Source organism: Streptococcus sp. Marseille-Q5855, assembly GCF_946901985.1.
GTDB lineage: Bacteria > Bacillota > Bacilli > Lactobacillales > Streptococcaceae > Streptococcus.
The window spans coordinates 1-57671 of record NZ_CAMPPR010000009.1; the positions used below are offsets into that span (position 1 = coordinate 1).

55 protein-coding genes and 2 pseudogenes (1 of these 57 running past the window's edge) are annotated in these 57671 nt (G+C 38.8%); 45 read left to right on the forward strand and 12 right to left on the reverse strand.

The window, feature by feature from the left end:
* The 10 genes from OC529_RS10430 to OC529_RS10475 form a co-directional block, all read left to right on the forward strand.
* Positions 1 to 1510 (forward strand): DUF1542 domain-containing protein (locus OC529_RS10430; RefSeq protein WP_262082113.1); only part of this gene is annotated, 1510 nt, incomplete at its 5' end.
* Between the two features lie 114 nt (positions 1511 to 1624).
* A complete protein-coding gene (locus tag OC529_RS10435) occupies positions 1625 to 1795 on the forward strand; it encodes a hypothetical protein (RefSeq protein WP_262082114.1) in 171 nt (56 codons plus the stop codon).
* 81 nt (positions 1796 to 1876) lie between these two features.
* Entirely contained in the window at positions 1877 to 2770 is an 894-nt protein-coding gene (locus tag OC529_RS10440; protein WP_262082115.1) for a hypothetical protein, read from the forward strand.
* A gap of 116 nt (positions 2771 to 2886) precedes the next feature.
* Positions 2887 to 3468, forward strand: coding sequence for a DUF6088 family protein (locus OC529_RS10445; protein WP_262082199.1), 582 nt, complete (start codon positions 2887 to 2889; stop codon positions 3466 to 3468).
* A 234-nt stretch (positions 3469 to 3702) separates the two neighbouring features.
* Positions 3703 to 5094 (forward strand): peptidoglycan-N-acetylglucosamine deacetylase PgdA, encoded by a 1392-nt coding sequence (pgdA, locus tag OC529_RS10450; RefSeq protein ID WP_262082116.1) that lies wholly within the window; start codon positions 3703 to 3705, stop codon positions 5092 to 5094.
* Positions 5095 to 5207: 113 nt separating this feature from the next.
* Positions 5208 to 6050 carry an aldo/keto reductase gene (locus OC529_RS10455; RefSeq protein ID WP_262082117.1) on the forward strand — a complete coding sequence of 281 codons (843 nt, stop codon included), beginning with the start codon at positions 5208 to 5210 and terminating at the stop codon, positions 6048 to 6050.
* A gap of 272 nt (positions 6051 to 6322) precedes the next feature.
* Positions 6323 to 7084 (forward strand): elongation factor Tu, encoded by a 762-nt coding sequence (locus OC529_RS10460; RefSeq protein ID WP_262082118.1) that lies wholly within the window; start codon positions 6323 to 6325, stop codon positions 7082 to 7084.
* Positions 7085 to 7798: 714 nt separating this feature from the next.
* Positions 7799 to 8716: a glycine--tRNA ligase subunit alpha gene (gene glyQ / locus OC529_RS10465; protein ID WP_262082119.1), complete on the forward strand. Its 918-nt coding sequence runs from the start codon at positions 7799 to 7801 to the stop codon at positions 8714 to 8716.
* 259 nt (positions 8717 to 8975) lie between these two features.
* Positions 8976 to 11012, forward strand: coding sequence for a glycine--tRNA ligase subunit beta (gene glyS, locus OC529_RS10470; RefSeq protein ID WP_262082120.1), 2037 nt, complete (start codon positions 8976 to 8978; stop codon positions 11010 to 11012).
* A 42-nt stretch (positions 11013 to 11054) separates the two neighbouring features.
* On the forward strand, positions 11055 to 11312 hold the full coding sequence (locus OC529_RS10475; RefSeq protein WP_050261374.1) for a DUF896 family protein: 258 nt from the start codon (positions 11055 to 11057) through the stop codon (positions 11310 to 11312).
* A 114-nt stretch (positions 11313 to 11426) separates the two neighbouring features.
* On the opposite strand, the gene OC529_RS10480 is transcribed toward OC529_RS10475, so the two are convergent.
* From OC529_RS10480 to OC529_RS10490, 3 genes are read right to left on the reverse strand one after another with little or no spacing between them, the layout of a single operon-like run.
* Positions 11427 to 12665 carry an NAD(P)H-dependent oxidoreductase gene (locus tag OC529_RS10480; RefSeq protein ID WP_164226729.1) on the reverse strand — a complete coding sequence of 413 codons (1239 nt, stop codon included), beginning with the start codon at positions 12663 to 12665 and terminating at the stop codon, positions 11427 to 11429.
* 18 nt (positions 12666 to 12683) lie between these two features.
* Complete coding sequence (locus tag OC529_RS10485) at positions 12684 to 13289, reverse strand: NADPH-dependent FMN reductase (protein WP_033677008.1); 606 nt, start codon at positions 13287 to 13289, stop codon at positions 12684 to 12686.
* 59 nt (positions 13290 to 13348) lie between these two features.
* Positions 13349 to 14272 carry an FAD:protein FMN transferase gene (locus tag OC529_RS10490; protein ID WP_262082121.1) on the reverse strand — a complete coding sequence of 308 codons (924 nt, stop codon included), beginning with the start codon at positions 14270 to 14272 and terminating at the stop codon, positions 13349 to 13351.
* Positions 14273 to 14567: 295 nt separating this feature from the next.
* On the opposite strand from OC529_RS10490, the gene nox reads away from it, so the two are divergent.
* The 3 genes from nox to pdxT all read left to right on the forward strand — a co-directional run bounded on the left by nox (position 14568) and on the right by pdxT (position 17557).
* A complete protein-coding gene (nox, locus tag OC529_RS10495) occupies positions 14568 to 15947 on the forward strand; it encodes a H2O-forming NADH oxidase (protein WP_262082122.1) in 1380 nt (459 codons plus the stop codon).
* 152 nt (positions 15948 to 16099) lie between these two features.
* Entirely contained in the window at positions 16100 to 16975 is an 876-nt protein-coding gene (pdxS, locus tag OC529_RS10500) for a pyridoxal 5'-phosphate synthase lyase subunit PdxS (protein WP_262082123.1), read from the forward strand.
* On the forward strand, positions 16976 to 17557 hold the full coding sequence (gene pdxT, locus OC529_RS10505; protein WP_262082124.1) for a pyridoxal 5'-phosphate synthase glutaminase subunit PdxT: 582 nt from the start codon (positions 16976 to 16978) through the stop codon (positions 17555 to 17557).
* A 20-nt stretch (positions 17558 to 17577) separates the two neighbouring features.
* Here pdxT and trhA read toward each other — a convergent pair whose 3' ends face one another.
* A complete protein-coding gene (gene trhA / locus OC529_RS10510) occupies positions 17578 to 18225 on the reverse strand; it encodes a PAQR family membrane homeostasis protein TrhA (protein ID WP_262082125.1) in 648 nt (215 codons plus the stop codon).
* Positions 18225 to 18668: a DUF1836 domain-containing protein gene (locus OC529_RS10515; RefSeq protein WP_262082126.1), complete on the reverse strand. Its 444-nt coding sequence runs from the start codon at positions 18666 to 18668 to the stop codon at positions 18225 to 18227. Before OC529_RS10515 ends, trhA begins: the two co-directional genes overlap by 1 nt.
* Before the next feature lie 134 nt (positions 18669 to 18802).
* Here OC529_RS10515 and OC529_RS10520 point away from each other — a divergent pair, with 134 nt between their 5' ends.
* From OC529_RS10520 to trxB, 7 genes are all read left to right on the forward strand, one after another.
* On the forward strand, positions 18803 to 19297 hold the full coding sequence (locus OC529_RS10520) for a GNAT family N-acetyltransferase (RefSeq protein ID WP_262082127.1): 495 nt from the start codon (positions 18803 to 18805) through the stop codon (positions 19295 to 19297).
* Positions 19297 to 19806, forward strand: a complete 510-nt coding sequence (locus tag OC529_RS10525) for a methylated-DNA--[protein]-cysteine S-methyltransferase (protein WP_262082128.1) — start codon at positions 19297 to 19299, stop codon at positions 19804 to 19806. The genes OC529_RS10520 and OC529_RS10525 overlap by 1 nt, the downstream gene beginning before the upstream one ends.
* Positions 19807 to 19818: 12 nt before the next feature.
* A complete protein-coding gene (locus OC529_RS10530) occupies positions 19819 to 20175 on the forward strand; it encodes an arsenate reductase family protein (protein WP_000889094.1) in 357 nt (118 codons plus the stop codon).
* Between the two features lie 157 nt (positions 20176 to 20332).
* Complete coding sequence (locus tag OC529_RS10535) at positions 20333 to 21133, forward strand: amino acid ABC transporter permease (protein WP_262082129.1); 801 nt, start codon at positions 20333 to 20335, stop codon at positions 21131 to 21133.
* Positions 21133 to 21876: an amino acid ABC transporter ATP-binding protein gene (locus tag OC529_RS10540; protein WP_000590965.1), complete on the forward strand. Its 744-nt coding sequence runs from the start codon at positions 21133 to 21135 to the stop codon at positions 21874 to 21876. Before OC529_RS10535 ends, OC529_RS10540 begins: the two co-directional genes overlap by 1 nt.
* Before the next feature lie 86 nt (positions 21877 to 21962).
* Complete coding sequence (locus tag OC529_RS10545) at positions 21963 to 22187, forward strand: DUF4059 family protein (protein WP_000926599.1); 225 nt, start codon at positions 21963 to 21965, stop codon at positions 22185 to 22187.
* Positions 22188 to 22252: 65 nt separating this feature from the next.
* The gene (trxB, locus tag OC529_RS10550; RefSeq protein ID WP_262082130.1) at positions 22253 to 23164 is read left to right on the forward strand and encodes a thioredoxin-disulfide reductase; all 912 of its coding nucleotides are present in this window, start codon (positions 22253 to 22255) and stop codon (positions 23162 to 23164) included.
* Positions 23165 to 23202: 38 nt separating this feature from the next.
* Here trxB and rlmB read toward each other — a convergent pair whose 3' ends face one another.
* The gene (rlmB, locus tag OC529_RS10555) at positions 23203 to 23931 is read right to left on the reverse strand and encodes a 23S rRNA (guanosine(2251)-2'-O)-methyltransferase RlmB (RefSeq protein ID WP_262082131.1); all 729 of its coding nucleotides are present in this window, start codon (positions 23929 to 23931) and stop codon (positions 23203 to 23205) included.
* A gap of 44 nt (positions 23932 to 23975) precedes the next feature.
* Positions 23976 to 24587 carry a peptide deformylase gene (def, locus tag OC529_RS10560; protein WP_001272956.1) on the reverse strand — a complete coding sequence of 204 codons (612 nt, stop codon included), beginning with the start codon at positions 24585 to 24587 and terminating at the stop codon, positions 23976 to 23978.
* 326 nt (positions 24588 to 24913) lie between these two features.
* On the opposite strand from def, the gene OC529_RS10565 reads away from it, so the two are divergent.
* The 3 genes and pseudogenes from OC529_RS10565 to tnpA all read left to right on the forward strand — a co-directional run bounded on the left by OC529_RS10565 (position 24914) and on the right by tnpA (position 27703).
* Positions 24914 to 26233 (forward strand): CapA family protein, encoded by a 1320-nt coding sequence (locus tag OC529_RS10565; protein WP_316043914.1) that lies wholly within the window; start codon positions 24914 to 24916, stop codon positions 26231 to 26233.
* A 644-nt stretch (positions 26234 to 26877) separates the two neighbouring features.
* A pseudogene (locus OC529_RS10570) lies at positions 26878 to 27156 on the forward strand (hypothetical protein); the annotation flags it as partial.
* A 73-nt stretch (positions 27157 to 27229) separates the two neighbouring features.
* Positions 27230 to 27703 carry an IS200/IS605 family transposase gene (gene tnpA, locus OC529_RS10575; protein WP_023934883.1) on the forward strand — a complete coding sequence of 158 codons (474 nt, stop codon included), beginning with the start codon at positions 27230 to 27232 and terminating at the stop codon, positions 27701 to 27703.
* 423 nt (positions 27704 to 28126) lie between these two features.
* Here the strand turns inward: tnpA and OC529_RS10580 are convergent, their stop codons facing one another.
* The gene (locus OC529_RS10580; RefSeq protein ID WP_262082132.1) at positions 28127 to 28969 is read right to left on the reverse strand and encodes a helix-turn-helix domain-containing protein; all 843 of its coding nucleotides are present in this window, start codon (positions 28967 to 28969) and stop codon (positions 28127 to 28129) included.
* Between the two features lie 108 nt (positions 28970 to 29077).
* On the opposite strand from OC529_RS10580, the gene OC529_RS10585 reads away from it, so the two are divergent.
* The 7 genes from OC529_RS10585 to OC529_RS10615 all read left to right on the forward strand — a co-directional run bounded on the left by OC529_RS10585 (position 29078) and on the right by OC529_RS10615 (position 36507).
* The gene (locus OC529_RS10585; protein WP_262082133.1) at positions 29078 to 30700 is read left to right on the forward strand and encodes a glycoside hydrolase family 13 protein; all 1623 of its coding nucleotides are present in this window, start codon (positions 29078 to 29080) and stop codon (positions 30698 to 30700) included.
* Positions 30701 to 30705: 5 nt separating this feature from the next.
* Positions 30706 to 32124: a sucrose-specific PTS transporter subunit IIBC gene (locus OC529_RS10590; protein WP_262082134.1), complete on the forward strand. Its 1419-nt coding sequence runs from the start codon at positions 30706 to 30708 to the stop codon at positions 32122 to 32124.
* Positions 32125 to 32399: 275 nt separating this feature from the next.
* Positions 32400 to 33224 (forward strand): HAD family hydrolase, encoded by an 825-nt coding sequence (locus tag OC529_RS10595; RefSeq protein WP_262082135.1) that lies wholly within the window; start codon positions 32400 to 32402, stop codon positions 33222 to 33224.
* A gap of 1 nt (position 33225) precedes the next feature.
* Positions 33226 to 33861 carry an SGNH/GDSL hydrolase family protein gene (locus OC529_RS10600; protein WP_262082136.1) on the forward strand — a complete coding sequence of 212 codons (636 nt, stop codon included), beginning with the start codon at positions 33226 to 33228 and terminating at the stop codon, positions 33859 to 33861.
* Positions 33862 to 33944: 83 nt separating this feature from the next.
* On the forward strand, positions 33945 to 34670 hold the full coding sequence (locus OC529_RS10605; protein ID WP_262082137.1) for a CppA family protein: 726 nt from the start codon (positions 33945 to 33947) through the stop codon (positions 34668 to 34670).
* A complete protein-coding gene (locus OC529_RS10610) occupies positions 34667 to 35602 on the forward strand; it encodes a serine hydrolase domain-containing protein (protein ID WP_262082138.1) in 936 nt (311 codons plus the stop codon). Before OC529_RS10605 ends, OC529_RS10610 begins: the two co-directional genes overlap by 4 nt.
* Positions 35603 to 35610: 8 nt before the next feature.
* Positions 35611 to 36507: a DMT family transporter gene (locus OC529_RS10615; protein WP_262082139.1), complete on the forward strand. Its 897-nt coding sequence runs from the start codon at positions 35611 to 35613 to the stop codon at positions 36505 to 36507.
* A gap of 194 nt (positions 36508 to 36701) precedes the next feature.
* Here the strand turns inward: OC529_RS10615 and OC529_RS10620 are convergent, their stop codons facing one another.
* Positions 36702 to 37400, reverse strand: coding sequence for a GntR family transcriptional regulator (locus tag OC529_RS10620; protein WP_057487639.1), 699 nt, complete (start codon positions 37398 to 37400; stop codon positions 36702 to 36704).
* 141 nt (positions 37401 to 37541) lie between these two features.
* Here OC529_RS10620 and guaA point away from each other — a divergent pair, with 141 nt between their 5' ends.
* Positions 37542 to 39104: a glutamine-hydrolyzing GMP synthase gene (guaA, locus tag OC529_RS10625; RefSeq protein ID WP_262082140.1), complete on the forward strand. Its 1563-nt coding sequence runs from the start codon at positions 37542 to 37544 to the stop codon at positions 39102 to 39104.
* Between the two features lie 91 nt (positions 39105 to 39195).
* Positions 39196 to 40026 (forward strand): type II restriction endonuclease, encoded by an 831-nt coding sequence (locus OC529_RS10630; protein ID WP_173233297.1) that lies wholly within the window; start codon positions 39196 to 39198, stop codon positions 40024 to 40026.
* 18 nt (positions 40027 to 40044) lie between these two features.
* Here the strand turns inward: OC529_RS10630 and OC529_RS10635 are convergent, their stop codons facing one another.
* Entirely contained in the window at positions 40045 to 40959 is a 915-nt protein-coding gene (locus OC529_RS10635) for a DNA adenine methylase (RefSeq protein ID WP_050242102.1), read from the reverse strand.
* A gap of 1100 nt (positions 40960 to 42059) precedes the next feature.
* Between OC529_RS10635 and OC529_RS10640 the strand changes: the two genes are divergently transcribed.
* The 9 genes and pseudogenes from OC529_RS10640 (at position 42060) to OC529_RS10680 (ending at position 52337) form a co-directional block, all read left to right on the forward strand.
* On the forward strand, positions 42060 to 43346 hold the full coding sequence (locus OC529_RS10640; protein ID WP_262082141.1) for a peptidase U32 family protein: 1287 nt from the start codon (positions 42060 to 42062) through the stop codon (positions 43344 to 43346).
* A gap of 382 nt (positions 43347 to 43728) precedes the next feature.
* Positions 43729 to 44574, forward strand: a complete 846-nt coding sequence (locus tag OC529_RS10645) for an ABC transporter ATP-binding protein (RefSeq protein WP_262082142.1) — start codon at positions 43729 to 43731, stop codon at positions 44572 to 44574.
* A 15-nt stretch (positions 44575 to 44589) separates the two neighbouring features.
* Positions 44590 to 45318, forward strand: a complete 729-nt coding sequence (locus OC529_RS10650) for a hypothetical protein (RefSeq protein ID WP_262082143.1) — start codon at positions 44590 to 44592, stop codon at positions 45316 to 45318.
* Between the two features lie 380 nt (positions 45319 to 45698).
* Entirely contained in the window at positions 45699 to 45908 is a 210-nt protein-coding gene (locus OC529_RS10655) for a helix-turn-helix transcriptional regulator (RefSeq protein ID WP_001107500.1), read from the forward strand.
* The gene (locus tag OC529_RS10660) at positions 45898 to 46386 is read left to right on the forward strand and encodes a DUF6773 family protein (RefSeq protein ID WP_262082144.1); all 489 of its coding nucleotides are present in this window, start codon (positions 45898 to 45900) and stop codon (positions 46384 to 46386) included. Before OC529_RS10655 ends, OC529_RS10660 begins: the two co-directional genes overlap by 11 nt.
* A 115-nt stretch (positions 46387 to 46501) precedes the next feature.
* A complete protein-coding gene (locus OC529_RS10665; RefSeq protein WP_262082145.1) occupies positions 46502 to 47962 on the forward strand; it encodes a nicotinate phosphoribosyltransferase in 1461 nt (486 codons plus the stop codon).
* Positions 47959 to 48783, forward strand: coding sequence for an ammonia-dependent NAD(+) synthetase (gene nadE / locus OC529_RS10670; RefSeq protein WP_262082146.1), 825 nt, complete (start codon positions 47959 to 47961; stop codon positions 48781 to 48783). Before OC529_RS10665 ends, nadE begins: the two co-directional genes overlap by 4 nt.
* A 105-nt stretch (positions 48784 to 48888) precedes the next feature.
* Positions 48889 to 49437 carry a GNAT family N-acetyltransferase gene (locus OC529_RS10675; RefSeq protein WP_262082147.1) on the forward strand — a complete coding sequence of 183 codons (549 nt, stop codon included), beginning with the start codon at positions 48889 to 48891 and terminating at the stop codon, positions 49435 to 49437.
* A 682-nt stretch (positions 49438 to 50119) separates the two neighbouring features.
* Positions 50120 to 52337: pseudogene (locus OC529_RS10680) on the forward strand (PspC-related protein choline-binding protein 1).
* 508 nt (positions 52338 to 52845) lie between these two features.
* Here the strand turns inward: OC529_RS10680 and queA are convergent.
* The gene (gene queA / locus OC529_RS10685; RefSeq protein ID WP_262082148.1) at positions 52846 to 53874 is read right to left on the reverse strand and encodes a tRNA preQ1(34) S-adenosylmethionine ribosyltransferase-isomerase QueA; all 1029 of its coding nucleotides are present in this window, start codon (positions 53872 to 53874) and stop codon (positions 52846 to 52848) included.
* Positions 53875 to 54024: 150 nt separating this feature from the next.
* Here queA and OC529_RS10690 point away from each other — a divergent pair, with 150 nt between their 5' ends.
* The gene (locus OC529_RS10690) at positions 54025 to 54732 is read left to right on the forward strand and encodes a glucosamine-6-phosphate deaminase (RefSeq protein WP_000864588.1); all 708 of its coding nucleotides are present in this window, start codon (positions 54025 to 54027) and stop codon (positions 54730 to 54732) included.
* Positions 54733 to 55036: 304 nt separating this feature from the next.
* On the opposite strand, the gene OC529_RS10695 is transcribed toward OC529_RS10690, so the two are convergent.
* The gene (locus tag OC529_RS10695; RefSeq protein ID WP_262081817.1) at positions 55037 to 56203 is read right to left on the reverse strand and encodes an IS30 family transposase; all 1167 of its coding nucleotides are present in this window, start codon (positions 56201 to 56203) and stop codon (positions 55037 to 55039) included.
* Positions 56204 to 56414: 211 nt separating this feature from the next.
* Here OC529_RS10695 and rpsU point away from each other — a divergent pair, with 211 nt between their 5' ends.
* The 3 genes from rpsU to lgt all read left to right on the forward strand — a co-directional run.
* Positions 56415 to 56591: a 30S ribosomal protein S21 gene (rpsU, locus tag OC529_RS10700; RefSeq protein WP_000048054.1), complete on the forward strand. Its 177-nt coding sequence runs from the start codon at positions 56415 to 56417 to the stop codon at positions 56589 to 56591.
* A gap of 130 nt (positions 56592 to 56721) precedes the next feature.
* Positions 56722 to 57657, forward strand: a complete 936-nt coding sequence (gene hprK, locus OC529_RS10705; protein ID WP_173276799.1) for an HPr(Ser) kinase/phosphatase — start codon at positions 56722 to 56724, stop codon at positions 57655 to 57657.
* Positions 57650 to 57671, forward strand: partial view of a prolipoprotein diacylglyceryl transferase gene (gene lgt / locus OC529_RS10710; RefSeq protein ID WP_262082149.1) — the 5' portion only. It continues 767 nt past the right edge of the window; only the first 22 of its 789 coding nucleotides appear in the window; it begins with the start codon at positions 57650 to 57652; the stop codon falls past the right edge of the window. The genes hprK and lgt overlap by 8 nt, the downstream gene beginning before the upstream one ends.

A 57671-nucleotide genomic window follows, 5' to 3' on the forward strand; every position in this document is an offset into this window, starting at 1 on the left:
TGAGATTGATAAGCGTACCGACTTGACGAAAGAAGAGAAGGACAAAGCGAAATCTGATGTTGAAACAGCAGCAGAAAAAGCTAAGAAAGCTATTGACGACGCGACAACTAACGATAAGGTAGATGAAGCGAAGAATAATGGCAATACAGCTATCGATAACATCAATCCAACTGGTGATAAGAAATCTGACGCTAAGAAAGAAATCGACAAAGCGGCTGAAGCTAAGAAAGCTGAGATTGATAAGCGTACCGACTTGACGAAAGAAGAGAAGGACAAAGCGAAATCTGATGTTGAAACAGCAGCAAAAGACGCTAAGAAAGCTATTGACGACGCGACAACTAACGATAAGGTAGATGAAGCGAAGAATAATGGCAATACAGCTATCGATAACATCAACCCAACTGGCGATAAGAAATCTGAAGCTAAGAAAGAAATCGACAAAGCGGCTGAGACTAAGAAAGCTGAGATTGATAAGCGTACCGACTTGACGAAAGAAGAGAAGGACAAAGCGAAAACTGATGTTGATACAGCAGTAACTGTCGCTAAGAAAGCTATTGACGACGCGACAACTAACGATAAGGTAGATGAAGCGAAGAATAATGGCAAACAAGCTATCGATAACATCAATCCTCAGCCTGCTCCTCGTCCAAATCCAACTCCACGTCCTGACGACAGTGCTAACACCAACAGCGGTACTAATGCCGATAACGGTGCTAACACGAACAACGGCGCTACTACCACCCCTGCTGACAGCAATAGCAACAGTGTGACACCAGATAACAGCGGTAATACTCCAGCTCCTGGTGTGACGACTGATGATAGTAGTAATAGCAATCCTGCTACTCCATCGTCTACTGTTGGACAGGCTCAAGCAAGCACTCCAGCTCAAGAAACTCCAGTTTCTACTTTGACTCCAAATAATTCAGGCAATACAGGTAATAAAGTGACTCCTAGTGAGACTCGTCCTGTTGACAAGTCTGAACTTGCTCGATTGGTTGAAGAACTGGAAACTCGTTTGAAAGATTTGGATGGTATTGATCAATCTGTCATCGACGCTGCGAAGATTATTCTCGGAGAGGGTCAAGAAGCCCTTAGAAATGCTGACTTGACAGAGGCAGGCTTGAAAGAGATGACTGCTAAGGTCAAAGAAGCACTCGAATCCTTGAAAGGTAAGCAAGCGACTAAGGATGAAGAAGAAATGCAAGAAACAAGGAAAGAGCAAGGTCATCTTCCATACGGTACCATGATTGCTAGCCTGCTCGCCCTTCTTGGTCTCCTTCTCTTCCTCATCGCTCGTCGCAAGAAAGAGTCAGAACTCAAGAAATTGACCAAGGAATTGACTAAGGTTCTGCAAGAAAGCGACCTTACAAGTGTAGATGCGAAAGTTCTCGACCAAGCACGAGAAGCTCTCGCTCAAGCAGTTGCCTTCCTAGCCAATGAGAAAGAGTCTGACCACACAGAAGATGAGTTGATTGAGAAACTCAAAGCTATTCTTGCTCAATTAAGATAAGCGACATGTGAAATATCGCAGGCGACCATAGAAGTTACTACATTGCTGGATAATAACTATAGGAAAAGTTAGTCGCAAACCTGTAGTGGGAATATTTCAGCTTCTAGCGAGGAAATGGTTCTGGGAACAGGACACCGTCTTTTGGATGGGAATGCTTCCTCCTCTAGTATCAGTAGAAGTCTTCAATGGCAGAGTAAGATAAAGAAGAAACACGAGACAAGTAAGATAGTTCATGAAATGGAACTGAAAATTGCTGGTGTGGCTCTTGAAGGAAGTAATGGATAGAAAGAAGTTGAGAAGCGTCTTTCTATCCATCTTTCTTTAGGAGTTTATGTAAGCGCTTTAAAAGATAGAAAGGGTAATGGAATGGGGAAACATGAAACTAGAAAAAACAAACCTATTTTATTAGTAGGGAATGGAATCAATAGATTATTTGCAAACGAGTCAGAAGATGATGATTCCTTTAATGTAGAAAAGTTTAGAGGCGAAAAAGAAGCGGAGATAAGCGAGTCTTTGCGTTTTCCAATGAGGATTTCAGTATTCTATAAGGGGAAAGAAGAAACTGTCGCACAGGAACTAACTGATTTTTTGAAGGATAAGATGACGATTTCAAAAAGGAAGAAAGAGTTTCTTGAGGATTTATTAAACTTAGAAGTAGAGAATATTTTGACGACGAATTACAGCTTTGAGTTTGAAAAAACAATTTGTACTAATCCATCTATTGGAAAAATCTTAAATCTATATGAATATGGGAAGGAGGGTGAAATCAGTAAAAAGGAGAGGGAGCTAGGAATCTATCAGTATATAAAATTAGGTGATCGAAAAAAACTATGGCATATACATGGAATAGCAACCAGAAAAAATTCTATTATACTAGGACAATATCATTATGGCTATTTGCTTTCGCAAGTGATAGGATATACGTCTGAGTTATTAAGGAGATGGAATTCTAAAAATGATTTTTATCATCATTCATGGATTGATTGTTTTGTAAGCAATGATGTTCATATCCTTGGATTTGCTTTCGATTTAGCTGAAATCGATTTGTGGTGGCTACTCGCATACAAGAAGAAACATTTTGAATTTACAAAGATGTATTTTTACTCGAAAGTTGGAGATTTAGATGTTACTGTGAGAATACTCTTGTGTACATATGGCGTTATTATAAAAGAAATAAATACGGCTGACTATCATGATTTTTATAATCAAGCTATTACTGAAATAAGAAATGGGATAAAAATGGATAGAGATGTTACATAAGAAATTGTAAGAGGTCTGTTCCCTCTTGATAAAATAACTCCCATTTGACTTTTTGCGCCAAAAATAGCATCATATTCGGTGCAAAGGAGGCGTGATAGATGAACTATGAGTAGGAAATAGTAAATAGGATAGAAAATTTTGAATCGAATCAAGTTTTTATAGCAAATGATTTCTTTGAAATTGCAGGATATGAAACTGTTCGTAGTACATTAAATCGTCTTATAAAAGATAAAAAGGTTACTCGCATTTTGAAAGGTATTTATTATAAACCAAAATATATAGAACTGATTGGAGAGTATGCAATGGCGTCTGTGGATGAAGTTGCTGATGCTATTGCTAGAAAATATAATTGGACCATTGCTCCATCGGGAAACATAGCCCTTAATTTACTTGGTTTATCTACGCAGGTACCAGCAAAATGGACCTATATATCAGATGGAAGATATGCTAGTTTTAATGTTGGTAAGGAAAGAATAGAATTTAAGCATAGAAATAATGGAGATATTTCAAATATGTCAACCTTAACTGCAATGGTGATACAATCTGTCAAGGCAATGGGGAAAGAGAACATTACTTCTCAGCAGATTGACTACTTACGGAAAAAATTATCTGAAGAAGAAAAGTCAACATTACTAGCTGAAGGTAAAACTACAAGTGTCTGGGTATATAGTATTATCAAGAAAATATCAGAGGTATAGGGATGTTTGAGGATAAATCGATTGGGAAAAATAAATCAATTTCTCAGAATGTTTTTAGAAGTGACGGTGTCTATTCTAGCTTCAATCTACTAGAAATTCCATAGATAGAAAACTACATAATCTCTACAGATAGGGCTGATCGAGTTGATGTGAGATGATTTGGCTTGCTGGAGGAATTCTGGATTGCCAAACTGTATCATTGAAATTATTGCTCAAATTTGTTATGATATAAATATGAATAAAAGTAGACTGGGACGTGGCAGACACGGGAAAAAGAGACATGTATTATTGGCTTTGATTGGTATTTTAGCAATTTCTATTTGCTTATTAGGCGGATTTATTGCTTTTAAAATGTATCAGCAAAAAAGTTTTGAGCAAAAGATTGAATCGCTCAAAAAAGAGAAAGATGATCAATTGAGTGAGGGAAATCAGAAGGAGCATTTTCGTAAGGGGCAAGCCGAAGTGATTGCCTATTATCCTCTCCAAGGGGAGCAAGTGATTTCGTCTGTTAAGGAGCTGATAAATCAAGATATTAAGGACAAGCTAGAAAGTAAGGACAATCTTGTTTTCTACTATACAGAGCAAGAAGAGTCAGGTTTAAAGGGAGTCGTCAATCGTAATGCGACCAAACAGATCTATGATTTAGTTGATTTTAAGGTTGAAGAGACTGAAAAGACCAGTCTAGGAAAGGTTCACTTAACAGAAGATGGGCAACCTTTTACACTTGACCAACTGTTTTCAGATGCTAGTAAGGCTAAGGAACAGCTGATAAAAGAAATCACCTCCTTTATAGAGGATAAAAAATTGGATCAAGATCAGAGTAACCAGATTGTAAAAAACTTCTCTGACCAAGACTTATCTGCATGGAATTTTGATTACAAGGATAGTCAGATTATTCTTTATCCGAGTCCTGCGGTTGAAAATTTAGAAGAGATAGCCTTGCCAGTATCTGCTTTCTTTGATGTTATCCAATCTTCGTACTTACTCGAAAAAGATGCGGCCTTGTACCAGTCTTACTTTGATAAGAAACATCAAAAAGTTGTCGCTCTAACCTTTGATGATGGTCCAAATCCAGCAACGACCCCGCAGGCATTAGAGACTCTAGCTAAATATGGTGTTAAAGCCACTTTCTTTGTGCTTGGGAAAAATGTTTCTGGGAATGAGGACTTGGTGAAGAGGATAAAATCTGAAGGTCATGTTGTTGGAAACCATAGTTGGAGCCATCCGATTCTCTCGCAACTTTCTCTTGATGAAGCTAAAAAGCAGATTACTGATACTGAGGATGTGCTAACTAAAGTGCTGGGTTCTAGTTCCAAACTCATGCGCCCGCCTTATGGAGCCATTACAGATGATATTCGCAATAGCTTGGATTTGAGCTTTATCATGTGGGATGTGGATAGTCTGGACTGGAAGAGTAAAAATGAAGCAGCTATTTTGACGGAAATTCAGCATCAAGTAGCTAACGGCTCTATCGTTTTGATGCATGATATTCACAGTCCGACAGTCAATGCCTTGCCAAGGGTCATTGAGTATTTGAAAAATCAAGGTTATACCTTTGTGACCATACCAGAGATGCTCAATACTCGCCTAAAACCTCATGAGCTGTATTATAGTCGTGATGAATAAGCAAGAAAAAATAGGTCTGTCAGATATGTGATAGACTTATTTTTTACAGAAGATAGTACTAATTAGCAAAAAAATTATGCTATAAATGATAAAGAAAATAGAAGGAGAAGCATATGAATACCTATCAATTAAATAATGGAGTAGAAATTCCAGTATTGGGATTTGGAACTTTTAAGGCTAAGGATGGAGAAGAAGCCTATCGTGCAGTGTTAGAAGCCTTGAAGGCTGGTTATCGTCATATTGATACGGCGGCGATTTATCAGAATGAAGAAAGTGTTGGTCAAGCAATCAAAGATAGCGGAGTTCCACGAGAGGAATTGTTCGTAACTACCAAGCTGTGGAATAGCCAACAAACCTATGAGCAAGCTCATCAGGCTTTTGAAGAGTCTTTAGAGAAGCTGGGTTTGGATTATTTGGATCTGTATTTGATTCATTGGCCGAACCCAAAACCGCTCAGAGAAAATGACGCATGGAAAATCCGAAATGCTGAGGTCTGGAGAGCGATGGAAGACCTCTATCAAGAAGGGAAAATCCGTGCTATCGGCGTTAGCAATTTTCTTCTCCATCATTTGGATGCCTTGCTTGAAACTGCAACTATCCTTCCTGCGGTCAATCAAGTTCGCTTGGCACCAGGTGTGTATCAAGAGGAAGTCGTAGCTTACTGTAGAGAAAAAGGAATTTTATTGGAAGCTTGGGGCCCTTTTGGTCAGGGAGAACTTTTTGATAGCAAGGAAGTGCAAGAAATAGCAACAAATCACGGAAAGTCTGTTGCTCAGATAGCCTTGGCCTGGAGCTTGGCAGAAGGATTTTTACCACTTCCGAAATCTGTTACAGCATCTCGTATTCAGGCTAATCTTGATTGCTTTGGAATTGAATTAAGTAAAGAGGAACGAGAAACCTTAAAAACGATTGCTGTTCAATCTGGTGCTCCACGAGTTGATGATGTGGATTTTTAGAAAATCATAAAAAGAATTGTACATTATTCTAATTTTTGATATAATAGTCAGCAGGAAAGAAAGTCTTATGGCGTTCTTCAAGCGAGCTTGGGATAGTGGGAGCCAAGTAGAACAAAATCAAGATCTGGCGCTTTCTGCAGTATTTTCAAAAACAATGAAGTAATAAATTAGGGTGGAACCGCGTTTCTGACGCCCCTAGGTTAAATCAACCTAGGATTGTCGGACGCGGTTCTTTTGCTTATTCAGTCTATTGTGTGAAAGAAAGGAGAGACGTGGAAAACCTTTATCTTGTAAAAGACGATAGTCAACTAGCTGCATTTCGTGATTTTGTAGTAAGAAATACTGAAAAGTTGAAAGATTATCAATCTTTTTTAAAGAATGAACTTGCAGTCTGTGATTTACCGCAAGCCGTTATTTGGTCAAGTTTTAATGCTGCTACACAGATTATTAGGGAAAGCGCTGTTCCAGCCTATACAAATAATAGAAGAATGGTTATGACGCCTGATTTAGCTGTTTGGAAAGAGTTGTATTTGTATCAGTTGATGGACTACGAGTGTTCTGAGCAAACTCAAGCAATAGAAAGTCACTATCATTCTTTATCTGAAAATTTTCTCTTACAGATTGTAGGACATGAGTTAGCTCATTGGTCGGAACATTTTTTAGATGATTTTGATGGTTACGACTCTTATATCTGGTTCGAAGAGGGGATGGTTGAATATATTAGTCGCAAGTATTTCTTGACAGAAGAGGAATTTCAAGCGGAAAAAATTTGTAATCAATCTCTCGTAGAACTTTTTCAGAAGAAGTATGGTTGGCATTCATTGAATGATTTTGGTTCTTCGACTTATGATAAGAACTATGCAAGTATTTTTTACGAATACTGGCGTAGTTTTTTGACAATAGATAAGTTGGTAGAAAATCTAGGTAGTGTACAAGCGGTCTTCGATTCTTATCATTTATGGGCAAATACAGATAAAACTCTTCCCTTGTTAAATTGGTTTGTTCAGCAGAAAATAATTGAAAAAGAAATATAAAAACTAAAGGAGTAAACAATGTCTAAGAAATTAACATTTTACTGCGTCAGTGGCAGAGACCTCCTTACAGTCGGGCTGCTCCACGCTCAGCACTAGAGTGTCTGAGCTAGACGCAGTACTAACTCGTCTTGCCTCGTATGATCGACGAGGCAGACTCGTGTCGCAAGTAATTTATATAAAAAGGAGTAAACAATGTCTAAAAAATTGACTTTCCACTGCGTCAGTGGCAGAAACCTCCTTCAGTCGGACTGCCCCACGCTCAGCACTAGAGTGCCTGAGCTAGACGCAGTACTAACTCGTCTTGCCTCGTATGATCGACGAGGCAGACTCGTGTCGCAAGTAATTTATATAAAAAGGAGTAAACAATGTCTAAAAAATTGACTTTCCACTGCGTCAGTGGCAGAAACCTCCTTATAGTCGGACTGCCCCACGCTCAGCACTAGAGTGTCTGAGCTAGACGCAGTACTAACTCGTCTTGCCTCGTATGATCGACGAGGCAGACTCGTGTCGCAAGTAATTTATAGAAAAAGGAGTAAACAATGTCTAAAAAATTGACTTTCCACTGCGTCAGTGGCAGAAACCTCCTTATAGTCGGACTGCCCCACGCTCAGCACTAGGGTGCTGAGCTAGACGCAGTACTAACTCGTCTTGCCTCGTATAATCGACGAGGCAGACTCGTGTCGCAAGAAATCATTTTTTATTAAGGAGTATTCAATGTCTAAGAAATTAACATTTCAAGAAATTATTTTGACTTTGCAACAATTTTGGAATGACCAAGGTTGTATGCTTATGCAGGCTTATGACAATGAAAAAGGTGCGGGAACCATGAGTCCTTACACTTTCCTTCGTGCTATCGGACCTGAGCCATGGAATGCAGCGTATGTAGAGCCATCACGTCGTCCTGCTGACGGTCGTTATGGGGAAAACCCTAACCGTCTCTACCAACACCACCAATTCCAAGTGGTCATGAAGCCATCTCCATCAAATATTCAGGAACTGTACCTTGAGTCTTTGGAAAAATTGGGAATCAATCCTTTGGAGCACGATATTCGTTTCGTTGAGGACAACTGGGAAAACCCATCAACTGGTTCAGCTGGTCTTGGTTGGGAAGTTTGGCTTGATGGGATGGAAATCACCCAGTTCACATATTTCCAACAAGTAGGTGGATTGGCAACTGGCCCTGTGACTGCGGAAGTCACCTATGGTTTGGAGCGCTTGGCTTCTTATATTCAGAAAGTGGATTCTGTCTATGATATTGAATGGGCTGATGGTGTAAAATACGGAGAAATCTTCATCCAGCCTGAGTACGAACACTCAAAATATTCATTTGAAATTTCGGACCAAGAAATGTTGCTGGAAAACTTTGATAAGTTTGAAAAAGAAGCTGGTCGTGCATTAGAAGAAGGCTTGGTGCACCCTGCCTATGACTACGTTCTCAAATGTTCACACACCTTTAACCTGCTTGATGCGCGTGGTGCGGTATCTGTAACAGAGCGTGCAGGCTATATCGCTCGTATCCGTAACTTAGCTCGTGTCGTAGCCAAAACCTTTGTCGCAGAACGCAAACGCCTAGGCTACCCACTTTTGGATGAAGAAACACGAGCTAAACTCTTAGCAGAAGACGCAGAATAGTGAGTAATACTGTACTCTAAAATCGTTAGAGGCAAGTCGAAGACTTGCTAGAGGGATATGCACCGCCGTACTGTTATGTGGGGATTTTTGAAACCTTAGGTTCAAAAATCAGTCAGCTAAATCCACTTTGATGAGACTGTTGGAAATCTTGATCAATTTAGCATTAGATTTCCATACAGACTCACAAAGTTAGTTAGCGACGTCCCCAGTACCTAAGGTGCATATCAAAAAAGATTGAAGAAAATGTAAAGGAAAAAACATGACAAAAAACTTATTAGTAGAACTCGGTCTTGAAGAATTACCAGCCTATGTTGTCACACCAAGTGAAAAACAACTAGGCGAAAAAATGGCAGCCTTCCTCAAGGAAAACCGTCTGTCTTTTGAAGCCGTTCAAACCTTCTCAACACCACGTCGTTTGGCTGTTCGTGTAACTGGTCTTGCAGACAAACAGGCTGATTTGACAGAAGATTTTAAGGGGCCAGCAAAGAAAATTGCCTTGGATAGTGATGGCAACTTCACCAAAGCAGCTCAAGGATTTGTCCGTGGAAAAGGCTTGACTGTTGAAGATATCGAATTCCGTGAAATTAAGGGTGAAGAATATGTCTATGTTACCAAGGAAGAAATTGGTCAAGCAGTTGAAGCCATTGTTCCTGGTGTTGTAGATGTTTTGAAGTCATTGACTTTCCCTGTCAGCATGCATTGGGCTGGAAATAGCTTTGAATACATTCGTCCTGTTCACACTTTAACCGTTCTTTTAGATGAAGAAGAGTTTGATTTGGATTTCCTTGATATCAAGGGAGGTCGTGTGAGCCGTGGTCATCGTTTCTTGGGGAAAGAAACCAAAATTCAGTCAGCATTGAGCTATGAAGAAGACCTTCGTAAGCAGTATGTAATCGCAGATCCACGTGAACGCGAGCAAATGATTGTTGACCAAATTAAGGCAATCGAAGCTGAACACAGTGTACGTATCGAAATTGATGCTGATTTGCTTAATGAAGTCTTGAACTTGGTTGAATACCCAACTGCCTTTATGGGAAGTTTTGATGCCAAATACCTTGAAGTTCCGGAAGAAGTCTTGGTGACTTCGATGAAGGAACACCAACGTTACTTTGTTGTTCGTGATCAAGATGGAAAACTATTGCCAAACTTCATTTCTGTTCGTAATGGAAATGCAGAGCATTTGGAAAATGTTATCAAAGGAAATGAAAAAGTCTTGGTAGCCCGTTTGGAAGACGGAGAATTCTTCTGGCGTGAAGACCAAAAATTAGTTATTTCTGACCTTGTTGAAAAATTAAACAATGTGACCTTCCATGAGAAAATTGGTTCCCTTCGTGAACACATGATTCGTACTGGTCAAATTGCTATTCTCTTGGCAGAAAAAGCAGGCTTGTCAGCGGATGAAACGATTGACCTAGCCCGTGCAGCAGCCATTTACAAGTTTGACTTGTTGACAGGTATGGTTGGCGAATTTGACGAGCTTCAAGGAATTATGGGTGAAAAATATGCCCTTCTTGCTGGGGAAACTCCAGCGGTAGCAGCTGCTATTCGTGAACACTACATGCCTACATCAGCCGAAGGAGAACTTCCAGAGAGCAAGGTCGGCGCAGTGCTTGCCATTGCAGATAAATTGGATACGATTTTGAGTTTCTTCTCAGTAGGCTTGATTCCATCAGGTTCTAATGACCCGTATGCCCTTCGTCGTGCGACCCAAGGTGTGGTTCGTATCTTGGATGCTTTTGGTTGGCACATTGCTATGGACGAGCTGATTGATAGCCTTTATGCTCTAACATTTGACAGCTTGACTTATGAAAATAAGGCAGAGGTTATGGACTTTATCAAGGCTCGTGTTGATAAGATGATGGGATCTACTCCAAAAGACATCAAGGAAGCCGTTCTTGCAGGTTCAAACTTTGTTGTGGCGGATATGTTGGAAGCAGCAAGTGCTCTCGTAGAAGCAAGCAAGGAAGAAGACTTTAAACCATCTGTTGAATCACTTTCTCGTGCCTTTAACTTGGCTGAGAAGGCAGAAGTAGTAGCTACAGTTGATTCAGCTCTCTTTGAAAATGAAGAAGAGAAAGCCTTGGCAGAAGCAGTAGAATCACTTGTTTTGTCAGGGACTGCAAGTCAACAATTGAAACATCTCTTTGCGCTTAGCCCTGTCATCGATGCCTTCTTTGAGAATACTATGGTTATGGCTGAAGATCAGACTGTTCGACAAAATCGTTTGGCAATCTTGTCGCAATTAACCAAGAAAGCAGCTAAACTTGCACGTTTTAACCAAATCAATACCAAATAAAATCTGTTAAACGGATTAAATCTTATCATAAAGGAGAGAAACATGGATCCTAAAAAAATTGATCGTATCAACGAACTTGCTAAAAAGAAAAAAACAGAAGGCTTGACCCCAGAAGAAAAAGTAGAACAAGCCAAACTACGTGAGGAGTACATCGAAGGTTATCGTCGCACTGTTCGTCATCACATTGAGGGAATCAAAATTGTAGACGAAGAAGGGAACGATGTTACACCAGAAAAACTACGCCAAGCCCAACGTGAAAAAGGGTTACATGGCCGTAGTCTTGATGACCCAAATTCATAATCAGTATTCTTTCTTTTAACAAGGATAGATAAAATAATACCAAAAGACTAGCAGATACAAACTGCTAGTCTTTTTTAACTAAAAAAGGAACCAAAATGGTTCCTAAAACTATCATTAGTAACTTGCACCAGCTGTAGCGTCTGCGCCACCACCGTGACCTCCAGCATCACTTGAATCAGAAGCTCCAGATGTAGCATCTGCTCCGCCATGTCCTCCAGCAGGAGCTGCAGCATTTCCACCAACTAGACGTTGACCAGTTGTTTCCAAGTACCAATCGAGCCATGGTTGGAAATTGAAGATGATTTCATTGATTCCAGCATATGAACCATCTGGATAGTACATTGCCTTGTAGTTATGTGTATTGATAACACCTTCAGGTGTTCCCGGCACAATTGTACGGACATATTCTTGATCTCCGTTACGTAGTACACCGACAACCCATTCAACGTTTTTCATTCTTTCAGGTGGTAGGGAAGCATGTACTGTTCCTAGTCGGCTACCTGCTTGAACGCGCACACGTTTACCATACATTGTATTTGGATCTTGATGGGCGTTATTATAGTACAAGAATTGGTTATTATCATCCGCATATGTCAACTCAAATGGCATTGCTTTCAAGAACATATCAATTTGGTTAACTGTCAAGATACCGTGGTCTAATTTAACGTAAGTATCTCCTGAAACAGCTCCAACAAGCTCAGCTGCTTTTTCTACCCATTCAGGATCATCAGGGTCAACACCTTGAATTGTAGTTGCGATTGGTTTTGTACAATATAAATCTTCTGGTGCGATTGGTTTTGGTTTTTTCAATTTTGAAACGACTCCCACATATTTTACAAAGTTGTCTAAACATGTTTCAAGGAAATTAACAGTTCCTTCATTTGTTATATTCCCATCAACATCAAAAGCTTCTTTGGCTTTACCAAGAAGGAATTCATTTCCTGGAAGAGTGTAGGCATTGACACCTGGAGCGTCAAGAATCTTACGAAGGTGAACTTGGGCACGAGAAGTACCTTGGTCGTAGTAAGAAGCTCCCACAATCATAACTGGTTTGTTTTCAAATGGATGAACTTCGTATGAAAGCCATTCAAGAACCGATTTTAGAGAAGCTGAGATTGTGTGGTTGTGCTCAGGAGTAGCAATAATGACACCATCAGCACGAGTAATTTTGTTATATAAATAACGTAATTGGAAACTTTCATCCCATTTTTCGTCTTGGTTAAACATTGGAACTTCATCAATTTCGAGAACTTCTAATTCAAATTTGAGTTTGAAGTGACGACGGATGAATTCCAAGAGTTTACGGTTATATGATTGATCGTAGTTTGATCCTACAAGTCCAACAAATTTCATTCTTTTTGGTCTCCTATCTTACAAATTTTCCCAGTCAAAGTCTTCAGCATCTTTGCGAAGTAGGGCTTGTGCGTTGCGCAATTTTTCTGTGATTTTTACAAAGATACGGAAGTCGTCAAAAGTGGCATCCAGTTTTTTAATAACATCAAGATCTACTAGATCTCCACTTGGATTAAAGGCTTGAAGAGAATGTGAAAGCAAGAATTCATCTGGAAGGACACTTGCTTTGATTTCTGGAGCATTCAAGATTTGGCGAAGTTGCATTTGAGCACGTGATGAACCAAGCGTACCGTAAGAAGCACCTGTAATCATGATTGGTTTGTTCAAGAGTGGGTAAATACCATAAGACAACCAAGCAAGAGCGCTCATCAAAACAGCTGGGATAGAGTGGTCGTACTCAGGAGTACCGATAATAACACCATCTGCCTCTTCAATTTTAGCAGCAATTTCCAGAATTTCAGCAGGTACTTGCTTGTCAGCTGGTTTGTTGAAGACAGGAATGTCTTTAATTTCAACAAGTTCAATTTCAGCTTTGTCAGCAAAGTGTTTTTGCATGTATTGAAGCAATTGACGGTTTGTAGAACGTTTTGAATTTGTTCCAACAATAGCAATAAGTTTTAACATGAGATTTCCTTTCTCTTTTTACATAATACGATTTTAAAACTCCATTGAAACAGTTGTCTCTATAGAGTAGGAATTCCTGAAGAACAGCTTAGGTGGCCTTCCTTATCGATGAGGATGGCTTCGATGCCCTTCAAACTTTCGACTTGCCAGAGGATAGAAGCTGGTCTTTCTCCAAAGAGTCGAGTTGTCCAGATTTCGCCATCAACTGATTTATCAGAGATGATTGTGAGACTAGCGAGTTCTGTTTCAACAGGGTATCCTGTTTGGCTGTCAAAAATGTGATGGTAATCTTGTCCATAGACGGTCAGGTAACGTTCATAAATGCCTGAAGTCACGACAGATTGATTGACAACAGGAATGGTCATTAAGTGATTTCCCCTCGGATTGGCTGGGTCTTGAATCCCTATTTGCCAAGGCTGATTTCCTCTTGCCTGATTTTTTCCAATGGTCAGGATATTCCCTCCCAGATTGATTAAGGCAGATGTCACTCCCTCTTCTCTCAGAAATTGGGCAACCTTATCCGCACTGTATCCTTTGGCTAAACAACCAAGATCGATCTTCATTCCTTTCTGTTTTAAAAACACAGTAGAAGTAGAAGAATCTAACTCGATAAAATGAGGATTGATTAGAGGCAGAACCGATTCAATTTCTTGAGGTTGGGCGACTTTGGCATCTGAAAAACCGATGCGCCAGGTTTGAATTAGGGGACCAATGCTGATATTGAGATAGCTAGAGGGTGCTAGGCTATGCTCTAACCCAAGTGAAATCAATTTAAACAGGTCTGGATGAACTTTGACTGGAGCTATTCCAGCTTGATGATTGATTTCCATCAACTCCGATTTCTGACTATTGGCATTGAAGCGGTATTCTAGCTCTCTGAGTAAATCAAAGGATTTTTGGAGCAAGCCATCGGCTCGCTCATCTACTAATGAAATAGTGATAGTAGTCCCCATTAGCCGTTCGGAATGTGAACTTAGAGGCAAGCTACCAACTCCTTTCTCTTATAGAAAATAAGTTGTAATATCAAGTAATTATCTAAATTGAAGCCCTTACATTTTATTTTCATGTTATTAGAATACCATAAAGTTAGACTTTTCACAAATAAAATTTGGAAAAAGTCAAGAAATATGCTCATAAAATTCATGAGGCTTGAAAACAGGATAAATGGAGAATTATTTTTGATAAAAAATCCTGAAATAATAGTAAACCACTTGTAAACGCTAACAGTAAATGTTATACTAGTAGAGTAAATTTAAAATTGAAGGTAGGAATTTTTCTATGAGTAAAATCGTTGTAGTCGGTGCTAACCACGCTGGTACAGCATGTATCAATACCATGTTGGATAATTTTGGAAATGAGAACGAAATTGTTGTATTTGACCAAAACTCTAACATCTCTTTCCTAGGATGTGGAATGGCCCTTTGGATTGGGGAACAAATTGACGGTGCTGAAGGCTTGTTCTATTCTGATAAAGAAAAATTGGAAGCTAAAGGTGCTAAGGTTTATATGAATTCACCAGTTCTTTCAATCGACTATGATAACAAAGTAGTTACAGCGGAAGTTGAAGGAAAAGAGCACAAAGAATCATACGAAAAATTGATTTTCGCTACAGGTTCTACACCAATCTTGCCACCAATCGAAGGTGTTGAAATTGTTAAGGGCAACCGCGAATTTAAAGCAACTCTTGAAAACGTACAATTTGTGAAATTGTACCAAAATGCTGAAGAAGTGATTCATAAATTGGCTGACAAGAGCCGACACCTTGACCGTATCGCCGTTGTTGGTGGTGGTTACATCGGTGTTGAACTTGCTGAAGCTTTTGAGCGTCTTGGAAAAGAGGTTGTCCTTGTTGACATCGTAGATACTGTCTTGAACGGTTACTATGACAAAGACTTCACACAAATGATGGCCAAGAACTTGGAAGACCACAACATCCGCTTGGCGCTTGGTCAAACTGTTAAAGCAATTGAGGGTGACGGTAAAGTTGAACGCTTGGTAACAGACAAAGAAACATTTGATGTGGATATGGTTGTTCTTGCAGTTGGTTTCCGTCCAAATACAGCTCTTGCTGACGGTAAGATTGAGCTCTTCCGTAACGGTGCCTTCCTTGTAGATAAGAAACAAGAAACTTCACTTCCAGGTGTATTTGCAGTTGGTGACTGTGCGACTGTCTATGATAATGCTCGTAAAGACACTAGCTATATTGCCCTTGCTTCAAATGCTGTTCGTACTGGTATCGTTGGTGCCTACAACGCTTGTGGACATGAATTGGAAGGAATCGGTGTTCAAGGTTCAAATGGTATCTCAATTTACGGTCTTCACATGGTTTCAACTGGTTTGACTCTTGAAAAAGCTAAAGCTGCTGGTTACAACGCAACTGAAACAGGCTTTAACGATCTTCAAAAACCAGAATTCATGAAGCATGACAACCATGAAGTTGCCATCAAGATTGTCTTTGACAAAGATAGCCGTGAAATTCTTGGTGCACAAATGGTTTCACACGATTCTGCAATCAGCATGGGAATCCACATGTTCTCACTTGCTATCCAAGAGCATGTAACAATTGATAAATTGGCATTGACAGACCTCTTCTTCTTGCCACACTTTAACAAACCATACAACTACATCACAATGGCTGCCCTTACAGCTGAAAAATAAAATTTGATGAGCTATCTGGCCTTAAGTTAAGGTCAGATAGTTTTTTTAGTCAATGTGTACCCATACAATTATCCATTTTTTATCTTGTGATTCCTTCTAATCTAACTTAAAATGAAATAGTAGCTACCAATACAAATGATGAGGATAAAGAAATGACTGAAAATCGTTATGAATTAAATAAAAACTTGGCACAGATGCTCAAGGGCGGTGTAATCATGGACGTTCAGAACCCTGAACAGGCCCGTATTGCAGAGGCTGCTGGTGCGGCAGCTGTGATGGCCTTGGAACGGATTCCAGCTGATATTCGTGCAGCTGGTGGCGTTTCCCGCATGAGTGATCCAAAGATGATTAAGGAAATCCAAGAAGCGGTTAGTATTCCAGTGATGGCCAAGGTTAGAATCGGGCATTTTGTGGAAGCTCAGATTTTAGAGGCTATTGAGATTGACTATATCGATGAGAGTGAAGTTCTATCGCCAGCTGACGACCGTTTCCATGTGGACAAGAAAGAATTTCAAGTACCTTTTGTCTGTGGAGCTAAGGACTTGGGGGAATCCTTGCGTCGTATCGCTGAAGGTGCTTCCATGATTCGTACTAAAGGAGAACCGGGTACAGGAGATATTGTCCAAGCTGTTCGTCATATGCGTATGATGAATCAGGAAATTCGCCGCATTCAAAACCTACGCGAGGACGAACTTTATGTTGCTGCCAAGGAATTGCAAGTCCCTGTAGAATTGGTTCAATACGTCCATGAACATGGGAAATTGCCAGTTGTAAACTTCGCAGCTGGAGGCGTTGCAACGCCAGCAGATGCTGCACTTATGATGCAATTAGGGGCAGAGGGTGTATTTGTCGGTTCAGGTATTTTTAAGTCAGGCGATCCTGTTAAACGAGCGAGTGCCATTGTTAAGGCTGTGACTAACTTCCGTAATCCTCAAATCCTAGCTCAAATCTCTGAAGATTTAGGAGAAGCCATGGTTGGTATCAATGAAAATGAGATCCAAATCCTCATGGCTGAGCGAGGAAAATAGATGAAAATCGGAATATTGGCCTTGCAAGGGGCCTTTGCAGAACATGCAAAAGTGCTAGATCAATTAGGTGTCGAGAGTGTTGAAATCAGAAATCTAGATGATTTTCAGAAATCTCAGAGTGACTTGTCGGGTTTGATTTTGCCTGGAGGAGAATCTACAACCATGGGCAAGCTCTTACGTGAGCAGGACATGCTGATTCCCATTCGAGAAGCCATTCTATCTGGTTTACCAGCCTTTGGAACCTGCGCGGGTTTAATTTTGCTGGCTAAGGAAATTACTTCTCAGGAAGAGCGTCATCTAGGAACTATGGATATGGTGGTCGAGCGCAATGCCTATGGGCGCCAATTAGGAAGTTTCTATACGGAAGCAGAATGTAAGGGAGTTGGTCAGATTCCAATGACCTTTATCCGTGGTCCAATTATCAGCAGTGTTGGAGAAGATGTAGAAATTCTAGCAAGAGTTGATAATCAAATCGTTGCAGCCCAAGAAAAAAATATGCTGGTAACTTCTTTTCATCCAGAATTGACTGATGATGTGCGCTTGCACCAGTACTTTATCGAAATGTGTAAAGAAAAAAGTTGAGATTGAATTTCTCAACTTTTTTACATGTAATAAACAATGGCGATGTATTGGAGTGCGGACGCAGCTAGGATAAAGAGATGCCAAATCATGTGGAAATAAGGTTTTTTCTTGGCATAAAATCCAGCTCCAACTGTATAAGAGAGTCCGCCAGTTACCATGAGAATCCAAAAGATTGGCGTCGTTTGACTGATAATGGCAGGAATAATAGCCAGAACCAACCAGCCCATAATCAGGTAAAGAGCAAGGCTAAATTTCTCATTGACTTTTTTAGCAAAGATTTTATAGAGAATACCAAAGATGGTCGTTCCCCACTGAATGGCAATAATCAGATAGCCAAACCAGTTATTCATTAAGGTCAAGACGACGGGCGTGTATGAGCCTGCAATAGCAACATAAATCATCGAATGATCAATGATTCGCAAGACATATTTATGGGTCGAACCATAGGCCATAGAGTGGTAAATGGTGGATGAGAGGAACATGAGAAAGAGACTAATAACAAAAATGGAAACGCCGATAGAGGATAAAAATCCGTGTATCTCATAACTATAGGTTGATGAAATAGGCAGTAAGATGAGCATGATAACTGCACCTACGGCATGGGTCACGCTATTAGCAATCTCCTCTCCAAAACTAAGTTGTTTGCTGAGCTTTAGGCTTGTATTCATTAGATTTCCTCCTCTTGAGTATGATCGATTAAGGCTAGAGTTTGATGATAGAGTTTAACGGTTTGGCAGCTACTTTGGATAATGGGGTTAGCTGGATCAATTCCTTGGTTCATGTAGTTTACAAAAGCATCGTAGAGTTGGTCTGAACTTGCTTGAGTTTGGAGAGTATTCAGTGTCTGGGCTATTTCTTGAATAGAGAATACCGACTTGAGGGTTGTGATAGCAATCAGACGGGCAATCTGTTGGCGTTGGTATTTTTTCTTGTCAGGCTTTGTCAGGTAACCATGTTTCACATAATTGTTGACCATAGATGCTGTTAGGCCCTTGTCTTTATCAGGAGAGATAGGGGCGCAGACCTGATTGACATAGAGTAAAACCTGGTCCAGATAGAGGTCAATGTTTGGAATTTCTGCCCATTTTGGGTAGGAAAAGGTAGTTTTCATTTCCAACTCCTTTTTATCTAGTTTTGATAACTAGATTATAAAATAATAAAAACAGAAAGTCAAGCTTTAACTGCTTGTAGAAAGACTTAAATTATGCTATGATGGGAGAAACTAGTCAGAAATGAGGAGAAAAGATGGAGATTCGTTTAGCTTTTCCAAATGAAGTAGATGCCATCATGCAAGTGATGGAGAATGCTAAAAAATGTTTAGCAGATGCTGGTAGTGACCAGTGGCAAAATGGTTATCCAAATGCGGACATTATTATCGATGATATTATCTCAGGTCAAGCCTATGTAGCCTTGGAAGAAGGAGAACTACTAGCCTATGCTGCTGTGACCAAGAGTCCAGAGACAGCCTATGAAGCCATTTATGAAGGAAAATGGCAAGCTGAGGAGTCAGAATATCTAGTTTTTCACCGTATTGCTGTGGCTGCAGATGTCCAGGGACAAGGAGTTGCTCAAACCTTCTTAGAGGGCTTGATTGAAGGTTTTGACTATCTAGATTTTCGCTCAGATACGCATGTTGCAAACAAGGCCATGCAGCATATCTTTGAAAAACTCGGTTTTAAACAGGTTGGTAAGGTTCCAGTTGATGGCGAACGTTTGGCCTATCAAAAATTGAAGAAATAATGCAAAAGAAGTACGTAAAAAAGCTCTACTTTTCGCCAATAGGAACCTTGTCTTTGGTTGCCGACGAGCAATATCTGTATGGCATTTGGATGCAGGAGCAGAAGCATTTTGAGAGGGGACTAGGAGATGAAACGATAGAAGCAGTTGTTAGTCATCCCATTTTAGACCCCGTTATTGCTTGCTTAGATGATTACTTTAAAGGAAAGTCTCAGGATTTATCCAACTTGCCCTTGGCGCCAATCGGAACAGATTTTGAAAAGAAAGTTTGGTCCTATTTACAGGAAATTCCTTATGGTCAGACAGTGACCTATGGTCAAATAGCCCAAGATTTGCAAGTGGCTTCTGCTCAAGCAATTGGTGGAGCGGTGGGACGCAATCCTTGGTCTATCCTAGTACCTTGTCATCGGGTGCTGGGAGCAGGCAAGCGCCTGACAGGTTATGCTGCAGGAGTGGAAAAGAAAGCTTGGCTCTTGGAGCATGAAGGCGCAGATTTTAAAGATATAAAATAGAAAGAGAAAGACATGTTAGAATTTATCGAATATCCAAAATGTTCAACTTGTAAAAAAGCAAAACAAGAATTAAATCAATTAGGTGTGGACTACAAAGCCGTTCATATCGTCGAAGAAACACCCAGCCAAGAAGTCATTTTAAACTGGTTAGAGACTTCAGGTTTCGAGTTGAAGCAATTTTTTAACACCAGTGGGATCAAATACCGTGAACTAGGGCTGAAAGATAAGGTAGGAAGTCTGTCGAACCAAGAAGCAGCTCAGTTGCTAGCAAGTGACGGTATGTTGTTAAAACGGCCAATTTTAGTAGAAAATGGAACTGTTAAGCAAATCGGTTATCGAAAACCTTATGAAGAATTGGGATTGAAATAGTTTTTACTTATCTCTTTGATAGATAAAATATATAGCCTCCCTGTTTCAAAGTATGATAAACTAGTAGGTAGACAAAGTCTGTATCTGACCGTAGCAAATAATTTCATTGACGGCAGAAGTATGGTAGAATGAATCATTATCAGGAGAGTATGTTTTTATGAATGTTATAACGATTTTAGCATCAGATTGGTACCAAAACTTGATGCAATTGATTCCGGATGGCAAGCTTTTTAGTCTGCGTTCGGTCTTTGATGGAATCCCGAGAATTGTCCAACAACTTCCAACAACGATTATGTTGACAATTGGTGGTGCCTTTTTTGGCTTGGTTTTGGCACTTCTTTTTGCCATTGTGAAGATCAATCGTGTCAAGATTTTATACCCCTTGCAGGCCTTCTTCGTTAGTTTCTTAAAAGGGACACCGATTTTGGTGCAACTCATGTTGACCTACTACGGAATCCCTTTGGCTTTGAAAGCTCTCAATCAGCAATGGGGTACTGGTCTCAATATCAATGCGATTCCAGCCGCTGCTTTTGCGATTGTCGCCTTTGCTTTTAATGAAGCGGCTTATGCCAGTGAAACCATTCGTGCAGCCATTCTCTCAGTCAATCCTGGTGAGATTGAGGCGGCACGTAGTTTGGGTATGACCCGAGCACAAGTTTATCGTCGGGTGATTATTCCAAATGCGGCAGTTGTGGCGACTCCAACCTTGATTAACTCCCTAATCGGCTTGACCAAGGGAACTTCCCTAGCCTTTAGTGCGGGTGTTGTGGAAGTCTTTGCCCAAGCTCAGATTCTAGGTGGAGCTGACTACCGCTATTTTGAACGCTTTATCTCCGTTGCCCTTGTTTATTGGGTAGTCAATATCGGAATTGAAAGCCTCGGTCGTTTCATCGAGAGAAAAATGGCTATTTCTGCACCCGATATAGTGCAAACAGATGTGAAAGGAGACCTTCGTTAATGATTAAGATTTCGAATTTAAGCAAATCCTTTTCAGGACAGACTGTCTTGGATCATCTGGACTTGGATATTCAAAAAGGGGAAGTTGTAGCCTTGATTGGTTCTTCAGGAGCTGGAAAATCAACTTTTCTTCGTAGTCTCAATTATCTTGAAACACCTGACAGTGGCTCTATTCAGATTGATGATTTCTCAGTTGATTTTTCTAAAATCACTCAAGAAGAAATCCTTGCCCTTCGTCGTAAGTTGTCTATGGTTTTTCAGCAATTTAATTTGTTTGAACGCCGAACAGCACTTGATAATGTGAAAGAAGGCTTGGTTGTTGTCAAGAAATTATCTGACCAAGAAGCGACTAAGATTGCCAAGGAAGAGTTGGCTAAGGTTGGGCTTTCTGACCGTGAAAACCATTATCCTCGCCATTTATCAGGTGGACAGAAGCAACGGGTTGCCTTGGCGCGTGCGCTTGCTATGAAACCAGATGTCTTGCTCTTAGACGAACCAACTTCAGCTCTTGACCCAGAATTGGTCGGTGAAGTAGAGAAGTCCATTGCAGATGCTGCTAAGTCAGGTCAAACTATGATTTTGGTTAGTCATGATATGTCCTTTGTAGCCCAAGTGGCTGATAAGATTCTCTTCTTAGATAAGGGGAAAATCATTGAGTCTGGAACACCAGATGAGATTATCCACCATCCTAAAGAAGAGCGGACAAAAGAATTTTTCGCTAGTTACAAACGGACTTATATTTGATATAATAGAGAAAGAAAAACTCAGTTAGCTGGACTAGCTGAGTTTACTCTTTAAAAAAGATAGAAAAGATAGAAATGAGAGAAATCATGCTACTGCAACTATTTTCTTTATATTTCGAGAGTTTGATCTTGACCACCATCCTTGTCCTGATTTTTTTAGGAATTTGGATTGGACTGAGAGCCATGTCGGGAGTTGATAAGACAGCCAAGGCTCGCCAAGCCCATCTCTATGATATGATTATGATTGGAGTCTTGGTTGTTCCAGTATTATCCTTTGCGGTTATGAGTTTAATTCTTGTTTTCAAGGCATAATCCTTGCAGGATTGATAAGAAAGAGTTAGAATAAAGACAGTTACAACAAGAAAGAAGGAAACTATATGTACGATACTATTATTATCGGTGCTGGACCTGCAGGGATGACTGCGGCCTTGTATGCTGCTCGAAGCAATTTGAAAGTAGCCTTGATTGAAGGTGGTCTGCCAGGTGGTCAGATGAATAATACATCTGATATTGAAAATTACCCCGGATACGCTAATATTAGTGGACCAGAATTGTCTGAAAAGATGTTTGAACCACTTGAAAATCTCGGTGTTGATCACATTTATGCTTATGTTGGAAATGTCGAAGACCATGGTGATTTTAAGAAAGTGATTACTGATGACCAAACATATGAAACACGTACCGTTATCGTAGCAACTGGTTCTAAACACCGTCCTTTGGGAGTGCCTGGAGAAGAAGAACTGAACAGTCGTGGTGTTTCTTATTGTGCCGTGTGTGATGGTGCCTTCTTCCGTGACCAAGATTTGTTGGTAGTTGGTGGTGGAGATTCAGCTGTTGAAGAAGCCCTCTTCTTGACTCGTTTTGCTAAGACTGTTACCATTGTTCACCGTCGTGACCAACTTCGTGCTCAAAAGGTTTTACAAGACCGCGCCTTTGCGAATGAGAAAATCAGCTTTATCTGGGATTCTGTAGTGAAGGAAATCAAGGGTGAAAACCGAGTAGAATCTGTCGTATTTGAAAATGTGAAAACAGGTCAAGTGACAGAACAAGCCTTCGGTGGCGTCTTTATTTATGTTGGCTTGGACCCTGTTAGCGATTTTGTTAAAGAATTGAATATCCAAGATCAGGCAGGATGGATTGTGACAGATAACCACATGAAAACTGCAGTTGACGGTATCTTTGCCGTTGGAGATGTTCGCTTGAAAGACCTTCGCCAAGTAACAACAGCAGTTGGAGATGGAGCTATCGCTGGTCAAGAAGCTTACAAATTTATTACAGAACATAGTTAATCATAAAAAGTTTCCAATCAGATGACTGGAAACTTTTTTTATAGTCTATTTCGAAAAACTTCGTACATGAGAATGGCTGCAGCAACACTGGCATTGAGGCTTTGAACATGTCCATTCATCGGAATGGTAATCATTTCATCGACCTGTTTTTTGATGTTGCTAGAGATACCTTTTCCTTCATTTCCGATGATGAGGGCGATTTTCCCTTTTGTATTCCATTTATGGCAAGGAGTTCCATTCATATCTGTTCCAAAGGTCCAGAAGCCTTCATCCTTGAGTTTGTCTAGAGTTTGGCTTAGGTTGGTCACTCGGGCAATGGGAACGTGTTCAATAGCACCTGTGGCCGTTTTGGCAACGACAGGAGTAACTCCGACAGCACGGTGCTTGGGAATGATGATCCCTGAAACATTGGTCGCATCAGCGGTTCTTAAGATGGAGCCTAAGTTGTGAGGATCAGTTAAGCCATCCAGAATCAATAGAAGTGGATTTTCTTCTTGGCGTGTTTTGGCAAGGATGTGAACCAACTCACTATAGGCAAATTCGGACACTCGTAGAACAAAACCTTGGTGGACAGCACCTTCAGTCATCTCAGAGAGGGATTTTTTGGAGGTCCAAGAAATGGACACCTTCTTTTCTGTAGCCAGTTCCTTGACTTTCTCAACATTCTTACCTCGGAGATCTTCTTGGAGGTAGAGTTTGTTTCCAGTATTTGCAAGGAGGGCTTCGGTAACGGCGTGGACGCCATAGACAATATCATTTGTTTTCATGCCTCTATTATAACACAAAACCCCGTCTTGCAACGGGATTTTCTTTATTCTAGAATCAGTAAACCATCTTTAACTGCAAATGGGTCTTTTTCATTGATACGATCGTAAAACATGATACCGTTGATGTGGTCAATTTCATGCTGAACAACGATGGAGTTGTAGCCTTTGAGTTTGATGCGGTGTTTTTCTCCATCCTTGTCAAAGTAGTCAACAGTAACTCGAGCATGGCGCACCACATAGCCAGGCACGTTGCGGTCTACAGACAGGCAACCTTCTCCTTCGCCAAGAGCAGCGTCTTGAACAGAGTGAGAGACGATTTTTGGATTGTACATAATGGCTTGCAAGTCGTAGGCTTCCTGTGGAGTTTCGCCTTCTTCAACAATATTAGGTACCAAAACAGCGATAATGCGTTTTGAGATGTCCAACTGGGGAGCAGCAAGTCCAACCCCACCGCGTAGCCCCATCTTTTCAGCCATGACAGGATCTTGGGAATGTTTGAGGAATTGCATCATCTTTTCGCCTAGGATGATTTCCTGGTCAGATAGGGGGAAAGTGACTTCCTCAGCAACCGCGCGTAGAGTTGGATTCCCCTCGCGGATAATATCGTTCATATCAATTAAGTGAGCAGCTTTTGTAATACGTTCTATAGCAGACATTTTCTCTCCTTTCATTACCTCTACATGATAACACAAAATGACAAGGATTGAAAGTATTACAGCCTTTAGGATTTATAGAAAATAGATAGGATGTTCAATTCATACTCAATGAAAATCAAAGAGCAAACTAGGAAGCTAGCCGCAGGTTGCTCAAAAAACTGTTTTGAGGTTGCAGATAGAACTGACGAAGTCAGTAACATATATACGGTAAGGCGACGCTGACGTGGTTTGAATTTGATTTTCGAAGAGTATCAATTGTGAAAGAATTACTTATCTATGATATAATAAAAAGAAAAGGCTTGCATAAGAAAGTAGGGAGAATGAAGATGCAAAGAAGACAAGATAGAAATCAGGGTGGTTTAGCTTTTCGTTTTATGAAGGGCTTGGTAAACTTTTTTAGGAGTTATCGCAGGTGGAGCAATAAAGGATTTGTGGCGGTACTCTTGCTAGCAGTTGCTTTATCAATGGGCTTGGTCTTGTTGTTTGAAAGTTTCCAAGGCATGCCTCTGACCAGTCAAAAACGAGATACTATTTCTCAAGAAGGGACTAAGCAAAAGTCTCAGGAGCAGGAAGAGGAAAAATCTGCTAGAATTATGGCCAACGGAGATTTGCTCTACCACGATGGACTTTTCTTTTCAGCTAAAAAAGAAGACGGTACCTATGACTTTCATGAGAATTTTGAGTATGTGACACCTTGGCTTAAGCAAGCAGATTTAGCTATTGGTGACTTTGAAGGAACCATCAATAAGGATCATTATTTAGCGGGTTATCCTCTCTTTAATGCTCCTGCTGAAGTTATGGATGCCATTAAGGATGCAGGTTATCATGTGCTGGATTTAGCTCATAATCATATTTTGGATTCGCAAATTGAGGGAGTTATTTCAACGGCCGATATTATTGAGAAAGCTGGAATCACTCCAATCGGAGTGTATACGCATGAACCACGTGATCAGGCTCCGCTGGTCATTAAGGAAGTGAATGGTATCAAGGTTGCACTTTTGGCCTATTCCTATGGATTCAATGGCATTGAGCAGTATATTTCTCAGGAAGACTATAATCGTTATCTTTCAGATTTAAACGAAGATAAGATGAAGGCTGAAATTGAACGGGCAGAGAAGGAAGCAGATATCACCATTATCATGCCTCAGATGGGTGTGGAGTATCGCTTGGAACCAACTGAAGAACAAAAGGCTCTTTATCACAAGATGATCGATTGGGGAGCAGATGTTATCTTTGGAGGGCACCCACATGTAGTTGAGCCATCTGAAATTGTTGAAAAAGATGGGGAGAAGAAACTCATTATCTATTCAATGGGGAACTTCATTTCCAATCAACGGATTGAATCTATGGGAGATGAAGAAAATGCTAAGTGGACTGAACGTGGCGTTCTCATGGACGTGACCATTAAGAAGAAGGATGGAAAAACAACTATCGGAACAGCTAAAGCTCATCCTACTTGGGTCAATCGAACACCAAAGGGAACCTTTTCACCAGAAGGCTATCCTTTATATCATTATCAAACCTATATCTTGGAAGATTTTATAGAGGGTGGCAGTCATCGTGATCAATTAGATGAAGCGACTAAGGAACGAATTGATACAGCTTACAAAGAAATGAACGAACATGTGGGATTGAAGTGGGATTAGCTTGAATCCAGAGGAAAGTAAATGACGATTAAGGTAATTGCGACAGAAATCAGCATAAGATAAGTGATACAAATAAACGATTAAAAGCCCTTGAAATCGCTTGGTTTCAAGGGCTTTTCTAAGTACGACGGGCATGTCGTATATCTGAGGTGTAAGTCTTCCGTGGGCACCTGCTACCGGTGAACCCAATAACGATTCCCAAGCCTGACTATCGTGAGGTAGCGGATTAAAACGGTCTGGGGGTTGACCGTTTTAAGTCTGACGCTGGAAATAAGGATCGGCAGAGGAAGGGATAGCGAAATCGTGGCTCTACGAACAGGAACGTGATAGTAAGGCGTATATAGCGGATAAGGGGGCTTTAAAACTCTAAAGTCCAAAAAGGTAGTCGTAACCTATATGCGTAAATCACGAGAGTAATTGAATTCGGACTAAGGTTTGTGTGAAAAAGATAAATCTTCCTAGAGTAGATTAAAATAAGATACGAATAAATCAATTAAGAAAGTCAATTTAATTTCTAGAAATATTTTAGCAGCTATGGTGTACTATTCCAGCTTCAATATACTATGTTTTCACTGTAACCTTTTAACGTCTTCATATCTTGTATAAACGAGGAAAGATGTACGACTTATCCTGTGAGGTCTCATGAGCGCTTACGTACTCGCCTACGAGTGATTATCTGGAAGCAATGGAAGAAGAAATCTAGACGATTATGGGGATTGCTTAAGTTAGGGGTTCCTAAATGGATAGCAGATAAGGTATCTGGCTGGAGCGACCATTATCAATTAGTAGCTCAGAAGTCGGTACTTAAACGTGCTATATCAAAACCAGTCCTTGAAAAACGTGGACTGGTTTCGTGTTATAGCTTCAAGCCAGTTTTTCTCGTAGAGAAAAACAAGAAAACCACCAGCTATGCTGGTGGCTGACAAGGCTTCTAGCTTCCATTTATTTTTCCAAGTATAATCTAATTGTTCAGGTTAGATAAAGGAGGAAAAATAAATGGCTAAAACCAGTTACAGTTTATCACATACTAAATGGATGTGCAAATATCATATAGTTTTTACACCTAAGTATCGCCGTAAGGCGATATATTACAAAGTCAGGTCGGATTTGATAGATATTATTAAACATCTATGCGGTTGTCGTGGCGTGGAGATTATCGAAGGTCATATGATGCCAGACCATGTACACCTGTTTGTACTGATACCTCCCAAACTTTCGATTTCCGATTTTATGGGGTATCTCAAGAGCAAAAGTGCATTGATGATATTTGATAAGCACGCTAATTTAAAATATAAGTATGGAAATCGAAAGTTCTGGGCTAGGGGATACTATGTAAGTACCGTTGGACTAAACGAAAAGACCGTAGCTAAATATATTCGCGAGCAGGAAAAGAATGATATTGCACTCGATAAGCTGAGTGTAAAAGAATATGAAGATCCGTTTTCTGATGGCGGATTTAGAACAAGGTAAAAGCCCGTTGTGACGGGCATTAGTCAAGTAATATAGCACGACCTGAACGAAGTTCAGCGAGCGTCTTTAGACGCCGCTGGAGAGAAACGGCTTATAGCCGGTGTACAAGCCACCCGTTTTCACGGGTGGTTATGACTTGGATTATTACCTTGAACGACATGCGTTAAAAGTTAGTTGAGCCGCCGTATGCCAAACGGCACGCACGGTGGTGTGAGAAGGGCTAGAGATTATCCCCTACTCGATTTTCTTGGGATATAGTCTTCAGCCTATTTGTATAGAACAGTATCAAAATTAATTGCTACAAAGAATTTTTGGTAGTAACTAAAAATAAAGTGGTAAGACTAATCTTGCTGAATATCATATCATCGTAATTGAATCGAATATCCCTTTGGAAAATTCCTTTTTGTAAGTTATCTTTTAGAATTATTTACTATTTCGAAAAAATTTACGATACTGCTTAGGTGTTTGATTCATATGCTTTTTAAATTGTTTTATGTAGTATGAATCACTTTCATATCCGCAATCTAGAGCTATTTCAAGCATTGATTTATCTGATTTCTCTAGTAAGTCAATTGATTTGTGTATCCTATATTGATTTAAATACTGAAAGATAGTATGACCGGTTCTCTCCTTAAAATGCTTGCATAAATAATTTTCAGAATATCCCATATATTTACTTAAATTTTTTAGATTTACATTTGTGTTGTAGTGTGATTGCAAGTAAGTGATAATGTGTTTGATTTTAGACATATGGTCTTCTTGATTTTTAATATTGATTAGTTCGCATTCATAAAAGTCAAGTATTAATTGATACAAAAGTAATTTAATCCGCAAATAATCAGTATCATCAGTATATGCTAGATTGTGGATTAGATTTTTAAAATTATTGTTACGTAAAATTTTAGTAATAACTTTCGAATTTCCACTAGTCAGTGGTTGTATAAAATTTAATTGAGCCAAGTCATACTGCCTAAAGTCTAATAGTGAAGGGTGAAAAATAATCGCATGATGAACTGAAGGGGTTAAACTAAATACAGAGTGTAATGCATTACTGTTAATAAAACAAAATTCTCCTTCTGAAATTTCGAATTCTTCATGATTGTTTGAGACAATCATGTTACCAGTTTCTACATACACTATTTCAAAATCAGTATGCCAGTGAACAGGAACTGAGTAGTTTCCAAGCATATCTATATGTTTTATTACTTGAAATCGGAAATCAGGTTTACCGTGTTCTCTTTTTTCTTTCAAATTTTGATAATCCACATGATCCTCCAATATGATAATTTTGTTATATTTTTTTCCAAAAATGTTACGAAATGTTTTGTTCTTATCCATTATAATAATAATAAATCTAAAAGACAAGGAGAAATAATGGTTGATAATCAAAAGTGGTGGCATTCTAGCGTAGTGTATCAAATTTATCCTAAAAGTTTTAAAGACAGTAACTCTGATGGTGTTGGAGATATTCAAGGAATTATCAGTAGATTACCTTATTTAAAAAAATTGGGAGTTGAAGTAATTTGGCTAACACCAATGTATCAATCTCCCGAAGTAGATGGTGGCTATGATATTAGTGATTATTATTCAATTAATCCTAAATATGGATCATTGTTAGATTTTGAAGAGCTTATTCAAAAAGCTAGTGATTTAGGAATAAAAATAATCATGGATTTAGTTTTAAATCATACTAGTAATTTGCATTGGTGGTTTCAAGAAGCGATTAAATCTAGAGATAATCCTTACCATGATTACTATATTTGGAGTGACGAACCAACTAATTTACAATCAAATTTTACTGGATCTGCTTGGGAGTATGTTCCACATTTAGAACAATTCTACCTTCATTTTTACGCAAAAGAGCAACCAGATTTAAATTGGGAAAATCCAAACCTTAGAAAAGAAATTTATAAAATGATAAATTTTTGGATTTCAAAAGGAGTAGCAGGTTTTAGATTAGATGTAATAGATTTAATAGGAAAAAAACCATTTGAGGGTATAAAAGAGAATGGACCGCTATTACATCAGTATCTTCAAGAAATGCATACTCACTGCTTTAAGGGAAGAAATTTACTGACTGTTGGAGAAACATGGGGTGCCACTATTGAAAATGCACCGCTATATAGCCGTCCAGATCGTAATGAACTCTCTATGGTATTTCAATTTGAACAAATAAACTTAGATAAAGTTCCGGGGAAACAACGTTGGGATTTAAAAGAACTTGACCTGAAGGATTTGAAACAAGTTTTTTCTAAATGGCAACTTGGTTTAGAGAATAATGGATGGAATAGTTTATTTTGGAATAATCATGACTTACCTAGAATAGTATCGAGATGGGGGAATGATAACGGATATTATCGTACGTTAAGTGCTAAGATGTTAGCTGTATTGTTACATGGAATGAAAGGGACACCTTATATCTATCAAGGTGAAGAAATTGGTATGACGAATCCAAATTTTCCTAGTTTAGACTATTATAGTGATATTGAGACAAGAAATATTATTGAAGAAAGGTTGGCTAATGGAGATAATCCTAGACAACTATTAAAAGCGATACAACTTAAAGCAAGAGATAGTGGACGTACCCCAATGCAATGGGATGATACGAAATTTGCAGGTTTTTCTGATACCGAGCCGTGGACACATTTAAATCCAAACTTTGAAAGTATAACAGTTAAGCAGGCTTTGGACGATAAAAATTCTATTTTTTATACCTATCAATTCTTGGTTAATTTAAGAAAAACAAATGATACGTTACGCTTTGGTAAGTACGAATTATTAGACTTTAATCATCCTCATGTTTTCGCATATCGAAGAACGAGCCTTAATGAAACGTTATACATTGTATGTAATTTTCATCAAGTTGAAACAGATTTTAGTTTAGATACTAGGAATCTAAAAGTCATATATAAAAATTACGAAGAAACTCATGTTCTTAATAATAAATTAGTATTAAGACCATATGAAGCTATCATTTTAACAAACAAAAAGGAGTAAATATTATGGCTATTAATTATAAAAAAAGTGCTGAGTCAATTTTATTGGCTGTTGGCGGAAAAGAAAATATTATATCTACAGCGCATTGTGCCACTCGTCTTAGATTGGTTTTAGTTGATGAAAATGTAGTGAATCATGAACAACTTAATGCAATTGATGTTGTAAAAGGTGATTTTAATAATGCTGGTCAATTCCAAATTATAATTGGAAGTGGAACCGTTAATGAAGTTTTTAAAGAATTTGTAAAGCTTGTAGATATTGATGAAGTATCAAAAGCTGAACTAAAACTAGAAGCCGATAAAAAATTAAATCCTATTCAGAGAGCTGTTAAGACTTTATCTGATGTCTTTGTACCAATTATACCAGCTTTAGTAGCTTCGGGACTTTTAATGGGTATTAATAATATTCTTACAGCCCAGAGTTTATTTTTTGAAAATCAATCTCTAGTTGAAGCTTGGCCTGGTATCTCAGATCTAGCAAGTATGATTAACACGTTTGCAAGTGCAGCATATGCTTTTCTGCCTGTGTTGATTGGATTTTCAGCTACGAAAATTTTTGGCGGTAACCCATATTTAGGTGCAGCTTTAGGTATGATAATGGTATCTGGAGATTTGTTAAATGCTTATGGATATGGTAATGCCATTTTAAATAATGAGGTTCCTACATGGAATATCCTTGGTTTAAGTATTGAGAAAGTTGGATATCAAGGAACGATTTTACCAATTTTGGTGTCTAGTTATATTTTAGCTAAGGTAGAGTCATGGCTTCATAAAAAGATCCCTGAAGCTTTGGATACTTTAGTAACACCAATGCTCTCAATCTTGATGACTGCATTTATCACATTCCTAGTTGTTGGTGGTATAATGAGAACCGCTGGTGATATTGTTACTCATGGGATTCTTTGGTCAAGAGACACATTGGGAATTTTCGGTGGTGCTTTATTTGGTTTCTTCTATGCTCCATTAACTGTAACTGGTATGCATCATAGTCTATTACCTGTTGATATACAATTAATTGCTAAGGGAGGAAGTTTCCTATTTGCTATTGCAGCATGTAATAACGTTTCTCAAGGTGGTGCTGCTCTAATGACCTCTTTCTTAATTAAGGATGCAAATATCAAAACTGTAGCAACTTCTTCTGGTATTTCTGCCTTACTTGGTATTACAGAACCAGCAATGTTTGGTGTCAATTTAAAATTAAAATATCCATTCTATGGAGCAATGATTGGTTCTGCATTTGGTGCAGCTTATGTAACATTGACCAACGTTTTGAGTGTAGCACCAGGTGCAGCAGGATTGTTAGGTTTTGTGTCAATTAAGTCTACTGATATTGTCAATTATATTATTGGTATCTTTATTGCTCTTGTAGTTGGGGCATGTGCAACATTTATCTTATCTAAAAATAAAAAAATTAATAGTAATTAATGACTTTATAAATTGAAGGCTTGTAACAGGAATTAAATAGCCAGTAGTTTTATTAAACTGGACCCCAAGTCAAGGACAATAAATAAAAAACCGTTAAAATTGTGGTAACTTTCCTTTATGCTTGTGATAAAGGAGAACGATAGTAACTGAATGTGTAGTCTTCCAAGGCTACGCATTTTATTTTCTGTGTTATAATGGGATGAGAAACTACGGGACTATTTTTGCACCCCCTTTGAGCGGTTTGCACCCCCCTGAGAGGATAAAGGTTAGATTGTATGATTAAAGTAATTGCGACAGATATGGATGGGACCTTGCTGGATGCTAGAGGCCAGCTGGATCTCCCACGATTGGAAAAGATTTTAGATCAGTTGGATCAAAGGGGGATTCGTTTTGTCATCGCGACGGGCAATGAAATTCACCGCATGAGGCAACTACTGGGACACTTGGTGTATCGAGTGGTTCTGGTGGTTGCCAACGGTGCTCGTATTTTTGAAAACAATGAACTGATTCAGGCTCAGACTTGGGATGATGCCATTGTTGATAAGGCTTTGGCTCATTTCAAGGGTCGAGCGTGTCAGAACCAGTTTGTTGTAACGGGGATAAAGGGTGGTTTCGTCAAAGAAGGTACGATTTTTACAGACCTTGAAAGTTTTATGACTCCAGAAATGATTGAAAAATTCTACCAACGGATGCAGTTTGTGGATGAATTAACCTCTGACCTCTTTGGTGGTGTGCTCAAGATGAGTATGGTTGTTGGTGAGGAACGTTTGAGTTCGGTCTTGGAAGAAATCAATGACCTCTTTGATGGCCGTGTTCGGGCTGTATCCAGTGGCTATGGTTGCATTGATATCCTCCAAGCTGGAATTCATAAAGCATGGGGCTTGGAAGAATTACTCAAGCGCTGGAACTTGACCTCCCAACAAATCATGGCTTTTGGTGACAGTGAAAATGATGTTGAAATGCTTGAAATGGCTGGAATTGCCTATGCGATGGAAAATGCTGATGAGAAAGCCAAAGCTGTGGCGACTGCTCTAGCGCCAGCCAATAGCCAAGGAGGAGTTTATCAAGTATTGGAAAACTGGTTAGAAAAAGGAGAATGAAGTGGCAGTACAGTTATTAGAAAATTGGCTCCTAAAGGAACAAGAAAAAATCCAAACCAAGTATCGTCACCTAAATCAAGTTTCTGTTGTAGAGCCAGATGTTCTTTTTATTGGGGATTCCATTGTCGAGTATTATCCTATACAGGAGCTATTTGGAACTTCGAAGACGATTGTCAATCGAGGCATTCGAGGTTATCAGACAGGGTTGTTACTTGAGAACCTCGATGCGCATCTGTACGGTGGAGCAGTAGATAAAATTGTCCTTTTAACTGGGACGAACGATATTGGAAAAGATGTGCCTTTGAATGAGGCTCTCAATAATCTCGAAGCTATCATACAGTCTATTGCTCGCGATTATCCATTGACAGAGATAAAATTGCTTTCCATTTTGCCAGTCAATGAGGGAGAGGAGTACCAGCAGACAGTCTATATCCGTACGAATGAAAAAATTCAGAAATGGAATCAAGTCTATAAAGAACTTTCTTCTGCCTATATGCAGGTGGAATTTGTGCCAGTTTTTGATAGTTTGACAGACCAAGCAGGCCAACTCAAAAAAGAATATACAACTGATGGATTGCACCTCAGTGTTGCTGGTTATCAGGTTTTGACCAAAGCTTTGAAAGATTATCTTTACTAAATAGCTAAATAATGGTAAATTTGAGCATAATATCTTGTAAAAAATTCTAAAATCCTTTAAAATAAAAAGTGATGGAGGAATTTATGAATGTAAATCAGATTGTACGGATTATTCCTACTTTAAAAGTTAATAATAGAAAATTAAATGAAACATTTTATATTGAAACCCTTGGTATGAAGGTCTTGTTAGAGGAGTCAGCCTTTCTGTCACTAGGTGATCAAACAGGTCTTGAGAAGCTGGTTTTGGAAGAAGCTCCCAGTATGCGTACTCGTAAGGTAGAGGGAAGAAAAAAACTGGCCAGATTGATTATCAAGGTGGAAAATCCCTTGGAAATCGAAGGACTCTTATCTAAGACAGATTCGATTCATCGATTATATAAGGGGCAAAATGGCTACGCTTTTGAAATTTTTTCACCAGAAGATGATTTGATTTTGATTCATGCGGAAGATGACAGAGCAAGTCTAGTAGAAGTAGGAGAAAAGCCAGAATTTCAAACAGATCTGGAGTCAATTTCTTTAAGTAAATTTGAGATTTCTATGGAATTACATCTCCCAACTGATGTCGATAGTTTCTTGGAGTCATCTGAAGTTGGAGAATCACTTGATTTTATCCCAGCTCAGGGTCAAGATTTGACTGTGAACAATACGGTTACTTGGGACTTATCTATGCTCAAGTTTTTGGTCAATGAACTAGATATAGAAAGTCTTCGTCAGAAGTTTGAGTCTACTGAATATTTTATTCCTAAGTCTGAAAAATTCTTCCTTGGTAAAGATAGAAATAATGTTGAATTGTGGTTTGAAGAAGTATGAAGTGGACCAAGATTATTAAAAAAATAGAAGAACAAATCGAGGCAGGGATTTATCCCGGAGCCTCTTTTGCGTATTTTAAGGACAATCAATGGACGGAGGTCTATTTAGGCCAGAGGGACCCAGAGCATGGCTTGCAGACTGAGGCAGGACTAGTTTATGACCTAGCTAGTGTCAGCAAGGTTGTTGGGGTAGGTACTGTTTTCACCTTCTTGTGGGAAAGAGGTCAATTAGATATTGACAGACCAGTAACCGATTTTTTACCTGAAAGTGATTATCCAGATATTACTATTCGTCAGCTTTTAACCCATGCTACAAATCTTGATCCGTTTATTCCCAATCGTGATCTTTTAACAGCACCTGAATTAAAGGAAGCGATGTTTCATCTCAAGAGACGAAGTCAGCCATCCTTTCTTTATTCGGATGTTCATTTTTTGCTGTTGGGCTTTATTTTGGAAAGAATCTTTAATCAAAACTTGGATGTGATTTTACAAGAACAAGTCTGGAAACCGTGGGGAATGACGGAAACCCAATTTGGACCTGTTGAGCTTGCTGTTCCAACAGTCAGAGGTGTCGAGGCAGGTCTGGTACATGATCCCAAGGCTCGCCTCCTGGGCAGACATGCAGGGAGTGCTGGTTTGTTTTCGACTGTAAAGGATTTACAAATCTTTTTAGAACACTATTTAGCAGATGATTTTGCAAGAGATTTGAGTCAAAATTTTTCTCCTTTGGATGACAAGGAACGTTCTTTGGCATGGAATTTGGAAGGAGATTGGCTAGACCATACGGGCTATACGGGTACCTTTATCATGTGGAATCGTCAGAAGCAAGAAGCGGCCATTTTCCTATCGAATCGTACCTATGAAAAGGATGAGAGGGCTCAGTGGATTGTAGACCGTAATCAAGTGATGAACTTGATTCGCAAAGAAGAGTAAGGAGAGACATGTCAAATAGTTTAAAAGGGACTTTACTAACAGTTGTGGCTGGTATTGCTTGGGGTTTGTCGGGAACGAGTGGTCAATACCTGATGGTGCACGGAATTTCGGCTCTGGTCTTGACTAACTTACGACTTTTAATCGCTGGTGGAATTATCATGCTCTTGGCTTATGTTACTGCAAAGGATAAAATGCTGGCCTTTTTAACGGATAAGAAGAGTTTGCTGTCTCTTCTTATTTTTGCTCTAATTGGTCTCTTCCTCAATCAATTTGCCTATCTAACTGCTATTCAGGAAACCAATGCAGGTACTGCAACAGTGCTTCAGTATGTTTGTCCTGTCGGAATTTTGATTTATAGCTGTATCAAGGATAAGGTGGCTCCGACGCTAGGAGAAATTATTTCCATCATATTAGCCATTGGAGGGACCTTCCTGATCGCCACTCATGGGCAGTTGGACCAGTTATCTATGACACCTGCAGGTCTGTTCTGGGGTCTCTTTTCTGCTCTGACTTACGCACTTTATATCATTTTGCCCATAGCCTTGATTAAGAAGTGGGGGAGCAGTTTGGTCATTGGTATGGGAATGGTTATAGCAGGTTTGGTTGCCCTTCCTTTTACAGGAGTTCTACAGACTACTATCCCAACAAGTCTTGATTTTCTCCTTGCTTTTGCAGGTATTATCCTTATCGGGACTGTTTTTGCCTATACAGCCTTCTTAAAGGGAGCCAGTCTGATTGGACCGGTTAAGTCAAGCTTGTTTGCTTCAATTGAGCCAATTTCGGCTGTTTTCTTTGCCTTCTTAATCATGAATGAACAATTTTATCCCATTGATTTTCTTGGCATGGCAATGATATTGTTTGCTGTAACTTTGATTTCGTTGAAAGATTTACTCTTAGAGAAATAAAAAGACTCTTTGTCCGTGACAGAGAGTTTTTGCGTAGTATTTTATACTCAATGAAAATCAAAGAGCAAACTAGGAAACTAGCCGTAGGTTGCTCAAAGCAGTGCTTTGAGGTTGTAGATGAAACTGACGAAGTCAGTAACCATATCTACGGCAAGGCGACGTTGACGCGGTTTGAATTTGATTTTCGAAGAGTATTAATTGTTTTCAAGATAAAATTCAAAGCGTTCGCCTACATACTGACTTTTTACGTATTCAAAAGCTGTCCCATCTTCTAGGTAGGAAACCTGAGTTAAACCAAGAATAGCATGTCCTTTTTCAACTTCCAAATAGTGGGCAATTTTTTCTTTAGCGAGACGAGCATAGATAGTCTGCTGTGATTTGCCGATACGATAGCCATGTTTTTGTAGGGTTTGGAAGAAATGACTAGTGATTTCTTCTTTTTTAAAGTCCTTAATGAATTTTTCAGGAATAGAAGCAACTTCATAAACCAGAGGAACTTTGTCGGCATAGCGGACTCGCTCCATTCGGATAATATTTTCGGTAGGAGAAATTCCTAGCTTGGCAACTTCCTGCTCATTGGGAATGGTTTTTCTGTAGGAAATGAGTTGGCTAGAGGGTACTTTACCTTGGGACTTAACAATTTCAGTAAAACTGGTTGTCCCTCGCATCTTTTCTTGTACCCGAGTACTGGAAACAAAGGTGCCACTTCCTACCCTGCGTTCCAAAACGCCTTCTTCAACTAATAGAGATACGGCTTGGCGGAGGGTCATGCGGCTGACTGCAAACTGCTCTGCTAAATCTCGTTCACTGGGAAGTCTCTCACCAATGGCCCAACGATGTTCGTCAATATCCTTTTTAATCTGATCATGGATTTTCATATAAGCAGGTAGCATATTTTTCACTTCATTTCTATCTTTTCTCTATTGTACCCCAATAAACTAGAAAAAGTCAATCTTCGCCTTGTTTAGTTGGTAATTCACCCTTATTTGTGATAGAATATTGAAAAAAGATATTTCTTTTGAGAAAGGAAAAAGATGAGCAACATATCAACTGATTTGCAAGATGTAGAAAAAATCATCGTTTTGGACTATGGTAGCCAATACAACCAGCTGATTTCACGCCGTATCCGTGAGATTGGTGTGTTTTCAGAACTAAAAAGCCATAAAATTTCAGCTGCTGAAGTTCGTGAAATCAATCCTGTAGGAATCATCCTTTCAGGTGGTCCAAATTCTGTATACGAAGATGGTTCATTCGATATTGACCCAGAAATATTCGAACTTGGAATTCCAATTTTGGGAATTTGTTACGGTATGCAGTTATTGACCCATAAACTTGGAGGAAAAGTTGTCCCTGCAGGTGATGCTGGAAATCGTGAATACGGTCAATCAACCCTAACACATACACCATCAGCGCTTTTTGAATCAACACCTGATGAACAGACTGTTTTGATGAGCCATGGTGATGCGGTTACTGAGATTCCTGCTGACTTTGTTCGTACTGGAACATCAGCTGACTGCCCTTATGCAGCCATTGAAAACCCAGATAAACACATTTACGGTATCCAATTCCACCCAGAAGTTCGCCATTCTGTATACGGGAATAATATCCTTCGTAACTTTGCCCTTAACATTTGTAAGGCTAAAGGCGACTGGACAATGGATAACTTCATTGACATGCAGATCCAAAAAATCCGTGAGACCGTCGGTGATAAACGTGTTCTTCTTGGTCTATCAGGTGGTGTTGACTCATCTGTCGTTGGGGTTCTTCTCCAAAAGGCTATTGGCGATCAATTGATCTGTATCTTTGTAGACCACGGTCTTCTTCGTAAAGGGGAAGCAGACCAAGTTATGGACATGCTTGGTGGTAAGTTTGGTTTAAATATCGTCAAAGCAGACGCTGCAAAACGTTTCCTTGACAAACTTGCAGGTGTTTCTGACCCTGAGCAAAAACGTAAAATCATCGGTAACGAGTTTGTCTATGTCTTTGATGACGAAGCAAGCAAGCTCAAAGATGTGAAATTCCTTGCTCAAGGTACCTTATATACAGACGTTATCGAGTCTGGTACAGATACAGCTCAAACTATTAAGTCACACCACAACGTGGGTGGTCTTCCAGAAGACATGCAGTTTGAATTGATTGAACCACTCAACACTCTCTATAAAGACGAAGTTCGTGCCCTTGGTACAGAGCTTGGTATGCCAGACCATATCGTATGGCGCCAACCATTCCCAGGACCAGGTCTTGCTATCCGTGTCATGGGTGAAATAACTGAGGAGAAACTGGAAACTGTTCGTGAGTCAGACGCTATCCTTCGTGAAGAAATTGCAAAGGCTGGTCTTGACCGCGATATCTGGCAATACTTCACTGTTAACACAGGTGTTCGTTCAGTTGGTGTTATGGGTGACGGTCGTACGTATGACTACACAATTGCAATCCGTGCTATCACTTCTATCGATGGTATGACTGCTGACTTTGCCAAAATTCCTTGGGATGTCCTTCAAAAAATCTCTGTTCGTATCGTAAATGAAGTAGATCACGTTAACCGTATCGTCTACGATATTACAAGTAAACCACCTGCAACAGTAGAGTGGGAGTAGGAAAAATTACAATAAAAAGGCTTTGAAATCAATGTTTCAGAGCCTTTAATTAAATAATCGCAAACAATTCGCAAACAAAGGAGCTGAGTAAATGACACCTTATACAGATAAAATAATTGATACTATTGCTAAGTATTTACCAAAAAATGAAAATGAATGGGAACTCGTTGGTTTTATAAACAAAAAGAAGGAAATCTACACGTTTGGGAGTGATTCAAAGATTATAGGTAGATTGTTTGAAGTTATAGCTTTTGAAGCATTGCAACGTTCAGCCAATGAATTGGGCTATACTTTACATGAATCTGAAAAACAAACTGTATACCCTGATTTTTATTTTAAAAAGCAAGATGGGCGAAAAATTGCCATCGATATAAAAACTACTTACAGAAGAAGCGAAAATACGAAATTTGGCTTTACTGGAGGTAGTTTTACAAGTTTTATGAGAAATGGAACAAAGAATATTGTAGGTCATTACTCTGATTATGACGGTCATTATATTTTAGGTGTTGTCTATACTCGAGAGACGAAACCAACTACTGGAAAAGTTAATTTTGAGAAATTAGATTCTATAATTCCTGCATATAAAAATATAGAAATGTTTGTTCAAGAAAAGTATAGAATATGTGGTGATAAGAAAGGTAGTGGAAACACTGATAATATTGGAACAATTACTTCAACATCCATTAATCCTTTTGATTATGGTGCAGGCCCTTTCTCCGTTTTAGGAGATGATGTGTTTAACGATTATTGGAAACATTACCCAAGATATACTGATACCCAAAAGGTAAAACAATCTTTATATAATAATCTTGAAGGATATTTTGAGTGGATTGCTAAAACTGATAAAACTAAATCGTTAGAATTAAAGAAACTGTATTCTAATTATTTAATTCAATATGATAAAACATTTAATAAAAAATAGAGCAGTTCGCTCTATTTTTTATATTTCAAAAAGGCTAATTTGCTCTTGTTCAGGATGCACTTCATTTAGGTTTGAATTAGATTCACTTATTACTAGGGCTTCTATCATTTTATTTCGATTAGATTCCTTTGCTCCTAAGTGATAAAAATGTTCAGTAGTTAACAACTTTCCATCCGTCCATTTTTCCATGTGGGTATTTTTTCTATACTGATTTTCGTACCACATACTAAAGGCGTATCCTGCTTTTCCTTTTTGAGTAAGTTCTGCGAGTAATGTCGCGTATTCTTCACTCCAAGAATCATAATATCCATCATATCGATCAATGTACGGAGGGTCTAAATAAACAAAGTCATTTTCTCCCATCATCTCAAATGCTTTAGTGAAAGGAATACAGATAAATTCCCAATCTTTACCCTTCATTATTTTTTCAATCCATGAAACTTGATTTACAATTTTTGTAATCAATGCTTTTTGAAATCTCTCTGGTTTTCGTCCAAAAGGGACATTATAATTACCTTTATTATTAAAACGTATCATTCCATTAAAATTGGAACGTTGTAAAAATAAAAAATCTAAAGAGCTATGTTCTTTATTAAATCTATCTCTAACTTCATAGTAATAAGATGTCTTATCAGCCGGAGTACTAGATAATTTAGTTGCTTCATTTTCTAAAAAAGTTCTAACTGTTTGAGCAGTAATCTTCTTTGATTGAATATCTTTGTAAAATTGAATGATATAGGGATTGGTGTCACTAAAAATAGCCTTCTGTGGTTCTAAATTAAAACCTACTACACCAGATCCCATAAATGGTTCAAAGTATGTTCCTTTACCATCCCACTTTATTGATTCAGCAATAAATGGAACTAATTTAGTTTTTATTCCTTGGATTTTAATAGGTGGTACTTTAGGTGTGATAATTTTTTTAGGTAACAATTGTAATTCTCCTCCCCTACTATATGTATTCTATTATAGCATTTTTTATACTTTTTTCTTCAAAAACTGATTATAAACTTCTCCTCTTCCTAAAATGTAAAGTTAAACGTATAAAATATTTAACACTACAAAAAATAGTCAAATAAATGTATTCTGCATTCAAAATTGATCTAAGCATTGTTGAACCTTCTTTATATAATTTCAATGTTGTAATTATTTCACGCCACTGTTATAAAATAAGTGTCGTGTTTTGTCGACACATAAAATTGAAATAAAAAAAATAGGCTTGAAGCCTAAATTTTTCCGTGACGCACTAAAAGAGAACCCCTCACTATCATTCTGATAACAAAAGAAGTGGTTACATAATTTGTTTCTGTATATAGAGGTAAAATCTTTTTTAACTCAGCAATATCATCAATAGTAGTTTGATTTACTTGTAAATCAGTTCGAGTTTTTGGGGCACTTCGTTCTTCAACTTGAGACCCAAATTTTAATACTTTATCCCAGTTTTGTTCAGCAGTAATTTTTTTAGAATCTAAATAAGCTTGATTTACGACAAACCCATTAGTAAGATGAAGATTATCAAATTCTCCAGTTGCTTTTATTTCTTTTTTTAGAGCATCGATACTATTTCGTGTTTCTATTGCTAGTCTAACAGCTAATCTTACTATATCACCACCTTTTTATTACTAATACTATTATACAAAAAATGTTGTGTTTTTGTTACACATTAATTTCAACTCTGCAAACAATAGAAATTAATTCTAATAAATTCTTATAAAAATAACTGAGTATAAATCCTTAATTTCACACTATATCGAACCTTATCAATTTAGAAAACAGTTGAGTGGGAATAGTCATCTAAGAACTAATTTATATAGTATAACGGGCCAGTATCTTTGGGTACTGGTTTTTTACTATATATGGATTTTTGACGACTTGCTAAGACTAGGTTAATTTTCGACAAATTAACAGTTAGTTTGTAAGCCTTAAAAGATTAGAATTGTCAAAACAATCTGTCTAGGCTTGATTTTATGGCTTATTTACTATAAAATGAGAAGGAAAAACGTCAAACTTTTATATTGCAAATAGGAGAAAACATGACAAAAACATTAAAACGTCCTGAGGTTTTATCACCTGCAGGGACTTTAGAGAAGCTAAAAGTAGCTGTTCAGTATGGGGCAGATGCTGTCTTTATCGGTGGTCAGGCATATGGTCTTCGTAGTCGTGCCGGAAACTTTACCTTTGAACAGATGGAAGAAGGTGTCCAGTTTGCGGCCAAGTATGGTGCTAAGGTTTATGTGGCTGCCAACATGGTTATGCACGAAGGAAATGAAGCTGGTGCTGGTGAGTGGTTCCGTAAACTACGTGATATCGGGATTGCAGCAGTTATCGTGTCTGACCCAGCCTTGATTATGATTGCAGCGACAGAAGCGCCTGGTCTTGAAATCCACCTCTCTACCCAAGCAAGTGCCACTAACTATGAAACTCTTGAGTTCTGGAAAGAGCTAGGCTTAACACGTGTCGTTTTGGCGCGTGAGGTTTCAATGGAAGAATTAGCTGAAATTCGCAAACGTACAGATGTTGAGATTGAAGCCTTTGTCCACGGAGCCATGTGTATTTCTTACTCTGGGCGTTGTACTCTTTCAAACCACATGAGTATGCGTGATGCCAACCGTGGTGGTTGTTCTCAGTCTTGCCGTTGGAAATACGACCTTTACGATATGCCATTTGGGAAAGAACGTAAGAGCCTTAAGGGAGAGATTCCAGAAGAATTTTCAATGTCAGCCGTTGATATGTCTATGATTGACCATATTCCAGATATGATTGAAAATGGAGTGGACAGTCTTAAGATTGAAGGGCGTATGAAGTCTATTCACTACGTATCAACAGTAACCAACTGCTACAAGGCGGCTGTGGATGCCTATCTTGAAAGTCCTGAAAAGTTTGAATCTATCAAACAAGACTTGATTGATGAGATGTGGAAGGTTGCCCAACGTGAATTGGCAACAGGTTTTTACTATGGTACACCATCTGAAAATGAGCAGTTGTTTGGTGCTCGCCGTAAAATTCCTGAGTACAAGTTTGTCGCTGAAGTGGTTTCTTATGATGACGCAACACAAACAGCAACTATTCGTCAACGAAACGTCATTAACGAAGGCGACCAAGTTGAGTTTTATGGCCCAGGTTTCCGTCATTTTGAAACGTATATCGAAGATTTACATGATGCCAAAGGTAATAAAATCGACCGCGCTCCAAATCCAATGGAACTCTTGACAATCAAAGTCCCACAACCTGTTCAAGCTGGAGATATGGTTCGAGCTCTCAAAGAAGGTCTCATCAATCTTTATAAGGAAGATGGAACCAGCGTCACAGTGCGTGCTTAATGTAGTTGTTTAGTTTTAAAAAATTATGCAAAGCTCCATATACAACACTTAAACGAGATTAAAGAATGGCGAAATCCCTTGATGTGCAAGGGATTAGCTGTCCTTTTTTATTTTTAAGTGATAAAGTCGGAGCTTAGGTATCAAAGTTTATCAAATTAAACAAAGAAGCGATGTCTTAGATATTTTGAAAAAAATTAATAAGCAGAAAACTCTTTATCATTTATGTGGTAGAGAGTTTTTTGTTAATAAAATTGCACAAAATGACATCTATATATTGCATTAAGTTAGATATATGATATAATGTTGTTAAAAAGAGGCGCAACTTTTTAAAATTAATGGGAATCAAAGAGAAAACCGAGAATATTAATGGAGGAATTGAAAAATGGAAGTTATAAATGTAAGTAAGCATTATGGTCATTCAATCATTCTCAAAGATATAAATTTTGCACTTAACAAGGGTGAAATTGTTGGTCTAGTAGGGAGAAATGGAGTTGGTAAGAGTACGTTGATGAAAATTCTTGTTCAGAATAATCAACCGACTTCAGGGAATATTATAAGCAGTGATAATGTTGGCTATTTAATCGAAGAACCAAAATTATTTTTATCTAAAACAGGTTTAGAGAATTTAAAATATTTGTCAAATTTATATGGTGTTGACTACAATCAAGAAAGATTTGGGAGTTTGATCCAAGAGTTAGATTTGACTCAGTCTATTAATAAAAAAGTTAAGACCTATTCTTTGGGTACAAAACAAAAATTAGCTTTGCTTCTAACTCTCGTTACGGAACCTGATATATTGATTTTAGATGAACCGACTAATGGTTTAGATATTGAATCATCACAAATAGTTTTAGCAGTTCTAAAAAACTTAGCTTTACATGAAAATGTGGGAATTTTAATATCGAGTCATAAATTAGAAGATATTGAAGAAATTTGTGAGAGGGTTCTTTTCTTGGAGAACGGGCTTTTGACATTTCAAAAAGTAGGAAAAGATAGTCATAATTTCTTGTTTGAGATAGCTTTTTCATCAGCTACAGATAGAGACATTTTCATTACCAAACAAGAATTTGGGGATATTGTTCAGGAAGAGGGACTGAGAATTACGATGTCTGGGAATATTCAAAGTAGTGAGCTTTTTAAATTTTTTAACGAAAACTCTATTAAAGTAGTTGATTTTGAAACTAAAAAAGAGACGCTTAAAGATATTTACTTAAATCGTTCAAAATAAAGGAAGGTTATAATCATGAAATTAAATAAATTGAATTTTCTTAAAGAAAATATAAGGGATTTATATTCATCAGGCGTAATATATCTCGGTTTGATTATCTCGTTTATACCGCCGATATTGGTTACATTCTTTATTCTAAATACTCAAGGGACATCACTTGGTATTAAGCATATTTCAAATTTTTATGCTATGCTCGGTATGTTAATGGCTGTTATACATGCTAACCGAATTATTAGCAGGGATTTTTCCCACAATACGATCAGTTTATTTTATAATCAACAGAAAAATCGGATGTTTTACGTCTTGTCCAATTTTCTATATGCCATCTCAGTTTCCATTATCTATGCTTTGAATGGTATTGTGTTACTAGTCATCGTAAGTAAATTGGGTGTTCCAGGTGATTTAGGATTAGATTTTATAGTAGCCATTGTAGTCAATACAATTTTGTTAGTCCTATTTTATTTTCTATTATCTTACATTTTCTATTTATACAAATTGAAAAGTGGCTTAGTATTTGGTATTTTAGTAGCTTTACTACTCTTTATCCCTAATATATTAAATACGATTATGATGAATACTAGTAATGATTTGTTTATCAAAGCAATTGAACTTCTTCCTTTTTATTCCTTACCTGTATTTGTGGCTTCAAATACGATGTCTATTAGTCAGTATCTTGTGGTAATCACTACAATCATCTTATTGTATTTTTTCACTCTCAAGAAAAGCAAGGAGTATTCATTTTAGTTTTATTTAGTATTATTTTGTAGACTTAAAATCTAGTAAAAAATCAGTCATCTTGCTATGCTCCTGCTCTTGCTGTTTACCACGTTTTTGACTTATACTAGACTCATTTCCAAAAGCATTATATAATAGTGATATGAAATCAACTAAATAAGAAATACAAGCAATCAAAACTCGCTTAAAAGACCCTACTAAAGCTAATACTAAACAAAAAATCAAATAGCAAACTAGGAAGTTTATTTCAAACAATCCAACATACTGATTTTAGGCTGAAGATAATATTGGAGTGCTAATTAATGAGGTTATAATAAATAGCTGACAGCTTGTGTTGGTTTTGGATTTTTTAAGAGTAGATGAGTATTAAAACTATAAGGAGGACGCAGGTGGCTAAAAATTTAAAATTAAAATTAGCTCGTGTAGAGCTTGATTTAACTCAAGGTCAACTGGCAGAGGCTGTGGGGGTGACGCGCCAGACTATTGGTTTGATAGAGGCGGGAAAATACAATCCCAGTCTCTCGCTCTGCCAGTCCATTTGCAGATGTTTAGGGAAAACCCTAGACCAACTATTTTGGGAGGAAGAAGATGGTAAATAAATTTATTCATTATCAATTACTTGACGAAAGAGAAGAACAACTAATCAATAAAGCTGGGGCAGAATCCTTTTCCCTCTTTATTGGGCTTGTACTTCTAAGCTATTTGGTGGCAGTGTTGGCTCCATCTCTTTTTAATTCGAATTTTCTAGTCTATACTCTGATAGTAGGAATTTTCTTCTTTTTCAATCGTGCCCGTTATCTGGGAGTGACCTACTATAGTCGTTTTCATTTTACGATTTTGGGTTGTTTTTTCCTAACCTTGGCTATTACGGCTCTTTTGATGTTGCAGAATTATCAATTCAACATAGAAATTTATCAGTACAATCCTTTGAACGTTAAATACCTATCTGCTTGGGCGATTACTTATGTCATTTACCTTCCATGGGTCTTTATTGGCAATCTTGGTCTGAAGAGCTATGGTGAATGGGCTCAGAAAAAGTTTGAACAAGATATGGATGAACTAGAGAGTGGTGAATAGCTTGTTACTCTTTTCTCAATACAGCCAAAATGTGTTATAATAGTACTAATTTATTGGAATACATGAAAGTTCTTGAAAATTTTCATGGGTTTCTAGCTAAGGAAGTAGGAAAAGTATGTATCCAGATGATAGTTTGACATTGCACACGGACTTGTACCAGATTAACATGATGCAGGTTTACTTTGACCAGGGGATTCACAATAAAAAGGCGGTTTTTGAGGTGTATTTCCGCCAGCAGCCTTTTAAGAACGGCTATGCGGTTTTTGCTGGTTTGGAAAGAATTGTGAACTATCTTGAAGATTTGCGTTTTTCAGATAGTGATATTGCCTATTTGGAGTCGCTGGGCTATCATGGGGCATTCTTGGACTACCTCCGCAATTTCAAGTTGGAGTTGACCGTTCGTTCTGCCCAAGAAGGAGACCTGGTTTTTGCTAATGAACCGATTGTGCAAGTTGAAGGCCCTCTAGCCCAATGTCAGTTGGTCGAAACGGCTCTTTTGAACATCGTCAACTACCAGACCTTGGTGGCGACTAAGGCAGCTCGTATTCGTTCAGTCATTGAAGATGAACCTTTAATGGAGTTTGGGACACGTCGGGCTCAAGAAATGGATGCGGCCATCTGGGGAACACGCGCAGCGGTGATTGGTGGAGCCAATGGAACCAGCAACGTGCGTGCTGGTAAACTCTTTGATATTCCTGTTTTGGGGACCCATGCCCATGCCTTGGTACAGGTTTATGGTAACGATTATGAGGCTTTCAAGGCTTACGCTACGACTCACAAAAACTGTGTTTTTCTTGTGGATACCTATGACACCCTTCGTATTGGTGTACCAGCTGCCATTCAGGTGGCGCGTGAGCTGGGTGACCAGATTAACTTTATGGGTGTGCGGATTGACTCGGGGGATATTGCCTACATTTCCAAGAAAGTCCGTCAGCAACTGGACGAGGCTGGATTTACAGAGGCTAAGATTTATGCTTCAAATGATTTGGACGAAAATACCATTCTCAACCTCAAGATGCAAAAGGCCAAGATTGATGTCTGGGGTGTGGGAACCAAGCTGATTACAGCCTATGATCAGCCAGCTCTTGGGGCAGTTTACAAAATTGTTGCAATCGAAGATGAAAATGGCCAGATGCGCAATACGATTAAGCTGTCTAATAATGCGGAAAAAGTGTCTACGCCAGGTAAGAAGCAGGTGTGGCGCATTACCAGTCGTGAAAAAGGCAAGTCAGAGGGTGATTACATCACTTATGATGGTGTGGATGTTGCCAGCATGACAGAAATCAAGATGTTCCATCCGACCTATACTTACATCAAGAAGACGGTTCGTAATTTTGATGCTGTGCCTCTCTTGGTGGATATCTTCAAAGACGGAAAATTGATTTACAACCTGCCTAGCTTGACTGAGATTCAGGCTTATGCTCGTAAGGAATTTGACAAGCTTTGGGATGAGTACAAGCGTGTGCTCAATCCGCAGCACTATCCAGTGGATTTGGCGCGTGATGTATGGCAAGATAAGATGGACTTGATTGACAAGATGCGTAAGGAAGCCCTTGGTGAAGGAGAAGAAGAATGAGTTTGCAAGAAACGATTATCCAAGAACTGGGCGTGAAACCAGTGATTGATGCCCAGGAAGAAATCCGTCGTTCCATTGATTTCTTAAAGAGATACTTGAAAAAACATCCCTTTCTTAAAACTTTTGTGCTAGGGATTTCTGGAGGACAAGACTCAACCTTAGCAGGACGTTTGGCTCAATTAGCTATGGAAGAACTGCGAGCAGAGACGGGCGATGATAGCTACAAATTTATCGCTGTCCGCCTGCCTTATGGAGTACAATCCGATGAAGCAGATGCTCAAAAAGCCCTAGCCTTCATCCAGCCAGATGTCAGCTTGGTAGTTAATATCAAGGAATCAGCCGATGCCATGACGGCAGCAGTCGAAGCGACAGGTAGTCCTGTTTCAGACTTTAATAAGGGCAATATCAAGGCACGTTGCCGTATGATTGCTCAGTATGCCCTTGCTGGTTCCCATAGCGGAGCGGTCATTGGGACAGACCACGCCGCGGAAAATATCACAGGTTTCTTTACCAAGTTTGGTGACGGTGGTGCGGATATTCTCCCTCTTTACCGCCTCAATAAACGCCAAGGAAAACAACTCTTGCAGGAACTTGGTGCAGACCCAGCCCTTTATGAAAAAATCCCAACAGCAGACCTAGAAGAAGAGAAACCAGGCCTAGCTGACGAAGTAGCCCTCGGAGTCACTTATGAAGAGATTGACGACTACCTAGAAGGCAAAACAATCAGTCCAGAAGCCCAAGTAACAATCGAAAACTGGTGGCACAAAGGCCAACACAAACGCCACCTACCAATCACCGTATTTGATGACTTTTGGGAGTAAAAAGGTCCGGTGGACCTTTTTAGCTTATTATCTTGAAATTCAAAAGCAAAGCAAATCTAAATGGAGATTGAATAGAAATCATATATCAGAAAGCGAGGCAGCATCATGAAAGCAATCGGTACGAAAATGTTACAGACAGAAAGTTTAATCTTGCGAAGATTTGTAGAAAGTGATGCAGAAGCTATGTTTCAAAATTGGGCTTCGTCTGCTGAGAATCTAACCTACGTCACTTGGGATCCCCATCCTGATGTCGAGGTCACTCGAAACTCCATTCGAAATTGGGTTGCCTCCTATACCAATCCTAACTATTACAAATGGGCCATTTGTCTAAAAGAAAACCCAGAGCAGGTGATAGGAGATATCAGTATCGTTGCAATAGATGAGAACGATTCTTCTTGTGAAATCGGCTATGTGCTAGGCAAGGCTTACTGGGGGAATGGTATGATGACAGAGGTCTTGAAAGCTGTCTTGGATTTTTGTTTTACTCAAGCAGGCTTTAAAAAGGTTAGAGCTCGATATGCCAGTCTCAACCCAGCTTCAGGTCGTGTTATGGAGAAAGCAGGGATGTCCTATCTACAAACCATTGTTAATGGTGTAGAGAGAAAAGGCTATCTTGCGGATCTTATTTATTATGGTATAAGTAGGGAAGACTAGTGAATTTTTTCTGTTTCTATCGAAGTCAACTATTTATTGTAAATATAATAATTGGCATTCCAAGTTTATTTGCAACTTTAAAATAGCATATTGATTAGTACAAGACAGATGTTCTAGTTCCTTCTTTAATCTTGTTTAGTATTAGTTAAAAAATCGCTTTAAGCTTGTAACTAAGAGGGAGCTAATCGACTAGATTCTCCAGCCGAACAGGTGGTAATATGTTTTTTATAGTGTAATCCTAGCTGTTGTTAAATTTAAAATAGAATCCTCTATCGAGTTAGGGAATTAAATTCCACCAATTTTATTTATGTTTCTCTATCAAAATATCTAACATTAAAATAGTCTCATTCTGATGAGAAAACTATTCGATTGCTACTGCATAGTTGTATAAAGAATGATGAAAGATGAGTGAAAATTATCAAGTTGGAATGTTTGTATCTAAATATATTAGCATGTATTTAGATAAGATGTCTGCGATCCTCTATATATGAGATTGATTACGATATAGTTAAAGTGTTAGTTCAATAATCGATATATAATTATAGGTTTATTTGATATATGGAACATATTGTTTAACATTTGCCAGAAAAGATGCTATACTAGAAGTAGTAACTTTTAGAAGGAGGATGTAATGGCAAAATCTAATACCAATAAGCGCTATGCATTACGTAAACTCGGAAAGATTTTTGGTTCTGTGATAATCGGGCTAACTTTATTTTTAGGAGGAATCCTGAATACAAGTTTTGTTCATGCTGATGGAACAGGAGTGACATTTATTAAAGACGATACCCGCCGTAAAGGAGAGGAACCGGAGACTGATGTTGATGAAGTAGGAAATATTATTGTTAAAGTTCCAGCTAAAGATAGCGTTGAAACAAAAGTAATTCCAATAGAAGCAGAATACGAAGCCGATCCTATGTTAGAAAAAGGGAAAAAAGTAGATGATCCAAATCGTCAAGGTAAACTAGGTATCAGAACTATTACTACTACTTACAGAATTGAAAATGGTAAAGCAGTAGAGGATACTTCTACAGAAAAAGTAACAACTCCTATGGAAAAGAAAATCATAAAAGTCGGAACTAAACCTACTGTTCGTGTTGGAGATATTGAATCAAAAGAAGTTAAGTTCGAAAAAGATTTAGAACATCCAAGAGGAAGTAACCCTGAAACTATACCTGGAGAAAATGGAACTAATGGAAATCACTACAACATACAAATTAGATACAAATACTGGAGAAGTCTCAGAACTAGAAACAACTGAAAAAATACTAACTCAGCCTACACCTACTGTTGTAAAAGTTCCAGCTAAAGATAAGGTAGAAAAACGCATCACCGAAAAAAGTACAAATATCCGTTTTGAAAAAGATGAAACTAAAGACCGTAGTGAAAATCCTGTTACAATTGACGGAGAGGACGGAACTATAACCACGACAACGACCTACGATGTTAATCCAGAGAATGGTCATGTTACCGAAAAGGTTACCGTAGAGAAAAAAGAAGCCACGGATACAGTTATCAAAGTTCCAGCTAAAAGTAAGGTTGAGCATAAAGTCCTTCCTACAGGTATCATCCGTTATGAAAAAGATGAGAGTAGAGACCGAGGAGCTTCTATTGAGATGGTTGACGGAGAGGATGGAACTATAACCACGACAAGAACCTATGATGTTAATCCAGATACTGGAAAGGTCACAGAAAAGGTTACTGTAGACAGAAAAGAACCGACAGACACAGTTATCAAAGTTCCAGCCAAGAGCAAGGTTGAAGAAGTTCTTGTTCCATTTGCTACTAAATATGAAGCAGATAATGACCTTTCTGCAGGACAGGAGCAAGAGATTACTCTAGGAAAGAATGGGAAAACAGTTACAACGATAACTTATGATGTAGATGGAAAGAGTGGACAAGTAACTGAGAGTACTTTAAGTCAAAAAGAAGACTCTCAAACAAGAGTTGTTAAAAAAGGAACCAAGCCCCAAGTTCTTGTCCAAGAAATTCCAATCGAAACAGAATATCTCGATGACTCAACTCTTGATAAAGGTCAAGAAATAGAAGAAGCAGGAGAAATTGGTGAAATTACGCTTACTACAATCTATACTGTAGATGAACGTGATGGAACAATTGAAGAAACTACTTCTCGTCAAATTACTAAAGAGATGGTAAAAAGACGTATAAGGAGAGGGACGAGAGAACCTGAAAAAGTTGTTGTTCCTGAGCAATCATCTATTCCTTCGTATCCTGTATCTGTTACATCTAACCAAGGAACAAACGCAGCAGTAGAATTAGCTAAACCAGTTGCTCCAACAACAGGTTGGAAACAAGAAAATGGTATGTGGTATTTTTATAATACTGATGGTTCCATGGCAACAGGTTGGGTACAAGTGAATGGTTCATGGTACTACCTCAACTCTAATGGTTCCATGGCAACAGGTTGGGTACAAGTGAATGGTTCATGGTACTATCTCAACTCTAACGGTTCCATGGCAACAGGTTGGGCACAAGTGAATGGTTCATGGTACTATCTCAACTCTAACGGTTCCATGGCAACAGGTTGGGCACAAGTGAATGGTTCATGGTACTATCTCAACTCTAACGGTTCCATGGTAACAGGTTGGGTACAAGTGAATGGTTCATGGTACTATCTCAACTCTAACGGTTCCATGGCAACAGGTTGGGAGCAAGTTGATGGTTCATGGTACTATCTCAACGATAATGGTTCCATGGAGACAGGTTGGCTACAAAATAATGGTTCATGGTACTACCTCAACAGCAACGGTTCTATGAAAGCCAATCAATGGTTCCAAGTTGGCAGTAAATGGTATTATGTAAATGCATCGGGTGAGCTAGCGATCAATACAAGTATAGATGGCTATAGAGTCAATGATAATGGTGAATGGGTGCGTTAACAGATTCCTCCCTGCGACACAATTGATAATAGTATGTCTGAATATATAATTATGTATAAAAAGCTATAGATAAGGTCATCTTATAGCGACTATAAAAAAGTGAACAAGCCTAGTCTTCTGTACATTAGAATTCAGGTTTGTTCACTTTTTGTTTAGTCTTTGATTTTGAGACTAAGGAGAGTCAGGGTCAAAGTAGTGAATGATTCTGAAACCACTCATAATAGTCTCTTGAGAGGACAGATAAGAGTAACAAATATGGTGCTACTCATGTATCTTGTATTTTGATTTACAAACAGCGAAGAAAATATAGGAAGCTGAAATAAAATATAGATGAATCGATTTGGAGAGTCAACGCAATCTATGGCAATATTTTCGCAGCTAGGGAGAAACATTTTAATTTTAATGTACTAGGCGTCTTCTACAGTTAGCTAGAGTTTCAATTGTAGATGTTCTTTGAAATAATATCTTAACGATTTATTGGTATTAGAAGATTTAGAGAAATTCTTTCTTAATAAATAAACATGGCGTCGCCAAAACTAAAGAAGCGATAGTGTTCTTGGATGGCATGGTGGTAGGCATCTAAGACTAATTCACGGCCTGCAAAGGCAGAAACCAACATGACCAGAGTTGATTTTGGTAAGTGGAAGTTGGTTGAGAAGGCATCCACGACCTTCCACTCATACCCAGGTTTGATAAAGATATTGGTCCAACCAGAATCTGCTTGGATTTGCCCCTCAAACTTGGAACCAATAGTCTCCAAGGTGCGGATAGAAGTGGTTCCGACAGCGATGACACGACCACCATTTTCCTTAACAGAGCGAAGGGTGGCAGCAGCTTCCTCAGAAAGTTGGTAGAATTCTGAGTGCATTTCGTGTTCGTCCAGATTGTCAACTGAAACGGGTCTAAAGGTTCCGAGTCCGACATGAAGAGTCAGATAGACTAGATGAACACCCTTAGCTTGGATTTCTGCCAGTAGTTCTTTGGTGAAGTGAAGACCAGCAGTAGGTGCAGCAGCAGAGCCACTTTCTTTAGCGTAGACCGTTTGATAGCGTTCACGGTCATCCAGTTTTTCGTGGATATAAGGTGGTAGCGGCATTTCACCCAGGCTTTCCAAGACTTCTAGGAAAATTCCTTGGTATTCAAAGCGGACAATGCGACCCCCGTGGGTCAATTCTTCCGTAACGACAGCGCTGAGACGGCCATCACCAAAGCTGATACGAGTACCAACCTTGAGGCGTTTGGCAGGTTTAGCTAGGACTTCCCACTCATCTCCAGCAGTATTTTTGAGCAGAAGAAGTTCCACATGACCTCCAGTTTCTTCCTTTTGACCATAGAGGCGGGCAGGGAGAACGCGGGTGTCGTTCATGACAAGGGCATCACCAGGTTCTAGCATATCAATAATAGAGTGGAAGTGTTTATCCTGCATTGCTCCCGTCTCACGATTGACGATGAGGAGTTTAGAGGCATCACGTTTTTCAAGGGGCGTTTGGGCAATCAATTCCTCGGGTAAGTGGAAATCAAAATCAGCTGTATTCATATATCTGTTTATTCTTTCTAAGTTCTAATCCTATCCATTATAACATGTTTCAAGTGTGGGCGCTCTTTTTTTAGAAATTAAATCGTTTTCACTTGACAAAAATTGGTCTATACCATATAATAAATATAGACAGAAATGGAGGATGAAAAGATGAAAGTTATCAAAGTTGAAAACCAAATCGAAGGTGGAAAAGTTGCTTTTGAGATTTTGAAGGAAAAATTGGCTAATGGTGCTCAAACATTGGGTCTTGCGACAGGAAGCAGCCCACTTGAATTTTACAAGGAAATTGTTGAAAGTGACCTTGATTTTTCAAATCTAACCAGTGTCAACCTTGATGAGTATGTAGGGCTTGATGGGGACAACCCTCAGTCTTACCGTCACTTCATGCAAGAAAACTTGTTCAACCAAAAACCATTTAAAGAAAGTTTCTTGCCTCGTGGGGTTAAGGATCATGCTGAAGCTGAAGTTGAACGCTACAACCAAATTTTGGCTGACCATCCAGTTGACCTCCAAATCTTGGGAATCGGTCGCAATGGACATATCGGATTTAATGAACCTGGTACTCCATTTGACAGTCAAACACATCTAGTAGAACTTGACCAGTCTACTATTGAAGCCAATGCTCGCTTTTTTGACAAGATTGAAGATGTTCCAACTCAAGCCATTTCAATGGGAATTAAAAACATCTTGGATGCCAAGTCAATCCTTCTCTTTGCTTACGGTGAATCGAAAGCAGAAGCCATTGCTGGAACAGTGTCTGGTCCAGTGACTGAGAACTTACCAGCAAGTAGCCTCCAAAACCACCCTGATGTGACCATCATTGCGGATGCTGAAGCGCTTAGCTTACTTGAAAAATAAAAAGCAATGTTCTATTGAACGCTTTCAACTCTTGTATAAATGTAAGAAAAAAGGTAAATTCCCAAACTAAGTTCCACCGCTAATCCAAGTGGAAGTTAGTCTGATAAAAATCGTAAAAACCAGTGGAAATCCGTGTCAGGGTAAGTTCCACTGGTTTTAAACATGCTTGATTTTATTGTTTTTGTAGCCAAAATGAATCGAAAAAAAGAGCGCACAAAATCCTCTTATCTGAAAGCGTTTCAGATTAAATTCCGCTATGGTGGAAGTTAGTGTGAGACGTTTGAATGGGGTTGAAGATTAGTTTTTAGAACTTATGTTGGAGTAATGTAGACGACTGACAGACGTCTTCTGCAGGTATTTTAGAAATGCCGAGAAGCTTAGGAATTTCTTCTCCATAAGTAAAGGCAAAGAGTTCATAAGCTGACTTTCCATTCAAAGCAGCACGTTTGACGCTGTTGACATGAGAGCAGACGAGATTGATGTCCTCTTGAGTTAAGTTGTCAAAGGAAATTCCCTTTGTTAGGATGTCGCGAATCAAGGTGTGATTTTTCTCGATTCTCCCTTTCTGGTCAGAGCGATTAGGGTCACAAAAGAAGAGTTTACTCTCTCCTCGCACATCCATTTCGATGTCATCAACCCTTGCAAACTCTCCACCATTATCGGTAAGAATGACAGGGAAGAGTTGGAAGAAATCTTTGTCAGCTTGGTGAAGAGTGTTCTTGATGTCATAGAGGTGTTTGGTAACCTCAAGGGCAGTTTTATTATCCAGCAGTCTAGCGAAGATACAGTTACAGAAAGATAGATTGAAGGTGAGTAGGACTTTACCTCCCATTCTGCCCATAACGGTATCCATTTCTAGCCAAGAGTCTAGTTGATTAAGGGTTAAATAATTTAGGAAATCCTCATAGGAACGGCCTTTTTTAGCTTCTTTAGGGATGGGAGGTAGCTTACTTTTTCTTCGTTCTTTAAATTTAACGGCTCTGGTTAGGTCAATAGGAGCGATAGACAGGTAACCTTTTCGGATGTGTCGATAGACAGTTGAGGAGCTGACATCAAGATTGTGAGTTTTGAGGATATGATAGATGTGTTGTCCCTTTTTAACACCATCAGAAATGACTTTGTCCATGTCCCAGAAGGTCTTAGAATTGAGGGGAGTTCCTTCACGAGCTTCTACAAGAGTTTGTTCGTATTGTTTTTGAGCTTGTTTAGCGAGGTAGAAGATTTTTTTAAATCCACAATTTTGTCTTCTTTTAGGACAGCCGTTACAGACAAAGGGAGCCTTGTCGAGTAGAGGGCAAGGAAGGTTATGGCCTGTAGACTCTCGGACTTGTCTGTTTCGTTTGACTTCTTTGGAAACAGTAGTCGGGTCTTTTAGAATAAGTTGCCCGATCGCTTTGAAGGTTTCACCGCGCTCTAAGCCCAGTTGGATATCATTACGGTCTGAAAGGGTAAGATGTTTATGTTTTGTCATAGTAGACCTCATTTCTAATTCAAACGTCTCACACTTAATTCCACCATAAAAATCCGTTTTAGACTAACTTCCACTTTGGATAGGCAAGTGGAAGTTACTTTGAGAAGTTAGCATGTAAGAAAAAATCAAAATTAAACCGCATTTTTGCTTGACAATTATTCCTTTTACGTGTAGAATAAAATAGATATTGAACTTGAAGGGAGTGAAAAAAATGTCTAAAACAGTAGTACGTAAGAATGAATCTCTTGACGACGCACTTCGTCGTTTCAAACGTGCGGTTACTAAAGCTGGTACTCTTCAAGAAACACGCAAACGTGAATTCTATGAAAAACCTTCTGTAAAACGTAAACGTAAATCAGAAGCAGCTCGTAAACGTAAAAAATTCTAATTAGAAATGAAAGGCTAGAGAAATCTAGTCCTTTTTCTTTTAAATAAATACTCCAAAACCTGCAAAAATCTGAAATATCCTCCTACAATTTGATATAATAGTAAAAAGAACTCGATTGAGGGAGGAAATGATGTCGGTTTTAGTAAAAGAAGTGATTGAAAAGCTTAGACTAGACATTGTCTATGGCGAACCAGAATTGCTTGAAAAGGAAATCAATATAGCGGATATTACGCGACCCGGTCTTGAAATGACAGGTTATTTTGACTACTACACGCCAGAGCGGATTCAACTTTTGGGGATGAAGGAGTGGTCATATCTGATTGGCATGCCTTCTAACAGCCGTTATGAAGTTTTGAAAAAAATGTTTCTACCTGAGACACCTGCGGTCATTGTTGCCCGTGGTTTGGTGGTTCCAGAGGAGATGTTAAAGGCAGCCAGAGAATGTAAGATTGCCATTTTAACCAGCCGTACGGCTACTAGTCGTTTATCTGGAGAGTTATCTAGTTATCTGGATTCTCGTTTGGCAGAACGGACCAGTGTGCACGGTGTCTTGATGGATATCTATGGGATGGGTGTCTTGATTCAGGGCGATAGTGGAATCGGTAAGAGTGAGACAGGTCTTGAGCTTGTCAAACGTGGTCACCGTTTGGTAGCCGATGACCGTGTCGATATCTTTGCCAAGGATGAGATTACTCTCTGGGGTGAACCAGCTGAAATTTTGAAACACTTGATTGAAATTCGTGGGGTTGGGATTATCGATGTCATGAGTCTCTACGGTGCCAGTGCTGTCAAGGATTCTTCACAGGTTCAGCTTGCTGTTTACTTGGAAAATTACGATACGCATAAGACCTTTGATCGACTTGGAAACAATGCAGAGGAATTAGAAATTTCTGGCGTAGCCATTCCTCGTATCCGTATCCCAGTTAAAACAGGTCGTAATATTTCTGTCGTGATTGAGGCAGCTGCCATGAATTATCGTGCCAAGGAAATGGGCTTTGATGCGACCCGTTTGTTCGAAGAACGGCTGACAAATCTCATCGCTCGAAATGAGGTGCCTAATGCTTGATCCAATTGCTATTC

What these genes read in the sequence shown, in the direction of transcription:
- OC529_RS10590 (WP_262082134.1), top strand. Translation starts at nt 30,706, where the DNA reads ATGGCTATTAATTATAAAAAAAGTGCTGAGTCAATTTTATTGGCTGTT.
- trxB (WP_262082130.1), top strand. Translation starts at nt 22,253, where the DNA reads ATGTACGATACTATTATTATCGGTGCTGGACCTGCAGGGATGACTGCG.
- OC529_RS10545 (WP_000926599.1), top strand. Translation starts at nt 21,963, where the DNA reads ATGCTACTGCAACTATTTTCTTTATATTTCGAGAGTTTGATCTTGACC.
- OC529_RS10675 (WP_262082147.1), top strand. Translation starts at nt 48,889, where the DNA reads ATGAAAGCAATCGGTACGAAAATGTTACAGACAGAAAGTTTAATCTTG.
- OC529_RS10480 (WP_164226729.1), bottom strand. Translation starts at nt 12,665, where the DNA reads ATGAAATTTGTTGGACTTGTAGGATCAAACTACGATCAATCATATAAC.
- rpsU (WP_000048054.1), top strand. Translation starts at nt 56,415, where the DNA reads ATGTCTAAAACAGTAGTACGTAAGAATGAATCTCTTGACGACGCACTT.
- glyS (WP_262082120.1), top strand. Translation starts at nt 8,976, where the DNA reads ATGACAAAAAACTTATTAGTAGAACTCGGTCTTGAAGAATTACCAGCC.
- OC529_RS10585 (WP_262082133.1), top strand. Translation starts at nt 29,078, where the DNA reads ATGGTTGATAATCAAAAGTGGTGGCATTCTAGCGTAGTGTATCAAATT.
- tnpA (WP_023934883.1), top strand. Translation starts at nt 27,230, where the DNA reads ATGGCTAAAACCAGTTACAGTTTATCACATACTAAATGGATGTGCAAA.
- OC529_RS10565 (WP_316043914.1), top strand. Translation starts at nt 24,914, where the DNA reads ATGCAAAGAAGACAAGATAGAAATCAGGGTGGTTTAGCTTTTCGTTTT.
- OC529_RS10660 (WP_262082144.1), top strand. Translation starts at nt 45,898, where the DNA reads ATGGTAAATAAATTTATTCATTATCAATTACTTGACGAAAGAGAAGAA.
- OC529_RS10650 (WP_262082143.1), top strand. Translation starts at nt 44,590, where the DNA reads ATGAAATTAAATAAATTGAATTTTCTTAAAGAAAATATAAGGGATTTA.
- def (WP_001272956.1), bottom strand. Translation starts at nt 24,587, where the DNA reads ATGTCTGCTATAGAACGTATTACAAAAGCTGCTCACTTAATTGATATG.
- OC529_RS10695 (WP_262081817.1), bottom strand. Translation starts at nt 56,203, where the DNA reads ATGACAAAACATAAACATCTTACCCTTTCAGACCGTAATGATATCCAA.
- hprK (WP_173276799.1), top strand. Translation starts at nt 56,722, where the DNA reads ATGTCGGTTTTAGTAAAAGAAGTGATTGAAAAGCTTAGACTAGACATT.
- OC529_RS10690 (WP_000864588.1), top strand. Translation starts at nt 54,025, where the DNA reads ATGAAAGTTATCAAAGTTGAAAACCAAATCGAAGGTGGAAAAGTTGCT.
- queA (WP_262082148.1), bottom strand. Translation starts at nt 53,874, where the DNA reads ATGAATACAGCTGATTTTGATTTCCACTTACCCGAGGAATTGATTGCC.
- rlmB (WP_262082131.1), bottom strand. Translation starts at nt 23,931, where the DNA reads ATGAAAACAAATGATATTGTCTATGGCGTCCACGCCGTTACCGAAGCC.
- OC529_RS10525 (WP_262082128.1), top strand. Translation starts at nt 19,297, where the DNA reads ATGCAAAAGAAGTACGTAAAAAAGCTCTACTTTTCGCCAATAGGAACC.
- OC529_RS10440 (WP_262082115.1), top strand. Translation starts at nt 1,877, where the DNA reads ATGGGGAAACATGAAACTAGAAAAAACAAACCTATTTTATTAGTAGGG.
- OC529_RS10605 (WP_262082137.1), top strand. Translation starts at nt 33,945, where the DNA reads ATGAATGTAAATCAGATTGTACGGATTATTCCTACTTTAAAAGTTAAT.
- OC529_RS10620 (WP_057487639.1), bottom strand. Translation starts at nt 37,400, where the DNA reads ATGCTACCTGCTTATATGAAAATCCATGATCAGATTAAAAAGGATATT.
- OC529_RS10640 (WP_262082141.1), top strand. Translation starts at nt 42,060, where the DNA reads ATGACAAAAACATTAAAACGTCCTGAGGTTTTATCACCTGCAGGGACT.
- OC529_RS10520 (WP_262082127.1), top strand. Translation starts at nt 18,803, where the DNA reads ATGGAGATTCGTTTAGCTTTTCCAAATGAAGTAGATGCCATCATGCAA.
- OC529_RS10540 (WP_000590965.1), top strand. Translation starts at nt 21,133, where the DNA reads ATGATTAAGATTTCGAATTTAAGCAAATCCTTTTCAGGACAGACTGTC.
- guaA (WP_262082140.1), top strand. Translation starts at nt 37,542, where the DNA reads ATGAGCAACATATCAACTGATTTGCAAGATGTAGAAAAAATCATCGTT.
- OC529_RS10475 (WP_050261374.1), top strand. Translation starts at nt 11,055, where the DNA reads ATGGATCCTAAAAAAATTGATCGTATCAACGAACTTGCTAAAAAGAAA.
- OC529_RS10455 (WP_262082117.1), top strand. Translation starts at nt 5,208, where the DNA reads ATGAATACCTATCAATTAAATAATGGAGTAGAAATTCCAGTATTGGGA.
- OC529_RS10630 (WP_173233297.1), top strand. Translation starts at nt 39,196, where the DNA reads ATGACACCTTATACAGATAAAATAATTGATACTATTGCTAAGTATTTA.
- trhA (WP_262082125.1), bottom strand. Translation starts at nt 18,225, where the DNA reads ATGAATACAAGCCTAAAGCTCAGCAAACAACTTAGTTTTGGAGAGGAG.
- OC529_RS10595 (WP_262082135.1), top strand. Translation starts at nt 32,400, where the DNA reads ATGATTAAAGTAATTGCGACAGATATGGATGGGACCTTGCTGGATGCT.
- OC529_RS10530 (WP_000889094.1), top strand. Translation starts at nt 19,819, where the DNA reads ATGTTAGAATTTATCGAATATCCAAAATGTTCAACTTGTAAAAAAGCA.
- OC529_RS10610 (WP_262082138.1), top strand. Translation starts at nt 34,667, where the DNA reads ATGAAGTGGACCAAGATTATTAAAAAAATAGAAGAACAAATCGAGGCA.
- OC529_RS10515 (WP_262082126.1), bottom strand. Translation starts at nt 18,668, where the DNA reads ATGAAAACTACCTTTTCCTACCCAAAATGGGCAGAAATTCCAAACATT.
- glyQ (WP_262082119.1), top strand. Translation starts at nt 7,799, where the DNA reads ATGTCTAAGAAATTAACATTTCAAGAAATTATTTTGACTTTGCAACAA.
- OC529_RS10435 (WP_262082114.1), top strand. Translation starts at nt 1,625, where the DNA reads ATGGTTCTGGGAACAGGACACCGTCTTTTGGATGGGAATGCTTCCTCC.
- OC529_RS10615 (WP_262082139.1), top strand. Translation starts at nt 35,611, where the DNA reads ATGTCAAATAGTTTAAAAGGGACTTTACTAACAGTTGTGGCTGGTATT.
- nox (WP_262082122.1), top strand. Translation starts at nt 14,568, where the DNA reads ATGAGTAAAATCGTTGTAGTCGGTGCTAACCACGCTGGTACAGCATGT.
- OC529_RS10485 (WP_033677008.1), bottom strand. Translation starts at nt 13,289, where the DNA reads ATGTTAAAACTTATTGCTATTGTTGGAACAAATTCAAAACGTTCTACA.
- OC529_RS10645 (WP_262082142.1), top strand. Translation starts at nt 43,729, where the DNA reads ATGGAAGTTATAAATGTAAGTAAGCATTATGGTCATTCAATCATTCTC.
- pgdA (WP_262082116.1), top strand. Translation starts at nt 3,703, where the DNA reads ATGAATAAAAGTAGACTGGGACGTGGCAGACACGGGAAAAAGAGACAT.
- pdxS (WP_262082123.1), top strand. Translation starts at nt 16,100, where the DNA reads ATGACTGAAAATCGTTATGAATTAAATAAAAACTTGGCACAGATGCTC.
- nadE (WP_262082146.1), top strand. Translation starts at nt 47,959, where the DNA reads ATGAGTTTGCAAGAAACGATTATCCAAGAACTGGGCGTGAAACCAGTG.
- OC529_RS10665 (WP_262082145.1), top strand. Translation starts at nt 46,502, where the DNA reads ATGTATCCAGATGATAGTTTGACATTGCACACGGACTTGTACCAGATT.
- OC529_RS10535 (WP_262082129.1), top strand. Translation starts at nt 20,333, where the DNA reads ATGAATGTTATAACGATTTTAGCATCAGATTGGTACCAAAACTTGATG.
- pdxT (WP_262082124.1), top strand. Translation starts at nt 16,976, where the DNA reads ATGAAAATCGGAATATTGGCCTTGCAAGGGGCCTTTGCAGAACATGCA.